Origin of the sequence: Streptomyces mayonensis, assembly GCF_018982965.1 — a bacterium.
GTDB lineage: Bacteria > Actinomycetota > Actinomycetes > Streptomycetales > Streptomycetaceae > Streptomyces > Streptomyces mayonensis.
On the sequence record NZ_JACBYP010000038.1, the window covers coordinates 1 to 57,671 of the forward strand.

Annotated in this window: 48 protein-coding genes, 1 pseudogene and 2 riboswitches; of the genes and pseudogenes, 29 read left to right on the plus strand and 20 right to left on the minus strand. The window is 72.2% G+C overall.

The genetic code is table 11. From position 1 onward, the window contains the following. A partial coding sequence (locus HZS56_RS16730; protein ID WP_216721491.1) for a maltotransferase domain-containing protein occupies positions 1–944 on the minus strand: 944 nt, incomplete at its 3' end. A 396-nt stretch (positions 945–1,340) separates the two neighbouring features. Between HZS56_RS16730 and HZS56_RS16735 the strand changes: the two genes are divergently transcribed. After that, positions 1,341–3,959, plus strand: a complete 2,619-nt coding sequence (locus tag HZS56_RS16735) for a glycosyltransferase family 1 protein (protein ID WP_216721492.1) — start codon at positions 1,341–1,343, stop codon at positions 3,957–3,959. A 51-nt stretch (positions 3,960–4,010) separates the two neighbouring features. On the opposite strand, the gene HZS56_RS16740 is transcribed toward HZS56_RS16735, so the two are convergent. The 7 genes from HZS56_RS16740 to HZS56_RS16770 form a co-directional block, all read right to left on the minus strand. After that, on the minus strand, positions 4,011–4,520 hold the full coding sequence (locus HZS56_RS16740) for a DUF1990 domain-containing protein (RefSeq protein ID WP_216721493.1): 510 nt from the start codon (positions 4,518–4,520) through the stop codon (positions 4,011–4,013). 98 nt (positions 4,521–4,618) lie between these two features. Continuing rightward, positions 4,619–6,268: a M4 family metallopeptidase gene (locus tag HZS56_RS16745; RefSeq protein WP_216721494.1), complete on the minus strand. Its 1,650-nt coding sequence runs from the start codon at positions 6,266–6,268 to the stop codon at positions 4,619–4,621. 309 nt (positions 6,269–6,577) lie between these two features. Beyond that, positions 6,578–8,632, minus strand: coding sequence for a M4 family metallopeptidase (locus tag HZS56_RS16750; protein WP_301543039.1), 2,055 nt, complete (start codon positions 8,630–8,632; stop codon positions 6,578–6,580). 240 nt (positions 8,633–8,872) lie between these two features. Continuing rightward, positions 8,873–10,768, minus strand: a complete 1,896-nt coding sequence (locus HZS56_RS16755; protein WP_216721495.1) for an ABC transporter ATP-binding protein — start codon at positions 10,766–10,768, stop codon at positions 8,873–8,875. After that, positions 10,765–12,729 carry an ABC transporter transmembrane domain-containing protein gene (locus HZS56_RS16760; RefSeq protein WP_216721496.1) on the minus strand — a complete coding sequence of 655 codons (1,965 nt, stop codon included), beginning with the start codon at positions 12,727–12,729 and terminating at the stop codon, positions 10,765–10,767. Before HZS56_RS16760 ends, HZS56_RS16755 begins: the two co-directional genes overlap by 4 nt. After that, positions 12,726–14,600 (minus strand): ABC transporter ATP-binding protein, encoded by a 1,875-nt coding sequence (locus HZS56_RS16765; protein WP_216721497.1) that lies wholly within the window; start codon positions 14,598–14,600, stop codon positions 12,726–12,728. Before HZS56_RS16765 ends, HZS56_RS16760 begins: the two co-directional genes overlap by 4 nt. After that, positions 14,597–16,489 carry an ABC transporter ATP-binding protein gene (locus tag HZS56_RS16770; RefSeq protein ID WP_216721498.1) on the minus strand — a complete coding sequence of 631 codons (1,893 nt, stop codon included), beginning with the start codon at positions 16,487–16,489 and terminating at the stop codon, positions 14,597–14,599. Before HZS56_RS16770 ends, HZS56_RS16765 begins: the two co-directional genes overlap by 4 nt. Before the next feature lie 170 nt (positions 16,490–16,659). Here HZS56_RS16770 and HZS56_RS16775 point away from each other — a divergent pair, with 170 nt between their 5' ends. The 4 genes from HZS56_RS16775 to HZS56_RS16790 all read left to right on the plus strand — a co-directional run bounded on the left by HZS56_RS16775 (position 16,660) and on the right by HZS56_RS16790 (position 20,474). Continuing rightward, positions 16,660–17,586, plus strand: coding sequence for an ABC transporter ATP-binding protein (locus HZS56_RS16775; RefSeq protein ID WP_216721499.1), 927 nt, complete (start codon positions 16,660–16,662; stop codon positions 17,584–17,586). Then, the gene (locus tag HZS56_RS16780; protein ID WP_216721500.1) at positions 17,583–18,332 is read left to right on the plus strand and encodes an ABC transporter permease; all 750 of its coding nucleotides are present in this window, start codon (positions 17,583–17,585) and stop codon (positions 18,330–18,332) included. Before HZS56_RS16775 ends, HZS56_RS16780 begins: the two co-directional genes overlap by 4 nt. A 194-nt stretch (positions 18,333–18,526) precedes the next feature. Beyond that, on the plus strand, positions 18,527–19,798 hold the full coding sequence (locus HZS56_RS16785) for a sensor histidine kinase (protein ID WP_216721501.1): 1,272 nt from the start codon (positions 18,527–18,529) through the stop codon (positions 19,796–19,798). Then, entirely contained in the window at positions 19,788–20,474 is a 687-nt protein-coding gene (locus tag HZS56_RS16790; RefSeq protein ID WP_216721502.1) for a response regulator, read from the plus strand. Before HZS56_RS16785 ends, HZS56_RS16790 begins: the two co-directional genes overlap by 11 nt. Positions 20,475–20,528: 54 nt before the next feature. On the opposite strand, the gene glgX is transcribed toward HZS56_RS16790, so the two are convergent. Then, complete coding sequence (glgX, locus tag HZS56_RS16795) at positions 20,529–22,790, minus strand: glycogen debranching protein GlgX (RefSeq protein ID WP_374201177.1); 2,262 nt, start codon at positions 22,788–22,790, stop codon at positions 20,529–20,531. Between the two features lie 374 nt (positions 22,791–23,164). Between glgX and HZS56_RS16800 the strand changes: the two genes are divergently transcribed. From HZS56_RS16800 to HZS56_RS16830, 7 genes are all read left to right on the plus strand, one after another. Continuing rightward, positions 23,165–24,415, plus strand: coding sequence for a L,D-transpeptidase (locus HZS56_RS16800; protein ID WP_216721503.1), 1,251 nt, complete (start codon positions 23,165–23,167; stop codon positions 24,413–24,415). A gap of 167 nt (positions 24,416–24,582) precedes the next feature. Beyond that, positions 24,583–25,782 (plus strand): L,D-transpeptidase, encoded by a 1,200-nt coding sequence (locus HZS56_RS16805; protein WP_216721504.1) that lies wholly within the window; start codon positions 24,583–24,585, stop codon positions 25,780–25,782. A gap of 134 nt (positions 25,783–25,916) precedes the next feature. After that, a complete protein-coding gene (locus tag HZS56_RS16810; protein ID WP_216721505.1) occupies positions 25,917–26,684 on the plus strand; it encodes an enoyl-CoA hydratase/isomerase family protein in 768 nt (255 codons plus the stop codon). Positions 26,685–27,002: 318 nt separating this feature from the next. Next, positions 27,003–27,509, plus strand: a complete 507-nt coding sequence (locus tag HZS56_RS16815; RefSeq protein ID WP_216721506.1) for an ATP-binding protein — start codon at positions 27,003–27,005, stop codon at positions 27,507–27,509. 101 nt (positions 27,510–27,610) lie between these two features. Continuing rightward, positions 27,611–28,255, plus strand: coding sequence for an ADP-ribosyltransferase (locus tag HZS56_RS16820; RefSeq protein WP_216721507.1), 645 nt, complete (start codon positions 27,611–27,613; stop codon positions 28,253–28,255). Positions 28,256–28,361: 106 nt separating this feature from the next. Continuing rightward, positions 28,362–28,574, plus strand: coding sequence for an EF-hand domain-containing protein (locus tag HZS56_RS16825; RefSeq protein ID WP_216721542.1), 213 nt, complete (start codon positions 28,362–28,364; stop codon positions 28,572–28,574). Between the two features lie 65 nt (positions 28,575–28,639). Next, positions 28,640–29,386 (plus strand): NADPH-dependent F420 reductase, encoded by a 747-nt coding sequence (locus HZS56_RS16830; RefSeq protein ID WP_308408086.1) that lies wholly within the window; start codon positions 28,640–28,642, stop codon positions 29,384–29,386. Between the two features lie 22 nt (positions 29,387–29,408). Here the strand turns inward: HZS56_RS16830 and HZS56_RS16835 are convergent, their stop codons facing one another. Continuing rightward, on the minus strand, positions 29,409–29,963 hold the full coding sequence (locus HZS56_RS16835; RefSeq protein WP_216721509.1) for a glycoside hydrolase family 25 protein: 555 nt from the start codon (positions 29,961–29,963) through the stop codon (positions 29,409–29,411). Positions 29,964–30,093: 130 nt separating this feature from the next. Continuing rightward, entirely contained in the window at positions 30,094–31,512 is a 1,419-nt protein-coding gene (locus HZS56_RS16840; RefSeq protein ID WP_216721510.1) for an MFS transporter, read from the minus strand. A gap of 458 nt (positions 31,513–31,970) precedes the next feature. Here HZS56_RS16840 and HZS56_RS16845 point away from each other — a divergent pair, with 458 nt between their 5' ends. Beyond that, entirely contained in the window at positions 31,971–32,357 is a 387-nt protein-coding gene (locus HZS56_RS16845) for a Rossmann-fold NAD(P)-binding domain-containing protein (RefSeq protein ID WP_216721511.1), read from the plus strand. Here the strand turns inward: HZS56_RS16845 and HZS56_RS16850 are convergent. After that, positions 32,314–32,862 carry a TetR/AcrR family transcriptional regulator gene (locus tag HZS56_RS16850; RefSeq protein WP_216721512.1) on the minus strand — a complete coding sequence of 183 codons (549 nt, stop codon included), beginning with the start codon at positions 32,860–32,862 and terminating at the stop codon, positions 32,314–32,316. The two genes, HZS56_RS16845 and HZS56_RS16850, sit on opposite strands and share 44 nt — an antisense overlap. Before the next feature lie 107 nt (positions 32,863–32,969). On the opposite strand from HZS56_RS16850, the gene HZS56_RS16855 reads away from it, so the two are divergent. Beyond that, complete coding sequence (locus HZS56_RS16855) at positions 32,970–33,830, plus strand: enoyl-CoA hydratase/isomerase family protein (protein ID WP_253914380.1); 861 nt, start codon at positions 32,970–32,972, stop codon at positions 33,828–33,830. A 93-nt stretch (positions 33,831–33,923) separates the two neighbouring features. Here HZS56_RS16855 and HZS56_RS16860 read toward each other — a convergent pair whose 3' ends face one another. The 4 genes from HZS56_RS16860 to gcvT form a co-directional block, all read right to left on the minus strand. Continuing rightward, positions 33,924–35,291 carry an L-serine ammonia-lyase gene (locus HZS56_RS16860; protein ID WP_216721513.1) on the minus strand — a complete coding sequence of 456 codons (1,368 nt, stop codon included), beginning with the start codon at positions 35,289–35,291 and terminating at the stop codon, positions 33,924–33,926. A 102-nt stretch (positions 35,292–35,393) separates the two neighbouring features. Further along, entirely contained in the window at positions 35,394–36,656 is a 1,263-nt protein-coding gene (gene glyA / locus HZS56_RS16865; protein WP_216721514.1) for a serine hydroxymethyltransferase, read from the minus strand. A gap of 15 nt (positions 36,657–36,671) precedes the next feature. Beyond that, positions 36,672–37,049, minus strand: a complete 378-nt coding sequence (gene gcvH / locus HZS56_RS16870; protein WP_216721515.1) for a glycine cleavage system protein GcvH — start codon at positions 37,047–37,049, stop codon at positions 36,672–36,674. A 165-nt stretch (positions 37,050–37,214) separates the two neighbouring features. Further along, complete coding sequence (gene gcvT / locus HZS56_RS16875) at positions 37,215–38,333, minus strand: glycine cleavage system aminomethyltransferase GcvT (RefSeq protein WP_216721516.1); 1,119 nt, start codon at positions 38,331–38,333, stop codon at positions 37,215–37,217. Positions 38,334–38,372: 39 nt separating this feature from the next. After that, a riboswitch (glycine riboswitch) is annotated at positions 38,373–38,488 on the minus strand. Further along, positions 38,489–38,583, minus strand: a riboswitch (glycine riboswitch). Between the two features lie 178 nt (positions 38,584–38,761). On the opposite strand from gcvT, the gene HZS56_RS16880 reads away from it, so the two are divergent. From HZS56_RS16880 to HZS56_RS16920, 9 genes and pseudogenes are all read left to right on the plus strand, one after another. Further along, complete coding sequence (locus HZS56_RS16880; protein ID WP_216721517.1) at positions 38,762–39,430, plus strand: AAA family ATPase; 669 nt, start codon at positions 38,762–38,764, stop codon at positions 39,428–39,430. 93 nt (positions 39,431–39,523) lie between these two features. Next, positions 39,524–40,297 carry an enhanced serine sensitivity protein SseB gene (locus HZS56_RS16885; protein ID WP_216721518.1) on the plus strand — a complete coding sequence of 258 codons (774 nt, stop codon included), beginning with the start codon at positions 39,524–39,526 and terminating at the stop codon, positions 40,295–40,297. A 521-nt stretch (positions 40,298–40,818) separates the two neighbouring features. Continuing rightward, complete coding sequence (locus HZS56_RS16890; protein ID WP_216721519.1) at positions 40,819–41,616, plus strand: enhanced serine sensitivity protein SseB C-terminal domain-containing protein; 798 nt, start codon at positions 40,819–40,821, stop codon at positions 41,614–41,616. A gap of 329 nt (positions 41,617–41,945) precedes the next feature. Then, entirely contained in the window at positions 41,946–42,953 is a 1,008-nt protein-coding gene (locus HZS56_RS16895; RefSeq protein ID WP_216721520.1) for an ABC transporter permease, read from the plus strand. Positions 42,954–43,025: 72 nt separating this feature from the next. Then, positions 43,026–44,822 carry an ABC transporter substrate-binding protein gene (locus HZS56_RS16900; RefSeq protein ID WP_216721521.1) on the plus strand — a complete coding sequence of 599 codons (1,797 nt, stop codon included), beginning with the start codon at positions 43,026–43,028 and terminating at the stop codon, positions 44,820–44,822. A 108-nt stretch (positions 44,823–44,930) separates the two neighbouring features. Continuing rightward, positions 44,931–45,929 (plus strand): ABC transporter permease, encoded by a 999-nt coding sequence (locus HZS56_RS16905; RefSeq protein ID WP_216721522.1) that lies wholly within the window; start codon positions 44,931–44,933, stop codon positions 45,927–45,929. Continuing rightward, positions 45,926–47,023 carry an ABC transporter ATP-binding protein gene (locus HZS56_RS16910; protein ID WP_216721523.1) on the plus strand — a complete coding sequence of 366 codons (1,098 nt, stop codon included), beginning with the start codon at positions 45,926–45,928 and terminating at the stop codon, positions 47,021–47,023. The genes HZS56_RS16905 and HZS56_RS16910 overlap by 4 nt, the downstream gene beginning before the upstream one ends. Positions 47,024–47,076: 53 nt before the next feature. Continuing rightward, the gene (locus HZS56_RS16915; RefSeq protein WP_216721544.1) at positions 47,077–48,351 is read left to right on the plus strand and encodes an ABC transporter ATP-binding protein; all 1,275 of its coding nucleotides are present in this window, start codon (positions 47,077–47,079) and stop codon (positions 48,349–48,351) included. Positions 48,352–48,426: 75 nt separating this feature from the next. Next, a pseudogene (locus HZS56_RS16920) lies at positions 48,427–49,085 on the plus strand (trimeric intracellular cation channel family protein). Between the two features lie 119 nt (positions 49,086–49,204). On the opposite strand, the gene HZS56_RS16925 reads toward HZS56_RS16920, so the two are convergent. After that, the gene (locus tag HZS56_RS16925) at positions 49,205–50,410 is read right to left on the minus strand and encodes an erythromycin esterase family protein (RefSeq protein WP_216721524.1); all 1,206 of its coding nucleotides are present in this window, start codon (positions 50,408–50,410) and stop codon (positions 49,205–49,207) included. A 70-nt stretch (positions 50,411–50,480) separates the two neighbouring features. On the opposite strand from HZS56_RS16925, the gene HZS56_RS16930 reads away from it, so the two are divergent. Beyond that, positions 50,481–51,218: a TioE family transcriptional regulator gene (locus tag HZS56_RS16930; protein WP_216721525.1), complete on the plus strand. Its 738-nt coding sequence runs from the start codon at positions 50,481–50,483 to the stop codon at positions 51,216–51,218. Positions 51,219–51,243: 25 nt separating this feature from the next. Next, a complete protein-coding gene (locus HZS56_RS16935; protein ID WP_216721526.1) occupies positions 51,244–52,104 on the plus strand; it encodes a thioesterase family protein in 861 nt (286 codons plus the stop codon). Between the two features lie 155 nt (positions 52,105–52,259). Here the strand turns inward: HZS56_RS16935 and HZS56_RS16940 are convergent, their stop codons facing one another. Next, a complete protein-coding gene (locus tag HZS56_RS16940; protein WP_216721527.1) occupies positions 52,260–52,886 on the minus strand; it encodes a TetR family transcriptional regulator in 627 nt (208 codons plus the stop codon). Between the two features lie 118 nt (positions 52,887–53,004). Here HZS56_RS16940 and HZS56_RS16945 point away from each other — a divergent pair, with 118 nt between their 5' ends. The 3 genes from HZS56_RS16945 (at position 53,005) to HZS56_RS16955 (ending at position 54,859) form a co-directional block, all read left to right on the plus strand. Further along, entirely contained in the window at positions 53,005–53,172 is a 168-nt protein-coding gene (locus HZS56_RS16945) for a hypothetical protein (protein WP_216721528.1), read from the plus strand. A gap of 98 nt (positions 53,173–53,270) precedes the next feature. Next, the gene (locus tag HZS56_RS16950; RefSeq protein WP_216721529.1) at positions 53,271–53,573 is read left to right on the plus strand and encodes a DUF4190 domain-containing protein; all 303 of its coding nucleotides are present in this window, start codon (positions 53,271–53,273) and stop codon (positions 53,571–53,573) included. A gap of 116 nt (positions 53,574–53,689) precedes the next feature. Continuing rightward, positions 53,690–54,859 (plus strand): cysteine desulfurase family protein, encoded by a 1,170-nt coding sequence (locus tag HZS56_RS16955; protein ID WP_216721530.1) that lies wholly within the window; start codon positions 53,690–53,692, stop codon positions 54,857–54,859. A gap of 25 nt (positions 54,860–54,884) precedes the next feature. Here the strand turns inward: HZS56_RS16955 and HZS56_RS16960 are convergent, their stop codons facing one another. Further along, entirely contained in the window at positions 54,885–55,694 is an 810-nt protein-coding gene (locus HZS56_RS16960; RefSeq protein ID WP_216721531.1) for an N-acetylmuramoyl-L-alanine amidase, read from the minus strand. Positions 55,695–55,755: 61 nt separating this feature from the next. Here HZS56_RS16960 and mnmA point away from each other — a divergent pair, with 61 nt between their 5' ends. Beyond that, positions 55,756–56,883: a tRNA 2-thiouridine(34) synthase MnmA gene (gene mnmA / locus HZS56_RS16965; RefSeq protein WP_216721532.1), complete on the plus strand. Its 1,128-nt coding sequence runs from the start codon at positions 55,756–55,758 to the stop codon at positions 56,881–56,883. A gap of 101 nt (positions 56,884–56,984) precedes the next feature. Here the strand turns inward: mnmA and HZS56_RS16970 are convergent, their stop codons facing one another. Beyond that, positions 56,985–57,476, minus strand: a complete 492-nt coding sequence (locus HZS56_RS16970) for a hypothetical protein (protein ID WP_216721533.1) — start codon at positions 57,474–57,476, stop codon at positions 56,985–56,987. Positions 57,477–57,671 lie beyond the last annotated feature (195 nt).

Below are 57,671 nucleotides of genomic sequence, written 5' to 3' on the forward strand. Positions count from 1 at the left end.
TCGACGAGGAGGGGCAGGGGGTCGGAGGAGGTGACCAGTTCCCGCAGGGGGTGGCGGGCCAGGACCGCGTCCACCTGCGGCGTCAACGCCCCCGCCAGCCGCGAGGCGGCCGGCCTGCCGTCGTCCCGCAGCGCGTCCACGGCGGCCAGCACCTCCCGCCGGTCCGCCCCGCCGGGCACGTCCGCGGCGGCCCGCTCGTACAGCCGGGCGCCCTCCTCGAGGACCAGGTCCGTGTCCATCCCTTCGGAGCGGGGGAAGAATTCGTACCAGGCGCCGTAGAGGGCGCGTTCGCGTTCGACGAGGAGGGGCAGGGGGTCGGAGGAGGTGACCAGTTCCCGCAGGGGGTGGCGGGCCAGGACCGCGTCCACCTGCGGCGTCAACGCCCCCGCCAGCCGCGAGGCGGCCGGCCTGCCGTCGTCCCGCAGCGCGTCCACGGCGGCCAGCACCTCCCGCCGGTCCGCCCCGCCGGGCACGTCCGCGGCGGCCCGCTCGTACAGCCGGGCGCCCTCCTCGAGGACCAGGTCCGTGTCCATCCCCGCCGGGATCTTGATCCGCGCGTGCCGCCGCCACGTGGTGACCGGATCACTCCACGCCTCCACGGTGTACGACCACCGTCCGGGCTCGCCCGCGGTGACGGTGGCTCCCCAGCGGTCGGTGCCCGGGGCCAGTTCCCGCATCGGCGTCCAGGGGCCGGGCCGTCCCCGAGGGTCTCTCAGGACGACGTTGGCGGCGACCGCGTCGTGCCCCTCGCGGAACACGGTGGCGGAGACCTCGAACGACTCGCCCGTCACCGCCTTCGCGGGCCGGCGCCCCCGCTGGACGACCGGGCGGACGTCCAGTACGGGGATGCGCCCGACGGCGGTGGCACCGCCCGCGGGAAGGGCCGGGGAACCCGGGGAGTCCGGAACTTCGGGGGAGGCCGGCGAGTGGCGTGTGACGGGCATGACCGCTCCTGTCCGCGTCAACGTGGGTGGGCGGATGACTCTGGGGAGATGGGTCCTGCGGTGCGCGTGCGATGCGTACCGCAGGAGCCTTCCCACTCTCTTCCGGTGGGCAATCCGGCACGGTGTTGACTACTCGTGAGTATGTCGACACGCACGGCAACCATGTCCGTCGCCTTCCCGCAAGCCGCTCCCGCAATCAGCGTTCTTCGCGACATGTGCAGCTTTCCGTGCGACCCGAAGTGCCACAAGACGACCGAGGGGGAAAGATCCGGCCATATCGACACGCCGCACGCGTTAGCCCGTCCGGCGAAAGGGGAGGAACCCGTTCAGGCCGAATCGGAGGTCTGGGGGCGAAGGCCCCGGCGACGGACACATCGCACCGGTAACGTCGTGCGGGTGAAGGCGATCCGTCGACTGACCGTCCGTCCCCATCTCCCCGACCCCCTGCGGCCGCTCAGTGATCTGGCCCGCAATCTGCGCTGGTCCTGGCACCCGGAGACCCGCGACCTGTTCCAGTCCGTCGACGCGGGGCGCTGGGCCGAGTCCGGCCGCGACCCCGTACGGCTGCTCGGCACCGTGCCGCCCGCGCGTCTCGCGGAGCTGGCCGAGGACCGGCGCTTCCTGCGCCGGCTGACCGCGGTGGCCGACGACCTCGACCACTACCTGACCGGCGACCGCTGGTACCAGGCCCAGCCGGGCCGACTGCCCGCCGCCGTCGCCTACTTCTCGCCCGAGTTCGGCATCACCGCCGCCCTGCCCCAGTACTCCGGGGGTCTCGGCATCCTGGCCGGCGACCACCTGAAGGCGGCCAGCGACCTGGGCGTGCCGCTCGTCGGCGTGGGCCTGCTCTACCGCCACGGCTACTTCCGCCAGTCCCTCTCGCGGGACGGCTGGCAGCAGGAGCACTACCCCGTCCTCGACCCCCACGAGCTGCCGCTGGCGCCCCTCAGGGAGACCGACGGCACCCCCGCCCACGTCGCCCTCGCGCTGCCCGGCGGCCGGGAGCTGCGGGCCCGTGTCTGGCTGGCCCAGGTCGGCCGGGTGCCGCTGCTCCTGCTCGACTCGGACGTCGAGGAGAACGACCCCGGCGAACGCGGCGTCACCGACCGGCTCTACGGCGGCGGCAGCGAACACCGGCTCCTCCAGGAGATGCTCCTCGGCATAGGAGGTGTCCGGGCGGTACGGACGTACTGCCGGCTCACCGGCCACGCCGCGCCGGAGGTGTTCCACACCAACGAGGGCCACGCCGGTTTCCTCGGTCTGGAACGCATCGCCGAACTCTGCGACGAGGGCATGGAGTTCGGCCCGGCCCTTGAGGCGGTCCGGGCCGGGACCGTCTTCACCACCCACACCCCGGTCCCGGCCGGCATCGACCGCTTCGACCGCGAGCTGGTCGCCCGCCACTTCGGCCCCGACTCCGAACTCCCGCGCATCGACGTCGAACGCGTCCTCAGGCTCGGCATGGAGACCTACCCGGGCGGCGAGCCGAACCTCTTCAACATGGCCGTCATGGGACTGCGTCTGGCCCAGCGCGCCAACGGCGTCTCCCTGCTGCACGGCGGCGTCAGCCGCCAGATGTTCGCCGGGCTGTGGCCCGGATTCGACGCCGAGGAGGTGCCCATCACCTCCGTCACCAACGGCGTGCACGCCCCGACCTGGGTGGCGCCCGAGGTGTTCCGGCTCGGTGCCCGGCAGATCGGCGTGCAGCGGGCCGAGGACGCGCTGAGCGTCGGCGGCTCGGACCGCTGGGACTCGGTCGCCGACATCCCCGACCAGGACATCTGGGAGCTGCGCCGCACCCTGCGCGAACAGCTCGTCGAGGAGGTGCGCGAGCGGCTGCGCGCCTCCTGGCGGCAGCGCGGCGCCGGGACGGCCGAGCTGGGCTGGATCGACGACGTCCTCGACCCGGACGTGCTCACCATCGGCTTCGCGCGGCGCGTCCCGTCGTACAAGCGCCTCACGCTGATGCTGCGCGACCGGGACCGGCTGACGGAGCTGCTGCTGCACGCCGAGCGGCCGGTCCAGATCGTCGTCGCCGGCAAGGCGCACCCGGCGGACGACGGCGGCAAGCGGCTGGTGCAGGAGCTGGTGCGGTTCGCGGACGACGCACGGGTGCGCCACCGCATCGTGTTCCTGCCGGACTACGGCATGGCCATGGCGCAGAAGCTCTACACGGGCTGCGACATCTGGCTGAACAACCCGCTGCGGCCCCTGGAGGCCTGCGGCACCAGCGGCATGAAGGCGGCGCTCAACGGCTGCCTCAACCTGTCGGTCCTGGACGGCTGGTGGGACGAGTGGTACCGGCCCGACTTCGGCTGGGCGATCCCCACCGCCGACGGCGCGGGCACCGACCCCGACCGGCGCGACGCCATAGAGGCCGCCGCCCTCTACGACCTCCTGGAGCAGCGGATCACCCCGCGTTTCTACGAGCGGGGTGCGGGCGGGCTGCCCGACCGGTGGATCGAGATGGTCCGCCGGACCCTCAGCCTGCTCGGCCCGAAGGTGCTGGCGGGCCGCATGGTCCGCGAGTACGTCGAGCGGCTCTACGTCCCGGCCGCCGACGCGCACCGCGCGATGGACCCGGCCGCCGCCCGTTCGCTCGCCGAGTGGAAGTCCCGGGTGCGGGGCGCCTGGCACGGCGTCAGCGTCGACCACGTGGAGACGTCCGCCGCCGGCGCCAGCGCCGAACTCGGCAGCTCGCTCGCGCTGCGGGTGCGGGTGAACCTCGGCGAGCTCGCGCCGGAGGACGTGGAGGTGCAGGCGGTCTCCGGCCGGGTGGACTCCGAGGACCGGATCACCGACGCGTCGAAGGCGCCGCTGAAACCGGTGGGCGGGCCCGACCTGGAGGGGCGCTGGCTGTACGAGGGCCCGCTCGCCCTGGACCGCACCGGCCCCTTCGGCTACACGGTCCGCGTCCTGCCCGCGCACCGGCTGCTGGCCTCCGGCGCGGAGACGGGGCTGGTGGCGGTCCCGTCGGACGACCTGGTGCAGGGGGCGGGGCTGCTGATGCGGTGAGCGCCGGGCGACGGCGGGGAGGCGGCGGAAGTCCGTGCGGGCCGGGCGGGCTCAGTCCTCCTCGTCGCCGCCGCTCAGCCGCCGCAGCACCGTGCCGCAGCGTCGGGCGTAGGCGTGCTGGAAGGCGCGGGTCGCCGGACCGCCGGCCTTGGCGTACCACTTGGCGGGACGGCTGAAGGCGTGCACGGTCAGCCAGACCGTGCCGTCACCCGTGCGGTCCACCACGAAGGCCTCCTCGCCGGACTCGGGGTGGCCGTGCAGTGTGCCGTAGGCCCAGCCGGCCCGGCGGCGCTCCTCCAGGGTCCACACCACCCGGCAGGGCGCCTTGATCATCCCGGCGAGGGTGACGGTGACGTCGACACCGGGGGCGGCACGCTTGGCGTCCGCTTCGATGCCTACGCCCAGCTCCCGGTGCATCTCCCAGGTGAGCAGGGCCTCGACCGCCCGCTGGAACACCGGTTCGCCCTCCCCGAGGCGGGTGCGTACGTTCATGGGGCGGAAGCCGGGCGGGCAGTGCCCCTGCTCGCGCGTGGCGCCGACGTCGTCGTACGTGAAGGACATGGGCACCAAGACTAGGGCGACACCCGGGAACCGCTGGTTCCGGGTGTCGCCCGCCGTGTTGCCGCCGCTGTGGCCCGCGGTCGGCTCACGTCGATCGGTCAGCCCACGTTGATCGCGGTCCAGGCCGCGCCGACCGTCTCGTACTCCGTGCTGTCCTCGCCGTACAGGTCCGAGGCAGCGCTCAGGGTCGCCTCGCGGGCGCCCGCGTAGTCGGTCGTCGACGTCATGTACGCGGTCAGCGCCTTGTACCAGATCTGCAGGGCCTTGTCGCGGCCGATGCCGTCGACGGTGGAGCCGTCGGAGGTCGGCGAGTCGTACTCCACCCCGTCGACCGTCCGGGCCCCGCTGCCCTCGGCCAGCAGGAAGAAGAAGTGGTTGGCCGGGCCCGAGGAGTAGTGCACGTCGACGTCGCCGAGGCCGGATTCCCAGTAGTCCTTGGACGCGCCGTCCTTGCTGGGCTCGTCCATGTAACGCAGCGGCGTGCCGTCGCCGTTGATGTCGATCTGCTCGCCGATGAGGTAGTCGCCCTTGTCGACGGAGCTGTTCGCGAAGTACTCCACGCCGGTGCCGAAGATGTCGGAGGTGGCCTCGTTGAGGCCGCCGGACTCGCCGCTGTACTCGAGGCCCGCGGTGTGGGAGGTGACGCCGTGGCTCATCTCGTGCCCGGCCACGTCCAGCGAGGTGAGCGGGTTGGAGTTGTCCGTGCCGTCGCCGTACGTCATGCAGAAGCAGGCGTCCGACCAGAAGGCGTTGACGTAGTCGTCGCCGTAGTGGACGCGGGAGTAGGCGGCCTCGCCGTCGTTCTTGATGCCGCTGCGCCCGAAGCTCTCCTTGTAGAAGTCCCAGGTGACCTGGGCGCCGTAGGCGGCGTCGACGGCGGCGGTCTGGTCCTCGGGGTCGCTGGAGGCCTCGCCGGTGCCCCAGGTGTCGTCGTCGTCGGTGAACAGCGTGCCGGTGCCGTCGGTCGCACGGGCCAGGTTGTACGTCTTGTGGCCGCCCCGCTCGGTGTCGTGCATCTCGTACCCGGAGCCCGACTGCGTGGTGCCGATCTCGACCTCGCCCGAGTACAGGCTCTTGCCGGCGCCGTTCTCGATGCCCTGGTACTCGTAGAGCTTGGCGCCGGTGGCGGCGTCGGTGACGACGTGCAGTTCGTTCGGGGTGCCGTCGTCCTGGAGGCCGCCGACGACGGTCTCGTAGGCGAGGACGGGCTTGCCGTCGCCCGCCCAGATCACCTTGCGGGGCGCGGAGTCGGCCGCGGCCTTCGACGAACCGGCGTCCTCGGCGGCGGACAGCGCCTGCTGCTCGGCCTTGGCCGCCTTGACCTTCGGTGTGACGGTGGCGACCTCGATGGCGGCCTTCGTCGCCTTGGTGACGCCTCTGGTGGCGCCGGCCCCGGTCTTGTGCACGACCAGGTCGCCGCCGAGCACGGGCAGGCCGTCGTAGGTGCGCTCGTAGCGAGTGTGCACGGCGCCGTCGCGGTCCTTGACCACGTCCTTGACGACCAGCTTCTCCTTGGCGCCGAGGCCTATCTCCTGCGCCGTGGCGGTCGCCGTGTCCTGCTGCTCCTGTATGAGCGCGGTGCGGGCGCTGCCCGACAGCGTGACGGGGGCGCCCGGGAGCGCGGTCGGCGCGGCGGCGTCGGCGGCGGCGTTGCCGGCGGTCAGGCCGGTGGTGAGCATCGCCCCGGCCGCGACCGCGGTGGCGAGGACCAGTGGGGTGCGCTTGCGACGCGCGAAGTGGGAGGACACACAGACTCCTTCGGTGGGGGGTCCGGCCGGTGTGTGGGGGCCCGGCCGGTCGCTGCGAAGTTGTGCGGTTGGTGACGGAAGAGTGACATCGAAGCCGCGTACATGTCAGGAGGGCGTGATGATGTTGGCCGAAAACCGATGCCGGGGCGGGTGTTGCGGGAATGTGAAGACGCGTGACCTCGGTCAAGTGCCAACAAGACGGGGGCAATCAGCTGGCAAAAAACCGGCGGACATGGAGAGGGCGCCGCCCCGGAGGAGTCGAACCTCCGGGACGGCGCCCCGACTTGGGCGGCACGCCCGTCGGCCGGCCTACGGGAAGGTCAGCCGCCAGGCGTCGAGGCGGCCGGTGTCCGCCGGGCCCTGGTCCTGGACGCGCAGCTTCCAGGTGCCGTTCGCCGCTTCGGAGGAGGCGTCGACCGTGTAGGTCTCGTGCACGTCCGCCACCGGGTCGTAGCCGCTGTTCTTCAGGCGGTACGCCGTGCCGTCCGGGGCGATCAGGTCGATGCGCAGGTCGCCGCGCCAGGTGTGCACGATGTCCACGCCCACCCGGAGGTTGCCCGGCGCGTTGCCGGTGCGGCCCGAGACCGTGAGGGACGAGGTCACCGCCGGCCCGTAGTCGGGGATGTCCACGTCCGCGGTGCTCTCGAAGGTCGTGCCGTCACCGCCGCCGCCGTCACCGGGCCGCGCGCCGACGTTGATGCCCGCCCACGCGTTCTGCACCGCCGTGTACTCGGCGCTGTCCGTGCCGTACAGCTCACCGGCCGCCGCGAGGGTGCCGGTGCGGGCGCCCGCGTAGTTGGTCGTCGACGTGAACTTGGTGGTCAGCGCGCGGAACCAGATCTTCTCCGCCTTGGCGCGGCCGATGCCGGTGACCGGGAGGCCGTCCGAGGTGGGCGAGTCGTAGGTGACACCGTTGACGGTCCTGGTGCCGCTGCCCTCGCTCAGCAGGTAGAAGAAGTGGTTGGCAGGACCGGACGAGTAGTGGACGTCCACCCCGCCGATCCCCGAGTACCAGTAGTCCTTGGACGCGCCGTCCTTGCTGGGCTCGTCCATGTAACGCAGCGGCGTGCCGTCGCCGTTGATGTCGATCTCCTCGCCGATGAGGTAGTCGCCGACGTCGGAGGGGTTGTCCGCGTAGAACTCGACCGAGGTCCCGAAGATGTCGGAGGTGGCCTCGTTGAGGCCGCCGGACTCGCCGCTGTAGTTGAGGCCCGCGGTGTGCGAGGTGACGCCGTGCGTCATCTCGTGCCCGGCCACGTCGATCGCGGTGAGGGGGTTGGAGTTGCCGCTGCCGTCGCCGTACGTCATGCAGAAGCAGCTGTCCGACCAGAAGGCGTTGACGTAGTTGTTGCCGTAGTGGACCCGGCTGTACGCGGCCGCGCCGTCCCCGCGGATGCCCGAACGGCCGTGCACCTCCTTGTAGTAGTCCCAGGTCAGCGCCGCTCCGTAGTGGGCGTCGGCGGCGGCGGTCTGCGGGTCGGAGGCGCTGCCGTCGCCCCACACGTCGTCGGCGTCGGTGAACAGCGAACCGGTGCCGGACGAACCGCCGTTCAGGTTGTACGTCTTGTGGTTGCCGCGCGCGGTGTCGGTCAGCGTGTACGACGACCCGGACCGCGCGGTGCCCAGTGTCACGGTCCCGCTGTACAGGGTGTGGCCGGTGCCGTTCTCGATGCCCTGGTACTCGTAGAGCTTGGCGCCGGTGGCGGCGTCGGTGACGACGTGCAGTTCGTTCGGGGTGCCGTCCTCCTGGAGGCCGCCCACGACCGTCTCGTACGCCAGGACCGGTGTGCCGCTCGCCGCCCAGACGACCTTGCGCGGGGCACGGTCGGCGCCGGGCTGCTCGGCACCGGCGCTCTTCGCGGCGGCCACGGCCTGCGCCTCGGCCTTGGCGGCGGAGATCCTCGGCGTCACGGTGGCGGGCCTGATGGCCTTCTCCGTGGCCTTGACGACCTCTCCGGTCCTGGTGCCGTCGCCGGTCACCACGAGGTCGCCGCCGAGCACGGGCAGGCCGTCGTAGGTGCGTTCGTACCGCGTGTGCAGGGTGCCGTCGCGGTCCTTGACCACGTCGCGGACGACCAGCTTCTCCTTGGCGCCGAGGCCCAGGTCGTCGGCGGTCCGCGCCGTGGCCGCGTCGGCCTCGCGGAGCAGTGCGGCGCGCTGGGCCGGGGTGAGTCCGACCTGCTCGGTGCCCTTCGCGGGGGACGGCCCGGGGGCCGCGGTGGCGGCGCCGGACTGGACCGCCGTGGCGATCAGCGCGGCGACACCGGCCAGCGCGACGGCCGCGGCACGCCGGTGCATGGACCGGCGGGCGGTGGTGCGGGGGGTGGTGCGGGACGTGCGTCTGTGGGGAGGGATGCTGCTCAACGGTGACTCCTTCTGCGCGGCCGCGGGTCGCGCGGCCTGGGGAGACCGGCCGGCGGGTGGCCGGCCGGGCGGAGCTGTGCGGTACGCAGAAACCACGTGCGATGAGCCGGCCGCCGCACGGCGCTCGTGAGGGAACTGTGGGGGCGCTGTGAAGGGGCCGACGGAAGAGTGGCAGGAGAAAGCGCTACTTGTCAGGAGCGCGTCAGCAAGTTGGCCGGAAATGGTTCGTTGACCGGGCGTTCACTTCCGATAAACGGAATCTTCGCCGCCCCGGTCCCCGGCCGGTCCTGCCCCGTCCCCGGCCGGAGACGCCTCGGCTCCGGCCGCCGTTCCGGTCGGCGGCTCTCCGCGCGCGGACAGCTTTCCGTGTGCGGACGGGTCTCCGTGCGCCGACGGCTCTCCGTGCCACGATCCCCACAGTGCCGCGTAGGCCCCGCCCGACGTCACCAGCTCGTCGTGCGTGCCGAGTTCGGTCAGCAGGCCGTCCTCCATCACCGCCACCCGGTCGGCGTCGTGTGCCGTGTGCAGGCGGTGGGCGATGGCGATGACCGTACGTCCCCGGAGCACGGCGGCGAGCGCCTGCTCGGTCTGCCGGGCCGTGGTCGGGTCGAGCAGGGCGGTGGCCTCGTCCAGGATCAGCGTGTGCGGATCGGCGAGCACCACGCGGGCCAGCGCGAGTTGCTGGGCCTGAGGACCGTCGGTGGAGTACGCGTCCTGAGCCGGCCCCAGCCCGGTGCCGAGGCCGTCGGGCAGTGACCGCACCCACTTCTCGGCGCCCACGGCGGCCAGTGCCGCCCACAACGCGTCGTCCGTCGCCTCCGGTTCGGCGATCAGGAGGTTGTCACGGACCGTACCCAGGAACACGTGGTGCTCCTGGGTGACCAGCACCACCTGACGGCGCAGCCGTTCCGGTCCCAGGGCGACCACGGGCACCCCGCCCACCGTCACCGAACCCTCCGTGGGCGCGTCCACACCGGCCAGCAGCCGGCTCAGCGTCGTCTTGCCCGCCCCGGAAGGGCCGACGACCGCCAGCCGTTCGCCCGGCCGCACGGTCAGGTCCACCCCGCGCAGCACCTCGCCGCCCCGCTCGTAGGCGTACCGCACCCCCGACACGTCGATGCGGTCGTCCGCCGGGACGGCCGAGTCTTCCACCGCCGCCCGCGGCGCCGCCGCCAGGCCCTCCGCCCGGGCGAAGGAGGCGGCACCGGCCTGGAGCTGCTCGATCCGCATCAGCACCTCGTCGAGCGGTCCGGACAGCTGCTGGAGGTACACCGCGCAGGACACCACCGCCCCGAGGCTCACCGACCCGTGCGCGTGCAGGAACCCGCCGGACAGCAGCACGCCCGCCACGGGGAGCACGTACGAGATGTCCACCGCGGGGAGGAACACGCTGCGCAGGAACAGGGTGCGCATGCGGGCGCGCCGCGAGACCTCCAGCGCCTCCCGGCTCGTCGCCACCCGCCGGCCCGCCAGCCCGAACGCCTCGACCGTGCGGGCCCCCGCCACCGTGGCGGACAGGCTCTCCGCGACCTCCGAGCCGGCCGCGCCCTCGGCGAGGTAGCCCGACCGCGCCCGGCGCAGGTACCAGCGCAACGCCAGCCAGGCCGGTGTCAGGCCCAGCACGCCGACCAGGCCGAGCAGCGGGTCGAGCACGAACACCGCGCCGGTGAGGAACACCGCCTGCACGGAGTTGACCAGCAGCTCGGGGCCGGCGTCGCGCAGCGTCGTACCGACCGTGGTCACGTCGGCGGTGCCGCGCGTCGTCAGGTCGCCGGTCCCGGCCCGCTCGACCACGGACGCGGGCAGGGCCAGCGCCCGGTCCACGTACCGCTCCCGTACCCGGGCGAGCGTCCGCTCCCCGAAACGGTGCCCCACGAAGCGCGCCCAGCGGGACAGCAGCAGTTGGGCCAGCGAGCACAGCAGGATGGCCAGCGCCATCCGGTCCACGGCGCCGGCCCCGCCCCCGGCGCGCACCTCGTCGATGATCCGGCCCAGCAGCCACGGCCCCGCGAGCCCCGCCCCGGCGGCCAGCGCGTTGAGCCCGAGGACGGCGGCGAAGGACCTCCGGTCGGCGCGTACGAGGCCGGCCGCCGCGCGGCGGACGTCGGCGGGCTCGGCGACGGGCAGCTGGGTCATCGGACCGCCTTGTCGGTTCGGCCGTCGCGGCGGTCCCTGCCCTCGCGGCCGTCCCTGTCGTCTGCGTCGTTGCCGTCTGCGTCGTTCCTGTCGCTTCCGTCTCCCCTGTCGTGCCCGTCGTTTCCGTTGCCGCCCCCGTCGTGTCCGTCGCCCCCGTCGTGTCCGGCGCCTCCGTCGTCCCGGGCAACCAGGGCGCGGTACTCCGGCTCGGTGTCCAGGAGTTCGCGGTGGGTGCCGGTGGCGGCGACCTTGCCGTCGACCAGGTGGTGCACGACGTCCGCGCGGTCCAGCAGGAGCGGAGAGGTGGCGGCCAGGACGGTCGTCCGGCCCTTCCTGGCCTCCCGCAGGCGGTCGGCCACGGTGGCCTCCGTGTGGGCGTCCAGGGCGGAGGTGGGTTCCGCGGCGAGGAGTACTTCGGGGGCGGCCAGGAGGGCGCGGGCCAGGCGGATGCGCTGGCGCTGGCCGCCGGAGAGGTCGCGGGCCTGGGCCGCGACGTGGGATTCGAGTCCTCCGGCGAGGCCTCGGACGATGTCTTCGGCGGCGGCCGCGTGGAGGGCGGCGGCGACTTCCGCCTGCGCGTCCGCCCCGGTCGGCCGTTGGGCGGGTACCGGATCGTCGTGTCCGGTCGCGCCCGCGCGGCGGAGCCGCACATCGGTACCGCCACCGCCCCTCGGGTGCCTCCCGTGAGCCCCGATCACCTCGCTCAGGGTGCCCGCGAAGATGTCCGCCTCCGCGTCCGCCAGCAGGATGCGGGAGCGGATCCGGGGGAGCGGGATGTCGGTCAGGGGGACGTCTCCCCAGGTCGCGTCCGACGGGGTGTAGCGGCCCAGGCGGTCCAGTACCTCGGTGGCGTCGGACGGGCGGGACGTGACGAGGACGGTCAGGCGGCCCGGGGCGATCCGTACCCCCGAGGCCGGGTCGTACAGCACCGACGGCTCCGCGGGGGCGTCCAGGGTGCCCTCGTCCGGGACCGGTTCCAGGCGCAGGAACGTGACGACGCGGCGGGCGGCCACCACGCCCCGGCTCAGCTGGTGGCCCATCTCGATGAGGAACGCCACCGGCCAGCCCAGCGCGACCACATAGCCGTACACCGACACCAGTTCGCCCACGCTGATGTGCCCCTGCACGGCCAGCCGGGCGCCCAGCCAGGTCACCAGGGCCAGGAACAGCACCGGCAGGCCCACCCCGAGGGCCTGGATCCAGCTGGTCACCGCGCCGACCCGGTAGCCCTGCTCGCGCAGCCGGGCCGAGTCCCGGCGGAAGGCGTCCGCGACCAGGTTCTTGCCGCCCAGCCCGTTCAGGACCCGCAGCCCGCCCGCGAGGTCGCCGATCCGGGCGGTCAGCACCGACTGCCGCTCGCGGTACTCGGCCTCCCTGCCCTGCAGACGGCCCATGAGCGGGCCGAGGAGCACCGCGAGCGCGGGCACCCCGAGCAGCACCACGAGGGCGAGCCGGGGCGACACCGACAGCATCAGCGCGCCGACCACCGCGTAGGCGACGACCGCCCCGAAACCCGGCCCCACGGCCGTCAGGGACGTGCTGATGGTCTGCACGTCGCCCACGCCGATGGTGACGACCTCGCCGGTCCCCACCTGGCCGCGCAGCGCCGCGCCGAGCCGCGCGGCGTGCCCCACGACCACCTTGACCGTGCGGAAGTTGGCGTCCATCCGCACCTTCGTCATCGTGCGGTGCCGCACCATGCCCAGCCATGCGTTGACCCCGCCGACGGCGACCATGGCGCCCGTCCAGCCGGCCAGCGCGCCCATGTCCCCCGGCTCCAGGCCGTGGTCGACGGCCCGGGCCATCAGATACGGCGTCGCCGCCAGCAGCACCATCCAGACACTGGCGAGCACCGCCCCCGCCAGGCACCGCGGCCACTGCCGCCACACCAGCCACGCCAGGTACCGCCAGCCACCCCGGGTCTCCGGTGTGCCCGGGTCCTCGTACGCGTCGATCCTCACGCCAGGCTGTCCCGCCAGGCCCGGTGCAGGTCGGCGAACCTGCCCGCACCGGCGACGAGTTCGTCCGGGGTGCCGTCCTCCACGATCCGGCCCCGCTCCATCACCAGCACCCGGTCGGCGATCTCCACGGTCGACAGCCGGTGCGCGATCACCACCGCCGTACGGCCCTTCAGCACCGTCGTCATCGCCCGCTGCACCGCCCGCTCCCCCGGGACGTCCAGCGAGCTGGTCGCCTCGTCCAGGATCAGCACCGCCGGGTCCGCGAGCAACGCCCGTGCGAACGCCACGAGTTGCCGCTGACCGGCGGAGATGCGCCCGCCCCGCTTGCGTACGTCGGTGTCGTAGCCGTCGGGCAGGGCGGCGACGAAGTCGTGGGCGCCGATCGCCTTCGCGGCCCGCTCGATCTCCTCCCGCGTCGCCTCTGGGCGGCCGATGGCGATGTTGTCGGCGACCGTCCCGGAGAACAGGAACGCCTCCTGCGTCACCATCACCACCCCGCGCCGCAGTTCCGGTACGGCCAGGTCGCGCAGGTCGGTGCCGTCCAGGAGGACGCGCCCGGCGGAGGGGTCGTAGAACCGGGCGAGCAGCTTGGCCAGCGTCGACTTGCCCGCGCCGGTCGAACCGACGACGGCGACGGTCTGCCCGGCCGGGAGGGTCAGGTCGAAGCGCGGCAGCACCTCGCCGCCGGTGCGGTACCCGAAGCTCACCGAGTCGAAGACGACCTCGCGGCCGGGGTGCTCCGACGCCGGCGGCGGCAGCTGCTTCGGCGCGGTCGGCTCGGGCACCGACGGCGTCTGGGCCAGCAGCCCGGCGATCTTCTCCAGGGAGGCCGCCGCCGACTGGTAGGAGTTCAGGAACATGCCGAGCCGGTCGATCGGGTCGTACAGGCGGCGCAGGTAGAGCACCGCCGCAGCCAGCACGCCGAGGGCCAGCGTGCCGTCGGCGACGCGGTAGGCGCCCCACAGCACGATCCCGGCGACGGCCGTGTTGGCGACCAGCCGCGAGCCGGTGACGTAACGGGCCATCTCCAGCAGGGCGTTGCCGTTGGTGTGCTCGTGGCGGCGGTTCAGCACCGCGAAGTCGGCGTCGTTGGCGGCCTCCCGGCGGAAGGCGCGCACCGGCCGGATGCCGTTCATCGTCTCCACGAACTTCACGATCACCGCCGCGATCGCCGTGGACCGCTGCCGGTACACCCGCCCCGCCCGGCGCCGGTACAGCCGCACCAGCGCGTACAGCGGCACGAACGACGCCACCGCGACGGCGCCCAGCCCCAGGTCCAGCCAGAGCAGCAGCGCGGCGATGTAGACGAAGGACAGGACGACCGTCACCAGCTCCTGGAGGCCCTCGTCGAGCAGTTCGCGCAGGGACTCCACGTCCGTGGTGGAACGGGAGATGAGGCGGCCCGAGGTGTAGCGCTCGTGGAAGTCGACGCTCAGCGCCTGCGCGTGCCGGAAGATCCGGCCCCGCAGGTCGAGCAGGACGTCCTGGCTGACCCGGGCCGCGGCGGCGATGAAGCCGTACTGCAGCGCGCCCGCCGCCAGCGAGCACAGCAGGTAGCCGGCGCCGACCGCGATCAGCGGACCGTGGTCGTCGTCCCGCAGGGTCGGCACGGCATGGTCGATGGCGTACGCCACCAGCAGCGGACCCGCCTGCACCGCCGCCTGCTGGAGCAGCAGGAGCAGCACGGTGAGCGCGACGCGGGGCTTCATGGGCGCGAGCAGGGAGCGCAGCAGCGCGCCGGTCGCGCCCGGCGGACTGGGCAGGACGTCCTGGTCGAAGGCGTCGTCGGCGGTGGTGCCGGTCGCCGGGTCTCCGGTGCCCGGTTCCTCCGGTTGGTCCCTCTCCGGCGCGGTGGCCGTGGGCGCGGTCATCGGCCGTCCCCTTCCTGGAAACCTGCGGCGTCCTCGTGCCCGTCGAGCCCGGACATCAGACGGGCGTACTCGGCGCTGGTGCGCAGCAGTTCGTGGTGCGTGCCCACGGCGGCGATCCGGCCACCGGAGAGCAGGGCGACGCGGTCGGCGAGCAGGACGGTGGAGGGGCGGTGGGCGACGATCAGCGCGGTGGTGTCCGCGAGGACCTGCCGCAGGGCGGCCTCCACCGCGGCCTCCGTGTGCACGTCCAGCGCGGACAGCGGGTCGTCCAGGACCAGGAACCTCGGCCTGCCGACCACCGCCCGCGCGAGCGCGAGGCGTTGGCGCTGGCCGCCGGACAGACTCAGGCCCTGCTCGCCGACCTGCGTGCCGGTGCCCTCGGGGAGCGCGTGCGCGAAGCCGGCCTGGGCGACGGCGAGTGCCCGGTCCAGCTCCTCGGTGCCGGCGCCTTCACCGGCGCCCATCAGTACGTTCTCGCCGACGCTCGCCGAGAAGAGGGTGGGCTCCTCGAAGGCGACGGCGACCATGGCGCGCAGCTCCTCGCGGGACAGGGCGGTGATGTCCTCGCCGTCCAGCGTGATCCGGCCCCCGGTCACCTCGTGCAGGCGCGGGACGAGCGCGGTGAGCGTCGTCTTCCCGCTGCCGGTGGCTCCGACCAGGGCCATGGACTCGCCGGAACGGATGTGCAGGTCGACGTCCGTCAGCAGGGGCGGGGAGCCGGGAGGCGCGTCGGGATAACGGAACCGGACGTTCTCGAACCGGAGTCCGTCAGTCCGCTCGGCTGCGGGCCCCCGCTCCGCCGGGCCGCACGAGCCGTTCCCCGGCGACTCGACCTCCGCGTCCATCACCTCGAAGTACCGGTCCGTGGCCGTCGCCGCCTCCTGGCTCATCGCCAGCAGGAAGCCGATGGACTCCACGGGCCACCGCAGCGCCAGCGCCGTGGACAGGAACGCCACCAGCGTCCCCGCCGACAGCGTTCCGTCGGCGACCCGTACCGCGCCGACCACCAGCGCCGCCCCGATCGCCAGCTCCGGCAGCGTCACGATCACCGCCCAGATGGACGCCAGCAGCCGTGCCTTGCGCAGCTCCGTGCCCCGCAGCCGGTGCGACAACGCGTGGAAGGCGCGGGCCTGGCTGCGGTGCCGGCCGAAGCCCTTGACGATCCGGATGCCGAGCACGCTCTCCTCGACCACGGTCGTCAGGTCCCCGACCTGGTCCTGCGCGCGCCGCGCCACCGCGGAGTACTTCCGCTCGAAGATCCCGCAGACGACCATCACGGGAATTGCGGGTACGAGGACGACCAGGCCCAGCGTCCAGTCCTGGACCAGCATGATGCCCACGCCGACCAGAATCGTCACTCCGTTGACCAGCAGGAACGTCAACGGGAAGGCGAGGAACATACGGAGCAGCATCAGGTCGGTCGTGCCGCGCGACAGCAACTGCCCCGACGCCCAGCGGTCGTGGAACGCCACCGGCAGCCGCTGCAGGTGCCGGTAGAGGTCCGCCCGCATGCCCGCCTCGACACCCGCGAGCGGCCGGGCCACCAGCCACCGCCGCAAGCCGAACAGCAGGGCCTCCGCGACGCCGAGCAGCAGCAGGTACAGCGCCCCGAGCCACACGCCCGCCGGATCGCCGTCGGCGACCGGGCCGTCCACCATCCACTTCAGGACGAGTGGGATCACCAGCGCCACGCAGGAGGCGAGGATCGCGATGACCGCGGCCGTCCCCAACCGAGCGCGCACCGGCCGCACATAGGGCCACAGCCGCAGCAGCGCGCGTACGGTGGAACGCTTCCCGGCAGGGGCCGGAACGTGTTCCGCAGCGGCCGGCGCGGCGTCCGGGGCGGGTTCCGGCGCGAGATCCGGGGCGGGGGCAGGTGTCGTGGGCATCAGGAGCGAGCCTACGGTTCACCACTGACACTGCCCACCGAGTTTCCGCGCGCGCGGGGGTCGTACAGCGGCCTCCCGGGGGTCGTACGGGCGCATCGGCCGATCGGCTGATGCGCCTTCGAGCGCGTCGGCCGATGCGCCGGACCCGCGACCGCCGGGACGCTGGTGCCATGCCCGTCATCGAAGTCACCGACCTGCGCAAGACCTACGGGGACCGCCCCGTCGTCGACGGTGTGTCCTTCGCCGTCGAGGAGGGCGAGATCTTCGGCGTCCTCGGCCCCAACGGCGCCGGCAAGACCACCACCGTCGAGTGCGTCGAGGGCCTGCGCGTCCCCGACGCGGGCCGGGTCCGGGTCACCGGCCTCGACCCCGTCGCCGACCACGAGCGCGTCGCCCGCGTCCTCGGCGCACAGCTCCAGCAGAGCGAACTCCAGGCCAGACTCACCGTCCGCGAGGCCCTGGAACTGTACGCGGCCTTCTACCCGAGGCCCGCCGACTGGCGCCCGCTCGCCGAGCGGCTCGGCCTCGGCGCGAAGCTGGACACCCGGTTCGGCAAGCTGTCCGGCGGTCAGAAGCAGCGCCTGTTCATCGCCCTGGCCCTCGTCGGCAACCCGCGCGTCGTCGTCCTGGACGAGCTGACCACCGGCCTCGACCCACGCGCCCGCCGCGAGACCTGGCAGCTCATCGAGGACGTCCGCGCGGGCGGCGTCACCGTCCTGCTGGTCACGCACTTCATGGAGGAGGCCCAGCGCCTGTGCGACCGGATCGCGGTGCTCGACCGGGGCCGGGTCGCCGCCCTCGACACCCCGGCCGGGCTGATCCGGCGCTCGGCGGGCGCCACCGTCATCAGCTTCACCCCGTCCGCGCCGCTGGACGACGAGGACCTGCGCGCGCTGCCCGGCCTCGTCTCCGCCGAAGGCTCCGCCGCGGACCCCGCGGGGCGCGGGGACGGCCGCGTGACCCTGACCGGCACCGACGAGACGGTCAACGCCGTCATCACGCTGCTCGCCCGCACCCGCGTCACCGCCCACCAGCTCCGGGTCACCGACACCACGCTGGACGACGCCTTCCTGGACCTCACGGAGGCCCCCGCATGACCACCGACGTCTTCCACACCGCCGTGCTGAGGACCGAACTGCGCCTGTTCCGCCGGGAACCCGGCGCCCTGTTCTGGATGCTGTTCTTCCCGACCGTGCTGCTCGCGATCCTCGGCTCCATCCCGTCCTTCCGCGAGGCCGACCCCGCCATCGGCGGGCTGCGCCCGGTCGACGCCTACGTGCCGGTGGCCGTGCTGCTCGGCCTGACCGTCGGCGGGCTCCAGGGCATGCCGCAGGTCCTCACCGGCTACCGGGAGCGCGGCATCCTGCGCCGGATGTCCGCCACGCCGGTGCGTCCGGCGGCGCTGCTGTCCGCGCAGATGGTGGTGTGCGGCGGGGCCGCCCTGCTCTCGGCGCTGCTCGCGCTCGCGGTCGGCCGGCTCGCCTTCGACGTCGCGCTGCCCGAGCAGCCCCTCGGCTACCTCCTCGCGCTGCTCCTCGCGGTGCTCGCCGCGCTCTCCCTCGGCGCCCTGCTCTCCGCCCTGTCCCGCACCACGAAGATCGCCGGTGCGGTCGGCTCGGCCGCGCTCTTCCCCGCGATGTTCTGCGCGGGCGTGTGGCTGCCGGTGCAGGCCATGCCGGACCTGCTGGCCCGCATCGTGGGCTGGACCCCCTTCGGCGCCGCCGCGCAGGCCCTCAACGAGGCCGCGGCCGGCGGCTGGCCGGGCTGGTCCCACCTGGCGGTCCTGGTGGCCTGGACGGTGGTGCTCACCTCGGCGGCCTCCCGCCGGTTCCGCTGGGAATGAGCGCGCGGATGACCGGCACGGGCGCGGTCGCCGGCACGGGTGCGGTGGTTGGCACGGGCGTGGTGGCTGTCAAGGGTGCGGTGGCTGGCGCGGGTGCGGTGGCTGGCGCGGGTCCGATGACCGGCACGGGCGCGGTTGTCGGCACCGGGTCGACGACCGGCACCGGTACCGGACCGGTGACCGGTACCGGCCCGATGACCGACACTGGCCCGGTGAGTGAAACGGGAACCGTCGAGGGCCAGTGGACGGCGTTCCACCAGTGGGGGCCGTACGGCCTGCTCGCGGTCGGCACGGTCGTCGCCGCCGCGGCCTCCGACCTGATCGGCACGACCGCGGACCAGTGGTACCTCGCGGGAGCCCTGATCGTGGCCGCCGTCGGCCTGCAACTGCTGTGGTCCCGGGCCGCCCGCACCCGGCCCGGCCCGACCCCGACGAGCGTCTGCCTCTACTTCGCGCGCTGCGCCATCGCGTTCGTCCTGGCCTGGCTCAACCCGCTCTTCGGGTTCTACGCGTACTCCGGCTACTTCGGCGTCGACCGGCTGCTGCCACCCCGGCTGCTCAAGCCGGGACTGTTCCTCACGGCGGTGACGATCGCCGGCTCGCAGTCGGGCGGGATGCCGCCGGGCGACGCGGCCGGCTGGGTACTGTTCGGCGCGATCCTCGCGGTCAACGTCGTCCTCCTCGTGGTGTTCGCCCGCCTCGCCGAGACGGAGGCCGCCCGCGGCCGCGCCCGGGTCGAGACCATCGCCGAACTGGAACGCACCAACACCGCGCTCCAGCAGGCGCTCGACGAGAACGCCGCCCTGCACACCCAACTGCTCGTCCAGGCCCGGGAGGCGGGGGTCGCCGACGAGCGCAGGCGGCTGGCCGCCGAGATCCACGACACCCTCGCCCAGGGGCTGACCGGCATCATCGCCCAGCTCCAGGTCGTGGCAGCCACCGAGGACGCGGACCTCGGGCGCGACCACCTCGACCGGGCCCTCGCCCTGGCCCGGCACAGCCTCGGCGAGGCCCGCCGCTCCGTGCACAACCTCGCGCCGGCCGCGCTGGCCGAGGACGGGCTGCCGGACGCGTTGAAGAAGACGGTGACGGAATGGGGCGAGCGCACCGGCGTCGAGACCGGGTTCACCGTCACCGGCACCGCCGAACACCTCCACGACGAGGTCGCCGCCACGCTCCTGCGTATCGCCCAGGAGGCCCTGTCCAACACGGCCCGGCACGCCGCCGCCGGCCGGGCCGGCGTCACCCTCTCCTACATGGGCGACGAGGTCACCCTCGACATCCGCGACGACGGCCGTGGCTTCGACCCGCCGGCCGCCCGCAAACGCACCGGCACGGGCGGCTTCGGCCTCGACGGCATGCGGGCGCGCGCCGAGCGCATCGCCGGGTCGCTCACCGTCGAGGCGGAACCGGGCCACGGCACGGCGGTCTCCGCTCGCGTACCGTTGGTCCGCCATGACCGATGACAGCGCGACCGACAGCGCCACTGAGAGCGCGAGCGGCGCCGACGCCGCCATCTCCCTCCTCGTCGTCGACGACCACCCCGTGGTCCGCGACGGCCTGCGCGGCATGTTCGAGTCCGCGCCCGGTTTCCGTGTCCTCGGCGAGGCGGCCGGCGGCGCCGAGGCCCTGACCCTGGCCGCCGCGCTCGACCCGGACGTGATCCTCATGGACCTGCGGATGCCGGGCGGGTCCGGCGTGGACGCCATCCGGGAGCTGACCCGGCGCGGCGCCCGCGCCCGGGTGCTCGTGCTCACCACGTACGACACCGACTCCGACACCCTGCCCGCGATCGAGGCCGGCGCGACCGGCTACCTCCTCAAGGACGCGCCCCGCGACGACCTGTTCACCGCCGTCCGCGCGGCGGCCGAGGGCCGCACGGTGCTCTCGCCGGCGGTCGCCTCCCGCCTGGTCTGCGCCGTCCGCGCCCCGAAGGCGCCCGGCGGCGAGCCCCTGTCCGCCCGCGAGCGCGAGGTGCTGGCCCTGGTCGCGCGCGGCACCTCCAACAAGGAGATCGCCCGCGAGCTGTTCATCAGCGAGGCGACCGTGAAGACCCACCTCACCCACCTGTACGCCAAGCTCGGCGTCAAGGACCGGGCGGCGGCCGTCGCGGCGGCGTACGACCGCGGCATCCTCGGCTGACCGTTTCTCCTCAGTGGAGACACGTCCCCCGTCGACGTCCCCCGTCGTCCCCGCTCACCCCGCCCGCAGCAGCAGCACCGTCCGGGCCGGGACCCGGATCGCCGCTCCCGCGGGGTGCGCGGTGTCCGGCGCCCCGTCCTGCTCCTCCCGGCCTGTGTCGACGACGACCTCGTACCGCTCGGCCCACGGCGGGCCCGGCAGCACGACGTCCACCGGCGCGTCCCCGGCGTGCAGGACGGCCAGGAAGCTGTCGTCGGTGACCGGGGCGCCGCGCTCGTCGCGGCCCGGGATGTCACGGCCCGACAGATACATGCCGAGGGTGGCCGCGGGGGCGTACCAGTCCCGTTCCGTCATCTCCGTGCCGCCCGCGGTGAACCAGGCCAGGTCGCGCAGGCCGTCCGCGGAGTGCGCCCGGCCGGAGAAGAAGGCCCGGCGCCGCAGGACCGGGTGGCGGTGGCGCAGGGCGATCAGCCGGGACGCCAGGTCGAACAGGGGGCGCCACTCCGGGTCGTGGAGCAGGCTCCAGTCCACCCAGCCGGTCTCGTTGTCCTGGCAGTAGGCGTTGTTGCTGCCGCCCTGGGTGCGCCCCATCTCGTCGCCCGCGACCAGCATCGGCACGCCCGTCGACAGCAGCAGCGTCGTCAGCAGGTTGCGCAGCTGGCGCCGGCGCAGCGCCCGTATGTCCGCGTCGTCGGTCTCGCCCTCCGCGCCGCAGTTCCACGACCGGTTGTCGTCCGTGCCGTCCCGGTTGCCCTCGCCGTTCGCCTCGTTGTGCTTGCGCTCGTAGGACACCAGGTCCCGCAGCGTGAAACCGTCGTGCGCGGTGACGAAGTTGACCGACGCGTACGGCCTGCGCCCGCCCCAGGCGTAGAGGTCGCTGGAGCCCGACAGGCGGTAGCCCATCTCGCGCACGTCCGGCAGCGCGTGCCGCCAGAAGTCCCGCACCGCGTCCCGGTAGCGGTCGTTCCACTCGGTCCACAGCGGCGGGAACGCGCCCACCTGGTAGCCGCCCGAACCCACGTCCCACGGCTCGGCGATCAGCTTCACCCGGCGCAGCACCGGATCCTGCGCGATCACCGCGAGGAACGGGGACAGCATGTCGACGTCGTGCATCGAGCGGGCCAGCGCCGCCGCCAGGTCGAAGCGGAAGCCGTCGACGCCCATCTCCGTGACCCAGTACCGCAGCGAGTCGGTGATCAGGCGCAGCACATGCGGCTGCACGACGTGCAGGGTGTTGCCGCAGCCGGTGTAGTCGGCGTAGCGACGGGCGTCGGACTGGAGGCGGTAGTAGCCGTGGTTGTCGATGCCCTTCAGGGAGAGCGTCGGGCCCAGTTCGCCCGCCTCCGCCGTGTGGTTGTAGACCACGTCGAGGATCACCTCGATGCCCGCCGCGTGCAGCGCGCGCACCATCCGCTTGAACTCGCCGACCTGCTCTCCGGTGGTGCCGGAGGCGGCGTAGGCGGCGTGCGGGGCGAAGTAGCCGACCGAGTTGTAGCCCCAGTAGTTCCTGAGGCCGCGGTCCAGGAGGTGGCTCTCGTGTGCGAACTGGTGCACCGGCAGCAGCTCCACCGCCGTCACGCCGAGGCGGGTCAGGTGCTCGACCGCCGCCGGGTGCGCCAGGCCCGCGTACGTGCCGCGCAGCTCGGGAGGGATGCCGGGGTGGAGCCGGGTGAAGCCCCGCACGTGCAGTTCGTAGATGACGGAGTCCGCCCACGGCGTCTTGGGCCTGCGGTCGTCCGACCAGTCGTCGTCGTCATGGACCACGACGCCCTTGGGTACGTACGGCGCCGAGTCCCGGTCGTCGCGCACGGTGTCCGCCACCCGCTGGTCCGGCCAGTCGCGGACGTGACCGTACACCTCGGGCGGCAGGCCGAAGTCGCCGTCGACGGCCCGCGCGTACGGGTCGAGCAGCAGCTTCGCCGGGTTCCAGCGGGCGCCGGTGAACGGGTCCCAGCGGCCGTGCACCCGGTAGCCGTAGCGCTGTCCGGGCAGCACGCCCGGCACGAAGGCGTGCCAGATGCCGTGGGTCTGCTCGGCCAGCCGCACCCGGCTCTCCCGGCCGCCCGAGCCCGGCGCGTCGAACAGGCACAGCTCCACCGACTCCGCCCCGCCCGCCCACAGCGCGAAGTTGGTCCCCGCCACCTGGTCCGGGCCGGTGCGGAACCGGGCGCCCAGCGGCACCGGGGTACCCGGCCGGGCGGCGACGGCGGGCGGCGGCCCGGCGGTGTCCTGGGGGTCGCCGGTGCCGGTGTGCCGTACGCCGGTGTGCCGTACACCGTTGGCCACGGAACCGTCGGCCACGGCGGCGTCGACCACGGAGCCGTCGACTACAAAATCGTTGACCACGGAACCGTCGGTCACGGAATCGTTGACCACGGAGCCGTCGGCCACGCCGGCGTCGGTCACGGAGCCGTCCGCCGGGGAGCCGTCGGTCCCAGCGGTGTCGGCCACCGCGCCGTCGGCCGTGGCGGCGGTGGACCCGTCCGTGGCGTCCCGTTTCCCGGCGACCGCCTCCTGCTCGGCTGCGCTGGACACCTGTCAGCCTCCCACGGCTCGCGGAACGACGTCCGGCACGAGCGCGTGCGGCGTCCCGGCCGCCGCTCCCCGTCGCGTCGCTCTCCCCACAGTTCTGCCCACCGGTTGGCTCGCACTCACGTTTCCCCAGGACCGGCCGGTCGTTACGGGTGGATGTGAGGCACGTACACGGGCGCGCACGGCGCGCGGGCGCCGCTCTGGCCGCCGTACTGACATGGGCAGGACTGCTGGCCGGGACCACCGGATGCACCTCGGACGGGGGTGGGACCGGCTCCGGCATCGCCTCGGGCATCGGCGAGATGTTCGGCAAGGCCCCGGCCGCGGAGGACGTCATCCGGATCGCCCCCGGCGACGGCGACAAGGCCGTCCCGCCGGACGAGGAGCTGACGGTGCGGGTGCCCGACGGCCGGCTGGAGTCGGTGAAGGTCCGCAGGTCGCAGGACGCACGGGAGACCGAGGTGGCGGGCCGCATCTCCGAGGACGGCCGCAGCTGGCGGCCCGACGACCGGCGGCTCGCGCTCGCCGCCAAGTACACCGTCGACGCCGTCGCGGTGGACGGCGGCGGACACCGCTCGGCCCGGCACACCACCTTCACCACCAAGGTCCCCGGGGAACGCTTCATCGCCTACGTCGCTCCCGAGAACCGCTCGGTCGTCGGCACCGGGATGATCGTTTCGCTGGAGTTCAACCGCGAGATCACCGACCGCGCCGCCGTCGAACGCGCCGTCTCGGTCACCGCGGAGCCCGCCACCGACATCCGCCCCCACTGGTTCGGCAAGGACCGCCTCGACTTCCGGCCCGAGCAGTACTGGAAGCCCGGCACCGAGGTCACCGTCGACCTGCGCCTGCGCGACGTCGAGGGCGCCGAAGGGGTCTACGGACTCCAGGACAAGACCGTCTCCTTCACCGTCGGCCGCAGCCAGGTCTCCCGCGTCGACGCCCTCCGGCGGACCATGGAGGTGCGCCGCGACGGCACCCTGCTGGCCACCGTGCCGATCACCGCGGGAGCCCCGACCACGCCCACGTACAACGGCAGAATGGTGATCACCGAGCTGCTCGACGTCACCCGGATGAACAGCCGCACGGTCGGCTTCGGCGGCGAGTACGACATCCCCGACGTCCCGCACGCCATCCGGCTGACCAGCTCCGGAACCTTTCTGCACGGCAACTACTGGGCGCCCGCGGACACGTTCGGCCGGGCCAACGTCAGCCACGGCTGCATCGGGCTGCGCGACGTCAAGGGCGGCGCCGGCGAGACCCCGGCGGGCTGGTTCTTCGACCGCAGCCTCGTCGGCGACGTCGTCGAGGTGGTCCACAGCAAGGACAGGACCGTCGCGCCCGACAACGGGCTGGGCGGCTGGAACATGAACTGGAAGAAGTGGACGGCGGGCAGCGCGGTGAAGTGACACGGACGCCCCACCCTCACCCCCTCCCTCGCCGTTCCGTCCAACTCGGTACGGAACGGTGACATTTCACCTGTGCCCTGCGCCCCTGGCCTGCGGTTACGATCTGCCGGTGCGCGTCGGCGCACCGGGGTGTGCGGGCCGGTCGCGGCCCGGCGAGGGGAGACAAGGTGAACGTGCGTCCGATATCGGGGGCGGTCCTCGGGGTGCTGTTGCTGGCCGTCACCGCGTGCGGCGGGGGCGGTTCGGGCTCGGGGGCCGCGGACGGCAAGGGGAACGGCAAGGACTCCACGGCGGCACAGAGCAAGCAGTCCGAGGCCGTCGTCACGGTCGCACCGGAGAACGGGGCCAAGGCCGTCGAGACCGACGGCGCCCTGAAGATCGGTGCCGAGAAGGGCAGACTCACCGAGGTCGTCGTCAAGGACGCCAAGGGCACGGAGGTCGACGGCGAGATATCCAAGGACGGCGCCACCTGGACGCCGTCCACCCACCTGGCCGCCTCCACCACGTACACCGTGCACGCGGTCGCCAAGGACTCCGAGGGCCGCTCGGCCGCCGAGGACTCCCGCTTCACCACCCTGACGCCGAAGAACACCTTCGTCGGCACCTTCACGCCGGAGGACGGCTCGAAGGTCGGCGTCGGAATGCCGTTCTCGATCCGCTTCAACCGGGGCATCACCAACCCCGAGGACGTCGAGAAGGCCATCCGCGTCAAGACCGAGCCGGCCGTCGAGGTCGAGAGCCACTGGTTCGGCAACGACCGGATCGACTTCCGGCCCGAGAAGTACTGGAAGCCCGGCACCGAGGTCACCGTCGACCTGAACCTCGACGGCGTCGAGGGCCGCGAGGACGTCTACGGCGAGCAGGCCAAGACCGTCTCCTTCACCGTCGGCCGCAGCCAGGTCTCCGTCGTGGACGCCAAGAAGCACACGATGAAGGTCGTGCGGGACGGCAAGACCGTCAAGACCATCCCCGTCACCACCGGCTCGCCCGGCTACGAGACCTGGAACGGCCAGATGGTCATCACCGAACGGCTTCCCGTGACCCGCATGAACGGCGAGACCGTCGGCTACGGCGGCGAGTACGACATCAAGGACGTCCCGCACGCCATGCGCCTGTCCACCTCCGGCACCTTCATCCACGGCAACTACTGGGGCGGCGACGCCTTCGGCAACCGCAACTCCAGCCACGGCTGCATAGGGCTGCGCGACGTGCGCGGCGGAGGGGACGGCAAGACGCCTGCCGCCTGGTTCTTCGAGAACTCGCTCATCGGCGACGTGGTCGTCGTGAAGAACTCCGAGGACGACACCATCGCCCCGGACAACGGCCTCAACGGCTGGAACATGTCCTGGGAGAAGTGGAAGGCCTGAGCTGTCGGTGACTCCTTCGGTGACTCCTCCGGGAGAGCCGTCCGGGAGAGCCGGACGTACGGCCCCGGTGCCGCACCTCGTTGTGAGGTACGGCACCGGGGCCGTTCCCGTTAGTGTTCGTTAACCTGCTGGGCATGACCGTAACCCTCGAAGTCGCGGACGGCGTCGGTACGCTGCGCCTGGACCGCCCGCCCATGAACGCACTGGACGTCGCCACCCAGGACCGGCTCAAGGAACTGGCCGAGGAGGCCACCCGGCGCGAGGACGTGCGCGCCGTGGTGCTCTACGGCGGGGAGAAGGTGTTCGCGGCCGGCGCGGACATCAAGGAGATGCAGGTGATGGACCACGCCGCGATGATCCTGCGGGCCCGCGCCCTCCAGGACTCCTTCACGGCGGTGGCCCGCATCCCCAAGCCGGTTGTCGCCGCGGTGACCGGCTACGCGCTGGGCGGCGGCTGCGAACTCGCCCTCTGCGCCGACTTCCGCGTCGCCGGGGAGAACGCGAAGCTCGGCCAGCCCGAGATCCTGCTCGGCCTGATCCCGGGTGCGGGCGGCACCCAGCGCCTCTCGCGGCTGGTCGGCCCCTCCCGGGCCAAGGACCTGATCTTCACCGGCCGCCAGGTCAGGGCCGACGAGGCGCTGTCCATCGGCCTGGTGGACCGCGTCGTACCGGCCGCCGAGGTCTACGAGCAGGCGCACGCCTGGGCCGCACGGCTCGCCAAGGGGCCCGCGACCGCGCTGCGGGCGGCGAAGGAGGCGGTCGACACGGGGCTCGAGACGGACATCGAGACCGGCCTCGCCGTCGAGCGGAACTGGTTCGCGGGTCTGTTCGCGACCGAGGACCGCGAACGCGGGATGCGCAGCTTCGTGGAAGAGGGCCCGGGCAAGGCCGAGTTCCTCTGAAGCCTCTCCCGAGTCCGCGCCACAACAAGTACAAGTTTCACCCGAACTCCCCGCGCGTCACTTGCAATTGACTCGATGTCTCATCAGGGTCCCTCGATGGGGCGGTTTATGGCAGCCTTAACGCACCATTAAGCCTGTCTTGTCGAGGGAGTCCGTCGCTTGTCTCCGGCAGAGCCGTCCCCCCAGGTCAACGGGGCTTTTCCCGGTGCCAACCTGCCTCTGGCATATGCCGATCGACCGTCGGCCGGTCCGGCCTTCGCAGACGCGTATTCCCCGGGAACGGCCCCGGGGCCCGTGGGGGGCGGCCATGATGGGGGCATGGCGGGGCTGGAGGGTACGGGACAGCCGCGGGGAGCCGGACGTGCGACCGCGGCGGCGCGCTGGTCGCCGGCGGTCGAGGACGAACGCGCACTCAAGGCGCTGGAACTGTTCGGCAACCCGACGGAGCACGAGGTTCCGTTACCGTCCCTCCCCGAGTCCGCCGCCACCGCCCGCCGGCTGGCCCAGGTCGTCGCCCTGCGCCAGTGGAAACTCGGCCCCAGGATCACGGAGGACACCGTCCTCCTCGTCTCCGAGCTGGTCGGCAACGCCGTACGGCACACCGGCGCGCGGGTCTTCGGCCTCCACATGCGCCGCCGCCCCGGCTGGATCCGGATCGAGGTCCGCGACCCGTCGAGGGGGCTGCCCTGCCTCATGCCCGTGCAGGAGACGGACATCAGCGGACGCGGGCTCTTCCTCGTCGACAAGCTGTCCGACCGCTGGGGAGTCGACCTGCTGCCGCGCGGCAAGACCACCTGGTTCGAGATGCGGGTCGTGGACCGGTGAGCGCGGGACCATCTCCCGTGTGAGGCAACCTGGTTCGCCCAACACGCCACCTACGGGTGAGAATCCGGAACGCGCTGCTCCGCAGCCGGGATCGTGGGCGCATGATCTCCACACGTCTGCGCCGCCGGGCGGCCGCCGCCGTCCTGTCGCTCTCCGCCGTCCTCACCACCTCGGCCGCCACCGCCCCCGGCTCGGCCGCCGCCACGGCCCCCGCCGCGGCCCCGGCGGCGGCCCCGGCGGCGGTCCCCGCCCAGGCCGCGCCCGCCTGTCCGCAGTTCGACGACAAGGCCAAGGCCGCCGCCGACCGCGGTGTCGACCTCGACCGCATCACCCCCGAGCCCGTCTGGCGCACCACCTGCGGCACCCTCTACCGCAGCGACAGCCGGGGCCCGCAGATCGTCTTCGAGGAGGGCTTCCACGCCAAGGACGTCTACAACGGCCAGTACGACGTCGAGAAGTACGTGCTGGTCAACCAGCCCTCGCCGTACGTCTCGACGAGCTACGACCACGACCTCTACAAGACCTGGTACAAGTCCGGCTACAACTACTACGTCGACGCCCCCGGCGGCATCGACGTCAACAAGACCATCGGCGACACCCACAAGTGGGCCGACCAGGTCGAGGTCGCCTTCCCCGGCGGCATCCAGCGGCAGTACATCATCGGCGTCTGCCCGGTCGACCGCCAGACCAAGACCGAGATCATGAGCGACTGCGAGAGCAACCCGCACTACAAGCCCTGGCACTGACCGCCGAGGGGCAGTTCAGGCGGGTGGTCGCCGCACCGCGTGCATGGGCGGGAAGTTAATCTGACCTGCGTCAGAAGGACCCATGCACGACACGAGGGGCGGACCGGTGGCGGACATCGAGGAAGCACGCAAGCAGTTCGAGCGGATCGACACGGACGACGACGGATTCATCACCGCGGCCGAGTTCAAGACCGCGCTCGCCCAGGGCGGCGACTGGAACGTCACCGAGTCCGTGGCCGAGGCGATCATCGCCCGCCGCGACCTCGACGGCGACAAGCAGCTGTCGTTCGACGAGTTCTGGGCCCACCTGAACAAGTGACGACGCCACCAGGGGCGCCCGACCGGTTCACCCGGACGGGCGCCCCTTCGGTGGAATAGCACGATGTGCCCCGAGGTTGGAGCTGGGCACCGGCGCGAGCCGACGGCTCCGCACGACACGACCTCCGGAAGGCCAGGCGAGTCACCATCATGAAGATCGGCATCATCGGCGCGGGCAACATCGGCGGCAACCTCACCCGGCGCCTGACCGCCCTCGGACACGACGTCTCCGTGGCCAACTCACGGGGACCGCACACGCTCACGGCACTCGCCGAGGAGACCGGCGCCACCCCGGTACCGGTGGAGGAGGCGGCGCGCGGCGCCGAGATCGTGGTCGTCACCATCCCGCTGAAGCGCGTCCCGGACCTGCCCTCCGGCGTCCTCGACGGCGCGGCCGACGGATTCGCGGTCCTCGACACCGGCAACTACTACCCGCGGCAGCGGGACGGCAGGATCGCGGGTATCGAGGACGAGGGCGCGACCGAGAGCCGCTGGACCGAGGGCCACCTCGGCCACCCGGTAGTCAAGGCCTTCAACGGCACCTACGCCCAGGACATCCTGGACCGCCACCGCCCGGCCGGAGCGCCCGACCGCATCGCGCTCCCGGTGGCCGGCGACGACGCCGCGGCCAAGGCGAGGATCCGCGCCCTGATCGACGAGCTGGGTTTTGACACAGTCGACTCGGGTGGTATCGACGACTCCTGGCGCCAGCAGCCCGGCACGCCCGTATACGGCCTGCGCGCCGGCGTCGACGGCGTCACCGAGGCCCTGGCGAAGGCCTCCCCGGAGCGGCCGGCGGACTTCCGGGGCTGATACCGCTCGCCCGGAGACCTGCTCAGGGCTGCGCCCACTCCTTGAGCGCGGCCTTGCCGGAGAAGTCCGCCACGTTCGTGTCGACCGGGTCGTCGGTGTACTGGTGGAAGCGCCAGTCGGCCTGGATGCGGGGCTTGCCGGCCGACACGTAGTCGGCGATCCAGAGGCCGTCGCCGGCGTACGAGGTGTCGTCGACGTTGAGCCAGAAGTTCCTGTTGCAGTAGAGCAGGACCCTGTGGTCCGGCCGCAGGGACTTCACCTTCTTGATGAAGCTGTCCTTCTCGGCGTTGCTCGCGTGGGTGCCCTCGCCGTTCGACTCCCAGTCGACGGCGAGGATGTCACCCTTCTTCTCCGGTGCCTTGGAGACGAAGTACTCGGCCTGGGCGGTCAGGTTGCCCGGCCACAGGAAGTGGTAGAAGCCGACGACGAGGCCGGCGTCACGGGCCCGCTTCGTCTGGGCCGCGAGCTTGGGGTTGATGTACGAACGGCCCTCCGTCGCCTTGATGAAGGCGAACGAAAGACCGTCCGTGTCGTAGCTGGAGGACTGGTACGCGCTCACGTCGATGCCGCGCAGCATGCGAACTCCCTCGGATGCCTGGTGGGTTTGAAGTGCCCAAGGGGCGGAGGTTGTTGTTATGCCCGGGATCGGCTCGCGTACGCCGGGCGCGCGGACGCTCGGCTTCCGGTGGTGGTGAACGCCGGTCGGATCAGGGGCCGGAGGTGGTGACCGGGGCCGCCGGGGTGTGGGTGCCGGCCGCCGGGGTCTCGCCCTCGTCCAGGGAGACGTCCTTGGTCTCCTTGCCGAGGAGCAGCGCGGTCAGCGTCAGCACCGCCATCGCGGAGAGGTAGACGCCGACCAGCCACGGCGAGCCGTCCGCGGCCTCCCACAGGGCCACCGCGATGAACGGGGCGACGGCCGCGCCGAGGATCGAGCTGACGTTGTACGAGATGCCGGACCCGGTGTAGCGCACGCTCGTCGGGAACAGCTCCGGCAGCAGTGCGCCCATCGGTCCGAACGTCATGCCCATCAGCGTGAAGCCGAGCACCAGCCAGAGCACCACACCGAGGGTGCCCAGACCGATCAGCGGCACCCAGACCAGGCCGAAGACCACGATGGCGGCCGTGATCCAGATCAGGGTGGTGCGGCGGCCGTACTTGTCGGCGAGCGGTCCCGAGACCAGGGTGAACGCGGCGAAGAACAGCACGCCGAAGATCATCATCAGGACGAAGGTCGTGTAGCTGTAGCCGAGCCCCGGCACGTCGGCGTCCTCGGCGGCACGGCCGTAGCTCAGCGAGAACGTGGTCATCAGGTAGAAGAGCACGTACGTCGCCAGCATGATGAAGGTCCCGAGGACCAGCTGCCTCCAGTGGCCCTGGACGACCGTGGCCAGCGGCAGCTTGCGCACCTTGCCGGTCTCCCGGGTCTTGGCGAACACCGCCGACTCCACGAGCCGCGAGCGCACCCACAGGCCGATCGCGACCATCACGGCGGAGAACAGGAACGGGATGCGCCAGCCCCAGTCGGTGAACGCCTCGGACGGCTGCGTGGGATCGGCGCCCGCCGCGGACGGCAGCAGCGCCCCGATGATCAGGAACAGGCCGTTGCCGATGATGAAGCCGAGCGGGGCGCCCAGCTGCGGGAAGGTGCCGTACAGGGCCCGCTTGCCGCTGGGGGCGTTCTCGGTGGCGACCAGGGCGGCGCCGCTCCACTCGCCGCCGAGCGCGAAGCCCTGGGCCAGCCGCATCAGCACCAGCAGCGCGGTGGCGGCCCAGCCTGCCTGCGCGTAGGTGGGCAGCACGCCGATGAGAAAGGTGGCGATGCCCATCGTGAGCAGCGAGACCACCAGCGTCTTCTTGCGGCCGAGCCGGTCACCGAGGTGCCCGAAGAAGACGGCGCCGATCGGACGCGCGACCATCGCCGCGCCGAAGACCGCGAACGACGACAGCAGGGCCGTGGTCGGGTCGCTGTTCGGGAAGAAGAGCTCCGGGAAGACCAGTACGGCGGCGGTCGCGTAGATGTAGAAGTCGTAGAACTCGATCGTCGTGCCGATGAGGCTGGCGATGAGGACCCGCGACCGGGGATTGACGGGGGTCTGGACTGCTGGGCCGGAGGCCGGTGCGGACATGGCTCGGTCTTTCACGTGCGAAACATGGGTACCGCAACGATCTCAGGCGTCTTGTTTTCCGGAAAGCGCGTGTCACGATGTGAGACGCTCTGACTGCCGGCACACCGGCCCCCCAGCAGCCAGACGTCCGTCGCGGCGAGCCCTCAGCGCCCGTACCGGGCACGGCACCGGGCAACGGGTGAGCACGGTGGCCGAGCGTGACCTTCGAATGTCGAGTGCCGCGCCACTCAGCCGTGTGAACAACCTTGCGGGGCCACGCGTCCAGGCGTGGAGGGGTTCCGTGGCGGAGCGCACGGGAGGCGCGACGGCCGACGGTATGGAAGCTGGTCGCGTCGCCGGCGGTGACCAGGAGGACTGTGACGATCCTGGCGCCGACGTCAGGACCCGGGAAAGGGCGGGCCTCCAGCAATCCGTCTTCCGTTCCAGTGGTCGTCGCAACACCCCAGTTCAGGGATGCGATGGACTTCAAGGTTCGGGAGCTGCGGACAGTAGCTCAGAGGCCAAGGCCCGCCACCACCAGCGCCGGGCGCACCGCGTACCCGACCAGCAAGCTGGCCGCGATCTACCTGATTCACGAGTACGCGCGCCGGCTGCCGACCGGCATCGACGCAGCGGGCTGCAACCCGGGACTGGTCCCCGGCACCGGCCTCACCCGCAACGCCGGCCCGGTCGCCCGGTTCGCGATGCGGCGTGTCATGCCGGCGACGACCCTCACGCCGTTCGCCACCAGCCACCCCGCTCCCCGAAGTGGCCGCCGCCTGACCACCGGTCAGTACGGCCCTGGCGAGTCCCGGGGCGGCGTCACTCGGGCCAGATCCGGGCCGCGTGGCGGGCCGCGTCCATGAGCCGTGCCCGGTCGGCGCCGTCGCGAGCCAGAGCGGCCATGCCCGCCAGTACGGTGTCGACGAACGCGGCTACGCCGTCGGCCTCTGTGGCCGACGCGAGTTCTCCCTCGGCGGCGGCCCGGTGCAGACGTGCCCGGATCATGTCGCGTGTCCTGCCCCGCCGTTCGGCGAGCCGTGGCTCGCCCATGACGAGGCAGCCGGGGGGCTGTCCGGGTGCGGAGAAGTGCTCGGCCGAGGACTGCAGCAGGCGCTCGATCGCCTCCCGTGCCGTGGGTGCCGACAGGTCGCGCTCCAGGTCCTCGTCCAGACGTTCGGTGTAGAGCGCGCACGCCTTCTCGAACAGCGCGTCCTTGTCGCCGAAGGCCGCGTACAGGCTCGGTGCGGCGATCCCCGCCTCCTTGCACACCTGCGCGACGCTCACCCCGTCGTATCCGCGCTCCCAGAAGGCGCGCATCGCCATCATGAGCACCGCGTCCTTGTCGAACGTTCTCGGTCTGCCTGCCATGAGCCATATTTTAGCGCACGCTAAAGAACGTGCTAGCCTCCTTCTGTAACGTCCACTAAACAACGTCGGGCGGCCGTGCCGACGCACCTGCCCGGAGGAGTGCAGCGATGAGCTACAGCGGTTACAAGTCCCTGGTGGTCCGTGTGGAGGACCGGATCGCCTGGGTGACCATCGACAATCCGCCGGTGAACACCGTCGACGCCACGCTGGCCGGTGACCTCAAGGCGTTCGCGGGCGAGGTGGCGTCCGACGGGGACGTCGCCGTGATCGTCCTCCAGTCGGCCGTCCCCGAGTTCTTCTCCGCGCACGCGGACTTCGAGTGGTCCTTCGACCCGAGCACCCTCATGGCCCTGGCCGACCCCGACGCCGACCCGGCGCTCAACCCGCTTCAGCAGCTCAACGAGCGGCTGCGCACGTTGCCGCAGGTGACGATCGCGAAGCTGCGCGGCTATGCCCGCGCGGGCGGCGCCGAGCTGGCGATGGCCGCGGACATGCGGTTCGCCGCCGCGGACCGGACCTGGCTGTCCCAGCCGGAGTCGTTGATGGGCATCTTCCCCGGCGGGGGCGGCACCCAGTACCTCAACCGGCTGGTCGGCCGGGCCCGTGCCCTGGAGATCGTGCTGGGGGCGGAGTTGTTCGACACCTCCCTGGCCGAGCGATACGGGTGGATCAACCGCGCTGTCCCGGACGAACACCTCGACGCGTTCGTCGACGCCCTCGCCCGCCGCATCGCCGGCCTGCCCCAGGGCGTGGCAGCCGCCGCGAAGGAGGCGCTGGACGCGGCCGAGGCGAGCGGCCCTGTGCCGAACCTGGCCGACGAGGCGGCCGCCCACGCGAAGGTCTACCCCTCTCCGGACGACGTCGTCCACCGACTCCGCGTGCTGATGGACCACGGTGGCCAGACGCGCGACGGCGAACTGCGGCTGGAGCGCCTGCTCGAATCCATCCCCTGGGCGCACCGTTCCTGAACGTCCGGGGTCAGGCACCGTCCAGAGTCTTCGCGTGGACCGGTACGGGTGGGGCGGACGGGCCCCGGCCGCGGGCAGACATGAAGTCTCTGGTCAGCACTCGATGATGTTCACCGCGAGCCCGCCGCGGGCCGTCTCCTTGTACTTGACCGACATGTCGGCGCCGGTGTCCTTCATGGTCTTGATGACCTTGTCGAGGGAGACCTTGTGCGAGCCGTCGCCGCGCATCGCCATCCGGGCCGCGGTGACCGCCTTGACCGCCGCCATGCCGTTGCGCTCGATGCACGGGATCTGGACCAGTCCGCCGACCGGGTCGCAGGTCAGGCCGAGGTTGTGCTCCATGCCGATCTCGGCGGCGTTCTCCACCTGCTCCGGGGAGCCGCCCAGCACCTCTGCGAGGGCCCCGGCCGCCATCGAGCAGGCCGAGCCGACCTCGCCCTGGCAGCCGACCTCCGCGCCGGAGATCGAGGCGTTCTCCTTGAAGAGCATGCCGATGGCGCCGGCGGCGAGGAGGAAGCGGACGACGCCGTCCTCGTCGGCGCCGGGCACGAAGTTGACGTAGTAGTGCAGGACCGCGGGGATGATGCCCGCCGCGCCGTTCGTCGGGGCGGTGACCACCCGGCCGCCTGCCGCGTTCTCCTCGTTCACGGCCATCGCGTAGAGGGTGATCCACTCCATGGCCAGGGCCTGCGGGTCGCCCTCGGAGCGCAGCTTGCGGGCCGTGTTCGCGGCGCGGCGGCGGACCTTCAGGCCGCCCGGGAGGATGCCCTCGCGGGTCATGCCGCGCTCGACGCACGCCCGCATGACGCGCCAGATCTCCAGCAGGCCCTCGCGGATCTCGTCCTCGTCGCGCCAGGCCCGCTCGTTCTCCAGCATCAGGGCGGAGACGGACAGGCCCGTCTCGCGGGTCAGGCGCAGCAGCTCGTCGCCGGTGCGGAAGGGGTACTTGAGCACCGTGTCGTCGAGCACGATGCGGTCGGCGCCCACCGCGTCCTCGTCGACGACGAAGCCGCCGCCGACCGAGTAGTACGTCTTGGTCAGCACCTCGGTGCCCTGCGCGTCGTACGCCCACAGGGTCATGCCGTTGGCGTGGTAGGGGAGGGTCTTGCGGCGGTGCAGGACCAGGTCGTCGTCGTGGGAGAAGGCGATCTCGTGCTCGCCGAGGAGGCTGAGGCGGCCGGACGACCTGATCGTCTCGACGCGGTCGTCGGCGCTCTCCACGTCGACCGTGCGCGGGGAGTCGCCCTCCAGCCCGAGCAGCACCGCCTTGGGGGTGCCGTGGCCGTGGCCGGTGGCGCCGAGTGAGCCGTACAGCTCGGCGCGGACCGAGGCGACGGAGCCGAGCAGTTCCTCGCTCCGCAGGCGGCGGGCGAACATGCGCGCCGCGCGCATCGGGCCGACCGTGTGCGAGCTCGACGGGCCGATGCCGATCGAGAACAGGTCGAAGACCGAGATGGCCACGGGGGTCTCCTCAGAACGGGGGTGGTGCAGAGGGAGGGGTGCTCCGGGCGGGGCGCGGGCCTGCTTGTGGCGGGCGCGGCGCCCCACCCGAAGGCGTGGTGTCTACTTGTTGAGACCCGGGTACAGCGGGTGCTTGTCGGCCAGGGTCTTCACCCGGGCCCTGAGGGCTTCCGCGTCGTAGGACGGCTTCAGCGCCTCGGCGATCACGTCCGCGACCTCGGCGAAGTCCTCGGCGGTGAAGCCGCGGGTCGCCAGGGCCGGCGTACCGATGCGCAGACCCGAGGTCACCATCGGCGGACGCGGGTCGTTCGGGACGGCGTTGCGGTTGACCGTGATGCCGACCTCGTGGAGGCGGTCCTCGGCCTGCTGCCCGTCCAGCTCACAGGCGCGCAGGTCGACCAGGACCAGGTGGACGTCGGTGCCGCCGGACAGGACGGAGACGCCCGCCGCCTTCGCGTCGTCCCGCACCAGGCGCTCGGCCAGGATGCGGGCTCCGTCCAGCGTACGGGTCTGGCGCTCCTTGAAGTCCTCGCCGGCGGCGACCTTGAAGGCGACGGCCTTGGCGGCCACCACGTGCTCCAGCGGGCCGCCCTGCTGACCGGGGAAGACGGCCGAGTTGATCTTCTTGGCCAGGTCGGCCGTGGAGAGGATCACACCGCCGCGCGGGCCGCCCAGGGTCTTGTGCGTGGTGGTGGTCACCACGTGCGCGTGCGGCACCGGGTTGGGGTGCAGGCCCGCCGCGACCAGGCCGGCGAAGTGCGCCATGTCGACCATCAGGTACGCGCCGACCTCGTCCGCGACCTTGCGGAAGGCGGCGAAGTCCAGCTGCCGCGGGTAGGCGGACCAGCCGGCCACGATCAGCTTCGGCCTGGTCTCCTTGGCGAGGCGCTCCACCTCGGCCATGTCGACCCGGCCGTCGTCGCCGACGTGGTAGGGCACGACGTCGTAGAGCTTGCCGGAGAAGTTGATCTTCATGCCGTGGGTCAGGTGCCCGCCGTGGGCGAGGTTCAGGCCCATGATCGTGTCGCCGGGCTTGAGCAGCGCGAACATCGCGGCCGCGTTGGCCTGGGCGCCCGAGTGCGGCTGCACGTTGGCGTGCTCGGCGCCGAAGAGCGCCTTGACCCGGTCGATCGCGAGCTGCTCGATCACGTCGACGTGCTCGCAGCCGCCGTAGTAGCGGCGGCCGGGGTAGCCCTCGGCGTACTTGTTGGTGAGGACCGAGCCCTGCGCCTCCATGACCGCGACGGGCGCGAAGTTCTCGGAGGCGATCATCTCCAGGGTGGACTGCTGGCGGTCCAGCTCGGCGTCGACGGCGGCCGCGACCTCGGGGTCGAGTTCGTGCAGGGGGGTGTTCAGAAGCGACATGGGGTGCGGGTCTCCTCAGCCGGCGGTGAAGGCGGTGTACTCGTCGGCGGAGAGCAGGTCGGCCGGCTCGTCCGAGACCTTCACCTTGAACAGCCAGCCGCCCTCGAAGGGCGCGCTGTTCACCAGAGAGGGGTCGTTGACGACGTCCTCGTTGATCTCGGCGACCTCGCCGGAGACGGGGGAGTAGAGGTCGGAGACGGACTTGGTCGACTCCAGTTCGCCGCAGGTCTCGCCCGCGGTCACCGAGTCGCCGACCTCGGGGAGCTGGACGAAGACGACGTCACCGAGCGCGTTGGCCGCGTGCTCCGTGATGCCGACCGTCGAGGCGCCGTCCTCGGCGCCCGACAGCCACTCGTGCTCCTTGCTGTAACGCAGCTGCTGGGGGTTGCTCATGGCCTGAATTCTCCTGTACACGGGGGAGTGGCGGGTGAAAGGGGTGGCGCCCGCGAGGGGCGCGGTGCCGCCCGGTGTCCGGTTCCGGCTTCTTCCGGTCTCTTCCGGTCTCTTGCGTTGTCTTCCGGATCTGCTGCCGGACGGCTTCGGGAGCTGCTCCGGGGGCTACTTCTGGCGCTTGTAGAACGGCAGCGCCACGACCTCGTACGGCTCGTGGCTGCCCCGGATGTCCACGCCGACGCCCGCCGTCCCCGGCGCCGCGTGCGCGGGGTCGACGTACGCCATGGCGATCGGCCTGCCCAGCGTCGGCGACGGCGCGCCGGAGGTGACCTCGCCGACCACCTCGCCGCCGGCGACCACCGCGTACCCGGCCCGCGGGACGCGACGGCCCTCGGCGACCAGGCCGACCAGGACGCGGGGCGGGGTCGAGGCGGCGCGGTCGGCGGCCTCGGCCAGCGCGGCGCGGCCCACGAAGTCGCCCTCCTTCTCGAACTTCACCACTCGGCCGAGTCCGGCGTCGAACGGCGTCAGCGCGGTGGACAGCTCGTGCCCGTACAGCGGCATGCCGGCCTCCAGGCGCAGCGTGTCGCGGCAGGACAGGCCGCACGGGACGAGGCCGGCGCCCTCGCCCGCCCGGGTCAGCGCCTCCCACAGCTCCACGGCGTGCTCGGGCCTCACGAACAGTTCGAAGCCGTCCTCGCCGGTGTACCCGGTGCGCGCGATCAGCGCCGGGACGCCCGCGACCGTGCCGGGCAGTCCGGCGTAGTACTTCAGGCCGTCCAGATCGGCGTCGGTGAGGCTGCCCAGGATGCCGGGGGACTCGGGGCCCTGCACGGCCAGCAGCGCGTAGGCGTCGCGGTCGTCGCGCACCTCGGCCTCGAAGCCGGCCGCCCGCGCGGTGAGCGCGTCGAGCACGACCTGGGCGTTGGAGGCGTTGGCGACCACCAGGTACTCCGTGTCGCCCAGGCGGTACACGATCAGGTCGTCCAGGATGCCGCCGTCCTCGCGGCAGATCATGGTGTAGCGGGCCCGGCCCGGCTTGACGCTGCCGATGTTGCCGACCAGCGCGAAGTTCAGCAGTTCGGCGGCGCGCGGTCCGGTGACGGTGATCTCGCCCATGTGGGAGAGGTCGAAGAGACCGGCCCGGGTGCGCACCGCGACGTGCTCGTCGCGCTCGGAGCCGTAGCGCAGGGGCATGTCCCAGCCGGCGAAGTCGGTCATCGTCGCGCCCAGCGCGCGATGCGTGGCGTCCAGCGTGGTACGGCGGAGTTCGGTACTGCTCATCGGTCGGTCGTCTCCCAGGACAGGACGTGGCGAGGTCGGTCCTCCCCATCTGTCATCGGAACCTGAGAGGTTCGCCGCGGCCACCGGAGTACGGCGGTCGGGGCTTGCACCTTGGGTGGGACCGCCGTCGGGGGCGGTCCGCTTTTCAGATGTGCCTCGCCCGCGCGGTAACGGTGCCTGAGAGATTCAAGGGAGGGACTTGCTCCTTCGGCGCCCCGGCGACGGCCGGGAACTCTCCCGCGCGGATTCAAACGGCCGGTATGCAGTTGGCGCCGCCATCATTGCACGCCCGGTCGGTCCACGGCAGACCGTGATCTGTAACCGGCTTGTGGCAGTAAGCGCACGAAAACGCGAGACCGGCGTATTACCTTCTCTTTACACTCGATGGGGAGGGGACTCGTGCACCGCCCCAGGGGAGGACGATCACGGTGAACAGGACCACGGCCTACGCCACGACCTCGGGCGTCGCGCTGCCCAAGCAGCCCGCGGCCCCGGCCCCGGCGGCCTGCGCCGAACTGCCCGCACCCGTCGTCCGCGACCTCCGGCACCGCGGCGGCCGCAGCCCGCACGCCCTGCTCTTCGGACCCCGGGACCTGGTGGTGATCACCGGACTGCCCGGCAGCGGCAAGTCCACGCTGATGCGGCGCACCGTGCGCGGTCCGCGCGTCGACTCCCAGGACACCCGCGACCGCTGGGACCGCAGCATGCCGCGCTTACTGCCGTACGCGCTCTACCGCCCCTTCGTCCGCCTCGCCCACTACGCCGGGCTGCGCCGCGCGCTGCGCTCCGGCGAGGGCGTCGTCGTGCACGACTGCGGCACCCAGGCCTGGGTGCGCGCCTGGCTGGCCCGCGAGGCCCGCCGCCGGCACGGCACCCTGCACCTGCTGCTCCTCGACGTCGCCCCCGGCGACGCCCTCGCCGGCCAGCGCGAGCGCGGCCGGGGCGTCTCGCGGTACGCGTTCCTGCGGCACCGCACGGCCAACACCCGCCTGCTGCGCGCGGTGACCGACGGGTCCCTGCCGGCCGGCTGCACCTCGGCGGTGCTCCTGGACCGGGCGGCGGCCGACGCCCTCGGGCGGATCGCCTTCACCGGCTGACGAACCCCGGCCGGCGGACCCTCCGGACGGGCGGCCCCGACGGGTTAGCCTTTCAGCCGCAACAGCGGTACCAGGCAGGCGGTAGGTAGGCAGATGGACTTCCCGGCACAGGCGCACCCCCACCCCCACCCGCACGGCGGATGGCCCGGCAACGAGCTGGAGGAGGTGCTGTCCGCGTCCTTCGGCATATCCGGCGCCGGCGGCCGGATCGTGGAGGTGCTCGGCCGCAGCTACGTGTGGGTCCCGCTGCCCAACGGCGGCGGCCCGGGCAGCGGCCCGCTGGACCTGCCCACCCTGGAGATCGACGGCCAGGCCTACGTACCGGTGTTCAGCTCGGAGGAGCAGCTCCGGCAGGTCGCCGGCACGCACATGGCCTACACCGTCGCCCCGGCCGTGGAGTTCGCCCGCGGACTGCCCGCGCAGGTCGGCATCGCCGTGAACCCGGAGGGCGTCGTCGGCGTCCCCCTGCCGCCGCCGGCCGTGGCCGAGCTGTGCCGCTCGGGACGCACCGCGCTGGACGGACCCGCGTCCGGCGGCCGGGTCCGCCTCTTCGAACCGGACTGGCAGGAGGACCCGATGGACTTCCTGGCCGCGGCCTCGGCCCAGTTCGCCGCCACCGGCGTCGTGCGCACCGCCCGGCGCTGCCTGGCCGCGATCGAGACCGCCGACCCGGTCATGTTCGTCGGCGTGGAACTGACCCACTGGGAGGGCGACGCCCGTGCCCTGCCCATGGAGGCCCTCGGCCGGGCCCTGGCCGCGTCCCCCGTGCCCTGGCAGGTCAACCTGGTCCTCCTGGAGGCGGCCAACGACCCGGTCTGCGACTGGATGAGGGACCGGCTCCGCCCGTTCTACCAGCAGGGCCTGTGACGGAACGGGCCGTTCCGCCGAACGCCCCGCAGGGCAGCGGCCGCAGGGGCCCGAGGCCGTGACATGTGCGGCTCCGCCGCGTGTCCGCGACCAGCGCCGGCGGAGCTGTGGACGCCGCGGACGAGGGGTGCCCGTACGTCCCGTGCTCCCGGGGCCTGTCGGTCCGGCGGTGCGTGTGCGCGGCCGGCGGCGGGTGCCGCAGATGATTGGGACCCCGTGCTCCCCCCCCGTTGCCTACGTGTCGCTGTGCTCCGGGGGCCTGTCGGCCCGGCGGTGCGTGTGTGTGCGGCCGGCGGCAGCGGGAGCCGCAGCCGATGAGCCCCGTGCCCCCACCGTGCCCACGTGCCCTCGTGCTCCGGGGCCCCGCCGGTCCGGCGGGGCGTGTGTGCGCGGCCGGTGGCGGCGTAGCCACGGACGACGGACGCCCGTGCCCCAGTGCCCCCGTGCTCCGAGACCCTGCCGGCCCGGCGGAGCCTTAAGCTGGTTCCGAAACCGGGGAACTTCTCGAAGGGGCGATACGCGTGAGCGCCAGCGGCACCACGACCGGGCAGGTCGAGCACATGCTGCGCCAGGTGACCCCCGGGCGCTACGACGCCTACGAGGCCCTGCTGCGCGCGCTCGCCACCCCCACGTCCGGCCAGGTCTGGATGCTGCTGTGGCAGGGCCAGGCCGGCTCCCCGGACGCCCAGTACGGGAACATGGAGGTCGACGGGTACGGCTACGCGCCCTGCGTCACCTCCGCCCAGGAGCTGTCGGCCAGCGGCTGGAACCGGTCGTACGAGGTGGTCGACGGCCTGGAGGCGGCCCGCGCCCTCTACCCCGACCACTACGGCCTCTGGCTCAACCCGCACGCCCCCGGCGGCGGCGTCGGCGTTCCCTGGCTGGACCTGCGCCGCATCGCCTCCGGCCTGGACCGCCAGCCCGCCGGGCCCCTGAGCCTGTCCGAACCGGCCATCGAGATCCCGCAGTTCTACGCGCTGCTCGCGCAGAACGCCCACCGCACCCCGGCGGTCCGGGCGCTGCGCCGGGCCTGGGTGCAGCCCGCGCTGGGGGCGCCGTACCTGGCCATCGGCCTCGACGTGTACGACACGTCCCCGCCGGCCGTCGACGCGGTGCGCGCGATGATGCAGCAGTCCGTCGGTGCCGTGCCGGACGGGCTGCCGGTGTCGACGGTCGCGATGACCGACGCCCACGACCCGGTCGCCATGTGGCTGCGGGCCCGCGCCCGCCCCTTCTACGACCGCGAGGCCCACGCGCCCGCCGCCGCCCCGGCACCGGCGGGCGGGTACGGCTACCCTCCCGCCGGGGGACGCTACTGATCCACGCGCACCGTGCCGCCGCCGCCCGGAGCCCCGGGTGACCGGCAGAGATCTTCGCGCGTAGATGGAGGCGCAACGCCCCGTGTCGCCCCGCATGTCCCAACTCGTCCGCGTCCGGCCCCCGTTACCCAGTGTCCGGATAACGGAACACCTCAAACAGCATCACGGTTGCGCATCCATTCCCCGTCAAGTCTGGCTACAGATCGCCAAAGCGTTGAAGACTCCCGCAGCAAGGGGTGGATTCTCGCTCCTGTGTACGACGGACTGATCACGCCGCTACCGCGGCAAGTGCGGGCCGGCTACCGCCGGTTGAGAGGGGTCCCTGCCAGATGACGGCACCATTGCACGAGCCGACCGCGGAAGCGGCCCCGAGTGCGGCCGAGGAAGCGGCGGTTGCCGGCGCCGAGGCGAAGGCGGTCCAGGGGCGTTCCCTGGGCCGGATCGCCTGGGAGCGCCTGAAGAGGGACAAGCTCGCCCTGACGGGCGGCATCGTGGTGCTCGTCCTCATCGTGGTCGCGATCCTCGCGCCGCTGATCACCAACATCGTCGGGCAGGACCCGGACGCGTACCACGAGGACCTGATCGACCCGCTGTTCGGCACGCCCACGGGCTCGCTCGGCGGCATCAGCGGCGACCACTGGTTCGGCGTCGAGCCGGTCAACGGCCGCGACATCTTCGCCCGCATCGTCCACGGCGCCCGGATCTCGCTGCTCGTCGGCTTCCTGTCCGCGATCGTCGCCGTGATCATCGGGACCGTCCTCGGAGTCCTCGCCGGTTTCTTCGGCGGCTGGGTCGACGCCCTGATCAGCCGGGTCATGGACGGTCTGCTGGCCTTCCCGCAGCTGCTCTTCATCATCGCGCTGGTCTCGGTCATGCCGAACCAGATGCTGGGGCTCAGCGGCACGGGCGTGCGCCTGTTCGTGATGATCCTGGTCATCGGCTTCTTCGGCTGGCCCTACATCGGCCGCGTGGTGCGCGGCCAGACGCTCTCGATGCGTGAGCGGGAGTACGTGGAGGCCGCCCGCTCCCTGGGAGCCGGCCGGTTCTACATCCTGTTCAAGGAACTGCTGCCCAACCTGGTGGCGCCGATCATCGTGTACACGACGATGATGATCCCCACCAACATCCTCACCGAGGCGGCACTCAGCTTCCTGGGCGTGGGCGTCAAGCCGCCCACGTCGTCCTGGGGGCAGATGCTGTCGAGCGCGATCGACTACTACCAGTCGGATCCCATGTACATGGTGATCCCGGGTGTGGCGATCTTCATCACCGTTCTTGCCTTCAACCTCTTCGGTGACGGCGTACGCGACGCGCTGGACCCGAAGGGCTCCCGCTGACCTGCCGTACCGCGGCAAGCGACCCGTGGCACCTGCACGGGGTCTCTCATCTAATCCGGAGGATCCGAGATCGTGACTACCCAACGCACCTCAGGGCGGCGCAAGCAGGCCATGGCCGCTGCCGCAGTGGTCGCCGCGCTGCTGACCACGGCGGCGTGCGGCGGCGGTGACAGCGACAGCGGGGGATCGAAGAACGGCGCGGCCGGCTTCGACGCTGCGAACAACAAGGTCGCCCAGGCCGACCTGGCGAAGAAGGGCGGCGAGCTGAAGTTCGCGAGCACGCAGGACGCCGACTCGTGGGACACCACGCGCGGCTACTACGGCTTCATGTGGAACTTCTCCCGCTACTACTCCCGCCAGCTCGTCACGAACACCCCGGCGCCGGGCGAGAAGGGCGCGGGCGTCTCGCCCGACCTCGCCACCGACGTCGCCAAGGTCTCGGACGACGGCAAGACGTACACGTACACCCTGCGTGACGGTGTCACGTGGGAGGACGGCAAGCCGATCACCTCCAAGGACGTCAAGTACGGCATCGAGCGCGTCTGGGCGCAGGACGTGCTGTCCGGCGGTCCGACGTACCTCAAGGAGGTGCTCGACCCCGACGGCAAGTACCAGGGCCCGTACAAGGACAAGTCCGCGGACAAGCTGGGCCTGAAGGCGATCGAGACGCCGGACGACAAGACCATCGTCTTCAAGCTGCCCGAGGCCAACTCGGACTTCGAGGAGATGCTCGCGCTGACCTCGGCGTCCCCGGTCCGCCAGGACAAGGACACCAAGTCCAAGTACGGCCTGCACCCGTTCTCCTCGGGCCCGTACAAGTTCGAGTCCTACAACCCGGGCAAGGACCTCACGCTGGTCCGCAACACCGAGTGGAAGCAGGACTCGGACCCGGTCCGCAAGGCGTACCCGGACAAGATCACGATCAAGTTCTTCACCAACGCCAACGAGCTGGACCAGCGTCTGATCGCCGGCGACTACGACATCGACCTGGCCCAGACCGGTCTGTCGCCCCAGGGCCGCACCTCCGCCCTGAAGGAGCACAAGGGCAACGTGGACAACCCGGTCTCGGGTTACATCCGCTACGCCGTCTTCCCGCAGAGCGTGAAGCCGTTCGACAACATCCACTGCCGCAAGGCCGTGCTCTACGGGGCCGACCACGTCTCGCTGCAGACCGCCCGCGGCGGCCCGCAGGCCGGCGGCGACATCGGCACCAACATGCTGCCGCCGGCGGTGCCGGGCTCCGAGGGCCAGAAGTATGACCCGTACGAGATGGCCGGTGCCAACAAGAAGGGCAACGTCGAGAAGGCCAAGGAAGAGCTGAAGGCCTGCGGTCACCCCAACGGCTTCAAGACCACCATCGCGGTCCGCAACAACAAGCCGGTCGAGGTGGCCACCGCCGAGTCGATGCAGGCCTCGCTGAAGAAGGTCGGCATCGAGGTCGGCATCGACCAGTACGACGGCTCGCAGACCGCCGGCATCATCGGTAGCCCCACCAACGTGAAGAAGAAGGGCTACGGCATCATCATCATGGGCTGGGGCCCGGACTTCCCGTCCGTCCAGGGCTACGGCCTGCCGCTGTGGAACAGCAACTACATCCTCGAGAGCGGCAACAACAACTACGCGCTCATCGAGGACAAGGAGATCGACGGCCTGTTCGAGAAGTACACCACCACGCTGGAGGACTCCGGCAAGGCCGACATCGCCAAGCAGATCAACCACAAGGTGATGGAGGGCGCGTACTACCTGCCCTTCGTCTTCGAGAAGTTCATCAACTGGCGCTCCAGCCGCGTGGCGAACGTCTACACCTCCGACGGCTACAGCGGAATGTACGACTTCGTCAACATCGGCCTGAAGTCCTCCTCGAAGTAACCGGTACACCCGCCGTACGGCACGAAAGGCAGGTGAAGGCCGGCGCGGCGTGACCGCGGGCCGCCGGACACAATCCGGCGGCCCGCGATCCGCGGCGGGCCGTAAGCTGTGCTCGCTTACCTCATCAGGCGGCTGTTCGCCGCCGTAGTGATGCTCGTGGTCATCATCCTGGTGGTCTTCGGCATCTTCTTCCTCGTCCCCAAGTGGGCGGGCGTCGACATCGCCACGAGCTTCGTGGGCAAGCAGGCCGACCCGGCTTCCGTCGAGGCGGTGCGCCAGAAGCTGGGCCTGGGCGATCCGGTCTTCGTCCAGGCCTGGGAGTTCTTCAAGGGCATCTTCGCGGGCCGGACCTACTCGGGCGGCGGCGACGTCACCCAGTGCTCCGCCCCCTGCTTCGGCTACTCCTTCCGCAGCGAGCAGGCCGTGTGGCCGGTGCTGACCGAGCGCTTCCCGGTGACCCTGGCCCTCGCGCTCGGTGCGGCCGTCCTGTGGCTGATCTTCGGCCTGGCGGCGGGTGTGCTCTCCGCGCTCAAGCGGGGCACCCTGTGGGACCGCGGTGCGATGGTCGTCGCGCTCGCGGGCGTCTCCCTCCCGATCTACTTCACCGGTCTGCTCAGCCTCGCGATCTTCTCCCACAGCCTGGGGTGGATCAACGCGGAGTTCGTCCCGCTGGACGAGAGCTTCTCCGGCTGGTTCGGCGGCATGATCCTGCCCTGGATCACCCTGGCCTTCCTGTACGCGGCGATGTACGCCCGGATCACCCGGGCCACCATGATGGAGATCCTCGGCGAGGACTACATCCGCACCGCCCGCGCCAAGGGCCTCAGGGAGCAGGTCGTCATCCGCAAGCACGCCATGCGGTCGACCCTGACCCCGCTGCTGACCATGCTCGGCATGGACCTCGGCGCCCTGATGGGCGGCGCGATCCTGACCGAGACCACGTTCAGCCTCCCCGGCCTCGGCCAGAAGGTGCTGGACGCGATCCAGAACCAGGACCTGCCCTTTATCCTGGGTGTCGTCCTGATCACTTCTCTCGCGGTGCTGATCGCCAACCTCGTGGTGGACGTCCTGTACGCCGTGATCGACCCCCGAGTGAGGCTCGCATGAGTGAACTCAGCAAGAGCGGAGCAGCCGTGGGCGAGCCCACCGGCAGCGCGTCCGGCTCGAACGCCTTCCTCGAAGTGCGCGACCTCAAGGTGCACTTCCCCACCGACGACGGCCTGGTCAAGTCCGTCGACGGGCTCAGCTTCCAGCTGGAGCGCGGCAAGACCCTCGGCATCGTGGGCGAGTCCGGCTCCGGCAAGTCGGTGACCTCGCTCGGCATCATGGGCCTGCACACCGCCGGCCAGTACGGCAGGCGCAAGGCGCAGATATCCGGCGAGATCTGGCTGGACGGCACCGAGCTGCTCTCCGCCGACGCCGACCAGGTGCGCAAGCTGCGCGGCCGCCAGATGGCGATGATCTTCCAGGACCCGCTGTCCGCGCTGCACCCGTACTACACGATCGGCCAGCAGATCGTGGAGGCGTACCGCATCCACCACGACGTGGACAAGAAGACCGCCAAGCGCCGCGCGGTGGAGATGCTGGACCGCGTCGGCATCCCGCAGCCCGACAAGCGCGTGGACAGCTACCCGCACGAGTTCTCCGGCGGTATGCGCCAGCGCGCGATGATCGCGATGTCGCTGGTCAACAACCCCGAGCTGCTCATCGCGGACGAGCCGACCACCGCCCTGGACGTGACCGTCCAGGCGCAGATCCTGGACCTGATCCGGGACCTGCAGAAGGAGTTCGGCTCCGCGGTCATCATCATCACCCACGACCTGGGAGTCGTCGCCGAGCTGGCCGACGACCTCCTGGTGATGTACGGCGGCCGGTGCGTGGAGCGCGGCCCGGCGGAGAAGGTGTTCTACGAGCCCCGGCACCCCTACACCTGGGGCCTGCTCGGCTCGATGCCGCGGCTCGACCGCGACCAGCAGGAGCGCCTCACCCCGGTCAAGGGCTCCCCGCCCTCCCTCATCAACCTCCCGTCCGGCTGCGCCTTCAACCCGCGCTGCCCGTACGCCGACGTGCCCAAGGACGACGTCACCCGCACGGTCCGCCCCGAGCTGACCGAGATCGGCAGCAAGCACTGGGCCGCCTGCCACATGTCGCAGGAGCAGCGGGAGCGTATCTGGACCGAAGAGATTGCGCCGAAGCTGTGAGCGACGAAGCCAAGGACAAGACCACGGGCAAGACCAAGGGCAAGGCCGAGGACGTGGCGTCGGCCATCCCCGCGCAGAGCGACGGCACCCAGGAGAAGTCCGGCGGGACCGCGACCCTCACCAAGGACGCCGCCGCCGGCGAGACCCTGCTGAAGGTGACCGGGCTGCAGAAGCACTTCCCGATCAAGAAGGGCCTGCTGCAGCGCCAGGTCGGCGCGGTGCGCGCCGTCGACGGCATCGACTTCGAGGTCCGCTCCGGCGAAACCCTCGGCGTCGTGGGCGAGTCGGGCTGCGGCAAGTCGACCATGGGCCGGCTGATCACGCGGCTCCTCGAACCGACCGCCGGCACGGTGGAGTTCCAGGGCAAGGACATCACCCACCTCGGGGTGGGCGGCATGCGCCCGATGCGCCGCGACGTCCAGATGATCTTCCAGGACCCGTACTCCTCGCTGAACCCGCGCCACACCATCGGCACGATCGTCAGTGCCCCGTTCAAGCTCCAGGGCGTCGAGCCCGAGGGCGGGGTCAAGAAGGAGGTGCAGCGGCTGCTGTCGGTGGTCGGTCTCAACCCCGAGCACTACAACCGCTACCCGCACGAGTTCTCCGGCGGCCAGCGCCAGCGCATCGGCATCGCCCGCGCGCTCGCGCTCAGCCCGAAGCTGGTCGTGGCCGACGAGCCGGTCTCCGCGCTCGACGTGTCGATCCAGGCCCAGGTCGTCAACCTGCTCGACGACCTCCAGCAGGAGCTGGGCCTGACGTACGTGATCATCGCGCACGACCTGTCCGTCGTCCGGCACGTCTCGGACCGGATCGCGGTGATGTACCTCGGCAAGATCATGGAGCTGGCCGACCGCGACCTGCTCTACAAGTCGCCGATGCACCCGTACACCAAGGCGCTGATGTCGGCGGTGCCGATCCCGGACCCGGCGCGGCGCGGCGCGAAGAGCGAGCGCATCCTGCTCAAGGGCGATGTGCCCTCGCCGATCGCCCCGCCGAGCGGCTGCCGCTTCCACACCCGGTGCTGGAAGGCCACCCAGGTCTGCACCACCACCGAGCCGCCGCTGAAGGAGCTGCGGCCGGGCCAGCAGGTGGCGTGCCACCACCCGGAGAACTTCGAGGACCAGGCGCCGCAGGACGTCGTGCTGCTGTCGGCCGCGAAGGAGGCCGCGGAGCTGGTGTCGGACGACGCGCTGGCCCAGTCGGCGGCCACCTCGGCGGCGGTGGCCGCGGAGGTGTCGGAGACCGGCTCCGACGGTGGGGAGTCCGCGGCCGAGGGCTCCGAGGCTGAGGAGTCCCGTGCTGAGGAGTCTCGCTCTGAGGAGAAGTAGTCCGACCTGCGCATGAGAGCGAGCCCTCACCTTTGTTTATAAGGTGGGGGCTCGTTGTCGGGTAAGAATGGAAGGGTGTACGAGCAACTCTTCAGCCCCACCGTCCAGCACACGCTCGACCTGATAGGCCCTTCGTCTTCGCCATCTCGGGTGCGCTGCTGGCCGTGCGCAAGAACTTCGACGTCTTCGGCATCGCCGTCCTCGCCGAGGTCACCGCCCTCGGCGGCGGGCTCTTCCGCGACCTGGTCATCGGTGCCGTACCGCCCGCGGCCTTCACGGACCTCGGGTACTTCGTCACCCCGCTCTTCGCCACGCTGCTGGTCTTCTTCCTCCACCCCCACGTGGAGCGCCTGCAGACCGGCGTGAACGTCTTCGACGCGGCCGGGCTCGGCCTGTTCTGCGTCGCCGGGACCACCAAGGCGTACGACTACGGGCTCGGCCTGACCGCCTCCGCCTGCCTGGGCCTGGCGACGGCCGTCGGCGGCGGCGTCCTGCGCGACGTGCTCGCCAACGAGGTCCCCTCGCTGCTGCGCTGGGACCGCGACCTGTACGCCGTCCCCGCGATCGTCGGCTCGGCGATGGTTGCCCTGTGCATCCGCTACGAGGCCCTCACGCCGTTCACCAGCGGGCTCGCGGTCGTCACCGCCTTCACCCTGCGCCTGCTCGCCCTCCGCTTCCACTGGCGTGCCCCGCGCGCCTGGAACCGGCGGTCGACGGTGGTGGAGGGGGAGTGAGCCGTCGGGCCGGGTGACCGGTCGGGGCGAGTGTGCCCTCGGGACGGGTGTGCCCTCAAGACGTGTCCTCGGGGCGAGTGCGGCCTCGGGGTGAGTGCGTCCTCAGGACGAGCGTGCCCTCAGGCCGGGTCCGGCATGTCCTTGACGAAGACGACGCCGTCGACGTCGGCCAGGTGGCCCGGGTCCAGCGGGGCGTAGCCGAACCAGGGGGACACGCGGGGCGCGGGCGGCGGGTCGCCGAGGGCGGCTGCCAGCCGTCCGGGTTCGACGAGGCAGCTCTCCTCGGGGAGGGTGTACAGGAGGCCTTCGAGGGTGTCCGGCGGCGGGGTGTCCACCCCCTGGTGCCGGATCGTGCCGAGGGCCGTGGCCAGGAAGGCGTACTCCTCGCCGAGCCGCGCACTCACCAGCGCACCGGCGCTCCACCACCGCACGTCCCCCTGCCACATCCGCATCGTGCTCAGACGGCGCTGGAGGTGGGCGTTGTGGGCGTGGACGAGAACCGGACCCCGGGCGGCGAGCGCGAGGAGGTTGCCGGCCATCATCCGGTCCCGCAGACCGAGCAGCCGGTCCATGCGGGCCTCTGAGGTGTCGGCCATCCAGGAGTGGTAGAGCAGGAGACCGGCCGCGGTGCGCCCGTACAGGCACGCCCGCTCCCACTCGTCCCGCGGACCCGCCGCGAGCAGGGCCGGAGCCTGCTCGTCGAGCAGCGAGACCAGGTCGTCGGCGAGCAGCCGCAGCCGCCCGGCCTCGGCCGTCCGTCCCGCGGACCTGGCGGGGTTCAGCATCGCGTCGAGTTCCGTCCAGCGGCCGTCGTCGCCCAGCAGGCGGTCGAGGTCCTGGGCGGTGCAGGGCAGCAGGCGGGGGCCGATCCGGGCCGCGAGGTAGTCGTGGAGTGCGGTGAGGGCCTGCAGGGGGCTCTCGGCGCCGGTGATCTCCAGCGGACCGTCGAACCCGGCGAAACGGACCTGCTCGGCCGGGGGCCGGCCGTCGTTGTGGGCGCGCATCCAGCGCACGAGTTCCCGGTTGGCGGCCGAGGCGCCGAAGCCGTGACTGAACCCGCGCTCCATGGCCTCGTCGAGTGTGCCGGTGCCCGAGGTGACGTAGTCGTCCACGACCAGCCCCCGCAGACAGTCGCTCTCGATCGCGACGGTCCGGTAGCCGGCCTGCTCGACCAGCTGCCGGAAGACGGCGTTGCGTACCGCCAGCAGGGTGTCCTCGCCGTGGGTGGGCTCGCCCAGGGCGAGCAGCCGGGGCGGGGAGCGGAACAGCCCCAGGACGGAAGGGGCGTCGACGGGATGGACGGTGTCCTCGATGCGGGTAACCATGCCTTCAACGCTATCGTTGAACCAACGGTGGAAACTTTTACGCAATCATGCCTACGACAGGCTGCGAGCCATGGCAGAGGACCTTCAAAACAGGGACAGACTCCGGCCGGTCGACCTGGCGCGCCGGCACGGTCTGTCCACCCAGGCCGTGCGGAACTACGAGGAGTCCGGCATCCTTCCGCCGGCCCGTCGCACCGAGCACGGGTACCGGACCTACACGACGCTGCACGCGCGGGCCCTGGACGCCTTCCTCGCCCTGCTGCCCGGTCACGGGCACCGGACGGCCGCGGCCGTGATGCGGGCGGTGAACGAGGGCGCGCGGGGCGAAGCCTTCCGGCTCATCGACGAGAGCCACGTCCAACTGCGCGACGACCGGCGGACGCTGGAGGACGTGGAGGCCGCCCTGCGCGACCTGTCGCTGCCCGCGGGCCCCTCGGGGGCGGTGCCGCGTGGCGGGTTCATCGGGCCGCTGGCGCGGGAGCTGGGCATCAGGCCCGCGACCCTGCGCAAGTGGGAGCGGGCCGGGCTGGTGCGCCCGCCCCGCGACCCGGCGACCGGCTACCGCCGCTACGGCGAGGCCGACGTCCGGGACGCACGCCTCGCCCACCAGCTCAGACGCGGCGGCCACTCCCTGGAGCGGATCGCCTCGGTGCTCGAACAGGTCCGGTCGGCGGGCGGGCCGGAGCCGCTGGAGGCCACCCTGCGCGAGTGGCACGACCGGGTGTCCGCCCGCGGCCTGGCGATGCTCACCGGCGCGGCGGAGCTGGCGGCGTACCTGCGCGAGGACCCAGGGAAAGCTACCGCTTAGTAGTTGCCTGTTGTACTGTGCAGCCATGGCAGAAGCAGTATCCGCGCCCGCCGTACGGGCCGCCGTGGGCGACAGCGAGTTCGACCGCGACACCGCCGTCACCCGGCGCGGTCCCGGGGTGTACGACATCGATCTCTCCGCCGGCTGGACGATCCTCGGCGCCGTCAACGGCGGCTACCTGCTGGCCGTGCTGGGCCGAGCGCTCGGCGACGCCCTGCCGCACGCCGACCCGTTCACCGTCTCGGCCCACTACCTGACCGCCTCGCGGCCCGGCCCCGCGGTCGTGCGCACCGAGACCGTCCGCACCGGCCGCACCCTCTCCACCGGCCAGGCCTCCCTCCTCCAGTACGACGACGAGGGCAACGAGGTCGAGCGCATCCGCGTCCTCGCCTCCTACGGCGACCTCGACGCGCTGCCCGACGACGTCCGCACCTCGGCCGAGCCGCCCGCGATCCCGCCGGCGGAGCAGTGCTTCGGCCCCGAGGGCGGCCCGGACCCGCTCCACGGCGGCTCCGCCATCACCGACCGGCTGAAGCTCCGGCTCGACCCCGCCACCCTGGGCTGGGCGCTGGGGCAGCCGTCGGGCCGGGGCGAGATGCGGGCCTGGTTCGGGCTCGCCGACGGCCGCGACGCCGATCCGCTCTCGCTGCTCCTCGCGGTGGACGCGCTGCCGCCGACCGCGTTCGAGCTCGGGCTCAAGGGGTGGGTGCCCACGGTCGAGCTGACCGTGCACGTGCGGTGCCGTCCCGCGCCCGGGCCGCTGCGGGTCTCCCTCACCACCCGCAACCTCGCCGGCGGCTTCCTGGAGGAGGACGCCGAGGTCTGGGACAGCGCCGACCGACTGGTCGCCCAGTCCCGCCAGCTGGCCCGCGTCCGGCTCGGTTGACCGGTCCTTCCGCGGGTTCCTCCAGCGGTCCCTCCGCCGGTCCTTCCGCCGGTTCCTCCGTCGGTCCTTCCGCCGGTTCCTCCAGCGGTCCTTCCGCCGGTTCCTCCAGCGGTCCCTCCACGACCCTTCCGCCCATTCCTCCACCGGCCCCTCCGTCAGTCCAGCCAGTGCCGGCGGCCGACGCCGATCAGGCGCAGTTGCCTCGCCGCCGTCGCGGCCGCCCGGCGGCGCTCCTCCCGGGGGGCGTCCAGCGTCTCCAGGAACAGGGACGCCGTGATCAGCATCTGGTCGACGTAGAGACCCGCCAGCATCCGCAGATCGGCGTCGCTCCAGCCCGCGGCCGACGCGTCCGTGGCCAGCTCGGCCCTCACCTCCTCGGCGAACCGCGCCAGTTGCTCCCGTATGGCCTCCCGGACCGGCTGGACGCCGCCGTGCCGCTCCCGCGCGACGAAACGGACGTGGGCGGGGTGCGCGGCCACATGGCCGGCGATCAACTCGACCGCGCGGGCGATGCGTTCGTCGTCGTCCTCGACCGGTGACATCGTCGTCCGGATCATCGGGTGCAGGCTGCCCAGCGCCTCCTCGACCAGGGCCACACCGAGGTCCGCCGTGGAGCGGAAGTGCCGGTAGAAGGCGGTCGGCGCCACGCCGACGGCACGGGTGACCTCGCGCAGACCCAGGCTGCTCAGGCTCTGGTCCTCCAGCAGGCCGAGCGCCGCGTCCATGAGCGCCTGCCGGGTCTTCTGCTTCTGCGCCTGCCGAACGCCTGGGGTGTGACTCATGCCATGCAGTTAACAACTGTTCTCTGGAATTGGAAAGCCGTGTCACGCGTTAGACTGAGGAGTCAGTGAACAAATGTAACCGCAATCGTTCACCGCCGAAGGCTGGGGGATCCGCACCATGCTGTTTCTCGTCGTCGCACTCCTGCTCCTCGGGGCAGTGCTGGGCACCGTCGCCCACGCGCCGCTCACCTTCTCCGTCGCCGCCGGCCTGGTCATCGCCGTCTGGCTCGGAGTCTTCGCCGTCCGCGAGCGGTACGGCCGCCGGCGGAGCACGTCCACGCACTGACGCCGGCCCGTCGCACCGTCCGGCCCGTCGCACCGCCCGGGACCGCCGCCGGCACGGCCCGCTGCCGGCACGGCCCGTCGCACCGTTGGGAGAACCTCATGCAGCTCACCGCACCGGCCACCCGCACCGACCGCACGAACGCGCAGCAGACCGACGCGCGGAAGACCGGTATCCGGGACACCGACGGGATGGCCGTCGCCTCCTTCGTCCTCGGTCTGCTCGGCCTGCTCGTGCTCAACGTCTTCCTGGGCCCGGTCGCCATCGTCCTGGCCGCCGTCGCCCTGTGGCGCGGCACCGCACGCCGCGGACGCGCCCTCCTCGGCCTCGGTCTCGGCGTCGCCGACCTGCTGGTCCTCGTGGCGTTCATGTCCGCGGACAGCACGATGTCCTGGAGCCTGTGAGCGAGCCTGGGAGCGAGCCCCCGTGAGTCGCGGCGAGCACGGTCCGCCGGGGCGGGCGCGGGAGACCGACCTTGATCTCGGGCCGCCCGCGGACGCCCCGTAGAATCGGCCCCACCATGGCTTACCTCGACCACGCAGCGACCACCCCGATGCTTCCCGAGGCGGTCGAGGCACTCGCCGCGCACCTGGGCGTCACCGGCAACGCCTCCTCCCTCCACGCGTCCGGCCGCCGGGCGCGGCGCACCGTCGAGGAGGCCCGCGAGACCCTCGCCGAAGCGCTCGGCGCCCGCCCCAGCGAGGTGGTCCTCACCTCCGGCGGCACAGAGGCGGACAACCTCGCCGTCAAGGGCCTGTACTGGGCCCGCCGGGACGCCGACCCGGTCCGGACCCGGGTCCTGGCCAGCCCCGTGGAGCACCACGCCGTCCTCGACGCCGTCCACTGGCTCGGCGAGCACGAGGGGGCCCGGATCGAGTACCTGCCGGTCGACTCCCACGGCCGCGTCCACCCCGAGGCGCTGCGCGAGGCGGTCGCCCGCAACCCCGAGGACGTGGCCCTCGCCACGGTCATGTGGGCCAACAACGAGATCGGCACCGTCATGCCGGTCCGGGAACTCGCCGACGTGGCCGCCGAGTTCAGCGTCCCGCTGCACGCCGACGCGGTGCAGGCCTTCGGCCAGCTCCCGGTCGACTTCGCGGCCTCCGGGCTCGCCGCCATGACGGTGTCCGGCCACAAGATCGGCGGTCCCTACGGCATCGGCGCGCTCCTCCTCGGCCGCGAGTACACGCCCGTGCCCGTCCTGCACGGCGGCGGCCAGGAACGCCATGTCCGCTCCGGCACCCTCGACGTCCCCGCCGTCGCCTCCTTCGCGGTGGCCGGCCGCCTCGCCGCCGAGCAGCGCGCGTGGTTCGCCCGCGAGATCGGTGCCCTGCGCGACGACCTGGTGGACGCCGTGCGCGCGGCCGTGCCGGACGCGATCCTCGGCGGCGACCCGTCACCCGGGGGCCGCCTCCCGGCCAACGCGCACTTCACCTTCCCGGGCTGCGAGGGCGACTCCCTCCTCCTGCTGCTCGACGCCCAGGGCATCGAGTGCTCCACCGGCTCCGCCTGCACCGCCGGCGTCGCCCAGCCCAGCCACGTCCTGCTGGCCGCCGGGACCGATCCCGACCTGGCCCGCGGCACCCTGCGCTTCTCACTGGGCCACACCTCGACGCGGGCCGACGTGGAGGCGCTGGCCAAGGCGATCGGACCCGCGGTGGAACGGGCCAGGGCGGCGGGGCTGTCGTAGGCGCCGGATCGCCGGGCCGCTGTGCTCAGGCGCCGGCCGGCGGCTTCGAGGCCCCGTCCGGCGACGGCTCGGAGGACGAGGACCCGCTCGGCGACGGCTTGGCCCGCCCGCTCGTCACCGCGCGCCGCACCAGCTTCATGTACCGGTCCCAGTCCCAGTGCGGCCCCGGGTCGGTGTGGTCGGTGCCGGGCACTTCCACGTGGCCGATGATGTGCTTGCGGTCCACGGATATGTCGTACCGCAGGCAGATCTGCGCGGTCAGCTTGGCGGAGGCCGCGTACATCGCGTCCGTGAAGTCCTGCGGACGGTCCACGAACCCCGCGTGCTCGATGCCGACGCTGCGCTCGTTGTAGTCGCGGTTGCCCGCGTGGTACGCCACGTCCAGCTCGCGGATCATCTGCGTCACGCGCCCGTCCTGCCCGACGATGTAGTGCGAGGACGCCTTGTGCCCCGGGTCCTGGAAGGCCCGTACGGCACTGTCGAAGCTGCCCTGCGTGACATGCACGATCACCATGTCGATGCCGAAGTCGTCCGGCCGGTCCGCCCGCCGCCAGTTCGCCTCGGAGGCCGCCACCCAGTTCGCGCCCGCGTAGTCGACGCCGCCCTCACGGGGCCGCTCGATTCCCGGTATGCGCCACCACAGCCGCGTCAGCTCGTCGCGGGCCAGCACGGCACTGCCCACGGCCGCCGCCGTACCCCCGACGATCAGCGCACGCCTGCCGATGCGCCGGTCGCCGTCCTTGGAACGGCCGGAACGCCCCGAGGGCCCGTCGCCCGTGGAGCCGCCGACGGACCCGCCGGCGGACCCGTTCGTCGATTCCTCGTCAGCCCTCATACGATCTTCAACGCATATCCGCGCGCTCCGGTTCCCATCCTCCCCGTACCCTGGAGGGGCTATGACTGACACCCCGCAGCGCACCCGTCCCCTCCGCGTCCTCGCCGCCATGTCGGGCGGGGTCGACTCCGCCGTCGCCGCCGCCCGCGCGGCCGAGGCGGGGCACGACGTGACCGGCGTCCATCTCGCGCTCTCCGCCAACCCGCAGTCCTTCCGCACCGGCGCCCGGGGCTGTTGCACCGTCGAGGACTCGCGGGACGCCCGCCGCGCGGCCGACGTCATCGGCATCCCGTTCTACGTGTGGGACCTCGCCGACCGCTTCCGGGAGGACGTGGTCGAGGACTTCGTCGCCGAGTACGAGGCGGGCCGCACCCCGAACCCGTGCCTGCGCTGCAACGAGAAGATCAAGTTCGCCGCGCTGCTCGACAAGGCGCTGGCCCTCGGCTTCGACGCCGTCTGCACCGGCCACTACGCGAAGGTGGTCCTGCGCGAGGACGGCGTCCGCGAGCTGCACCGCGCCTCCGACATGGCCAAGGACCAGAGCTACGTCCTCGGCGTGCTCGACGACCGGCAGCTCGCGCACGCGATGTTCCCGCTCGGCGACACCCTCACCACCAAGGACGAGATCCGCGCGGAGGCCGAGCGCAGGGGCCTCGCGGTCGCCAGGAAGCCCGACTCGCACGACATCTGCTTCATCGCCGACGGCGACACCCGGGGCTTCCTCGCGGACCGCCTCGGCAAGGCGGAGGGTGACATCGTCGACGAGGCGGGCAACCGGCTCGGCACCCACGAGGGCGCGTACGGCTACACCGTCGGCCAGCGCAAGGGCCTCCGGATCGGCACCCCCGCCCCCGACGGCAAGCCGCGCTACGTCCTGGACATCTCCCCGGTCGACAACACGGTGACGGTCGGCCCCGCCGACGCCCTCGACGTCGACGCCCTCCGCGCCGTCAAGCCCCGCTGGTGCGGCGCCGCCCCCACCGGGCCCGGCACCTACACGGCCCAGCTCCGCGCCCACGGCGGCGAGACCGAGGTCCGCGCCGAACTGGTCGACGGCACCCTGGAGGTCTCCTTCACCGCCCCGGTGCGCGGGGTGGCCCCCGGCCAGGCGATCGTCCTGTACGACGGCAGCCGCGTGGTCGGCTCGGCGACGATCGCGTCGACGGTGCGCGCGACGTCGGCGGCCTGAGGCCCGGGGCAAGGGCCCCGGGAGGCCGGCACCGCCGCCGGAGGGAGTCCCGCCGGCGGCGGCGCGGCCGCTGCGGTTGCGGTGCCCGGGGACGCGCCGGATCAGTGGAAGGTGAGGGACACGGCGCCGGCGTCGAGGGCGACCGAGGACGGGCAGAGGAAGCTGCCGGACGTCTTCGAGGCCGTGAACGCCTGGTTCTGATAGGCGCCGGTGGAGCCGTCGCCGGTCCAGCCGGCGTCGGAGGCCTGGTAGGAGCAGGAGACGATGCTCTGGTTCACCGTGATGTCGATGAGATCGGATGTGGCGGTTGCGCCCGATTCGTCGAAGGTGAGCGTCGGATCGTTGTTGAGAGTGGCGCTCGCGCCGCCGCCGCAGCTGACGCCGCTGTTGACGGAGGCGCGGTCGATGGTCAGCGTGGAGGGCGGGTCGGCGCTGGTGGCGGCGTCGGCCCAGGCGCAGGTGACGCCCAGGACGGTGAGGGAGCCGTCGACCTGTTGGGCGGCGGGACCCGCCGCACCCGCGGCGGTGGCGGCACCGGCCACGGCGGCGACGACCAGAGCGGTGACACACGAGAGTTTCGGTGCGAGCCTCATGTCTCTCCTTCTCGCCGCGTGTGTGGGGGTGGGAGTCGGGGGCCCGCCCACGCCACGCGGCGGGACGCGACGGCGGGCCTGTCAGGGAAGGTCTCACAGAAACCACCGCAGTGTCAGGGTCACGTCAAGTCAACATGGCCGAATGCCGACCGCCACGGGCCTTCGGGACCCCCTTCAGGGGCCACCGCACCCCCT

Bases quoted from the DNA above. Each gene is read 5' to 3' on its own strand.
- gcvH (WP_216721515.1), bottom strand. From the start codon at position 37,049: ATGAGCAACCCCCAGCAGCTGCGTTACAGCAAGGAGCACGAGTGGCTG.
- HZS56_RS16815 (WP_216721506.1), top strand. From the start codon at position 27,003: ATGGCGGGGCTGGAGGGTACGGGACAGCCGCGGGGAGCCGGACGTGCG.
- HZS56_RS16945 (WP_216721528.1), top strand. From the start codon at position 53,005: ATGCTGTTTCTCGTCGTCGCACTCCTGCTCCTCGGGGCAGTGCTGGGC.
- HZS56_RS16840 (WP_216721510.1), bottom strand. From the start codon at position 31,512: ATGTCCGCACCGGCCTCCGGCCCAGCAGTCCAGACCCCCGTCAATCCC.
- HZS56_RS16780 (WP_216721500.1), top strand. From the start codon at position 17,583: ATGACCACCGACGTCTTCCACACCGCCGTGCTGAGGACCGAACTGCGC.
- HZS56_RS16820 (WP_216721507.1), top strand. From the start codon at position 27,611: ATGATCTCCACACGTCTGCGCCGCCGGGCGGCCGCCGCCGTCCTGTCG.
- HZS56_RS16955 (WP_216721530.1), top strand. From the start codon at position 53,690: ATGGCTTACCTCGACCACGCAGCGACCACCCCGATGCTTCCCGAGGCG.
- HZS56_RS16925 (WP_216721524.1), bottom strand. From the start codon at position 50,410: ATGGTTACCCGCATCGAGGACACCGTCCATCCCGTCGACGCCCCTTCC.
- HZS56_RS16790 (WP_216721502.1), top strand. From the start codon at position 19,788: ATGACCGATGACAGCGCGACCGACAGCGCCACTGAGAGCGCGAGCGGC.
- HZS56_RS16930 (WP_216721525.1), top strand. From the start codon at position 50,481: ATGGCAGAGGACCTTCAAAACAGGGACAGACTCCGGCCGGTCGACCTG.
- HZS56_RS16835 (WP_216721509.1), bottom strand. From the start codon at position 29,963: ATGCTGCGCGGCATCGACGTGAGCGCGTACCAGTCCTCCAGCTACGAC.
- HZS56_RS16895 (WP_216721520.1), top strand. From the start codon at position 41,946: ATGACGGCACCATTGCACGAGCCGACCGCGGAAGCGGCCCCGAGTGCG.
- HZS56_RS16950 (WP_216721529.1), top strand. From the start codon at position 53,271: ATGCAGCTCACCGCACCGGCCACCCGCACCGACCGCACGAACGCGCAG.
- HZS56_RS16755 (WP_216721495.1), bottom strand. From the start codon at position 10,768: ATGACCCAGCTGCCCGTCGCCGAGCCCGCCGACGTCCGCCGCGCGGCG.
- HZS56_RS16740 (WP_216721493.1), bottom strand. From the start codon at position 4,520: ATGTCCTTCACGTACGACGACGTCGGCGCCACGCGCGAGCAGGGGCAC.
- HZS56_RS16910 (WP_216721523.1), top strand. From the start codon at position 45,926: ATGAGTGAACTCAGCAAGAGCGGAGCAGCCGTGGGCGAGCCCACCGGC.
- HZS56_RS16785 (WP_216721501.1), top strand. From the start codon at position 18,527: ATGACCGACACTGGCCCGGTGAGTGAAACGGGAACCGTCGAGGGCCAG.
- HZS56_RS16970 (WP_216721533.1), bottom strand. From the start codon at position 57,476: ATGAGGCTCGCACCGAAACTCTCGTGTGTCACCGCTCTGGTCGTCGCC.
- HZS56_RS16855 (WP_253914380.1), top strand. From the start codon at position 32,970: ATGAGCTACAGCGGTTACAAGTCCCTGGTGGTCCGTGTGGAGGACCGG.
- mnmA (WP_216721532.1), top strand. From the start codon at position 55,756: ATGACTGACACCCCGCAGCGCACCCGTCCCCTCCGCGTCCTCGCCGCC.
- HZS56_RS16885 (WP_216721518.1), top strand. From the start codon at position 39,524: ATGGACTTCCCGGCACAGGCGCACCCCCACCCCCACCCGCACGGCGGA.
- gcvT (WP_216721516.1), bottom strand. From the start codon at position 38,333: ATGAGCAGTACCGAACTCCGCCGTACCACGCTGGACGCCACGCATCGC.
- HZS56_RS16765 (WP_216721497.1), bottom strand. From the start codon at position 14,600: ATGACCGCGCCCACGGCCACCGCGCCGGAGAGGGACCAACCGGAGGAA.
- HZS56_RS16775 (WP_216721499.1), top strand. From the start codon at position 16,660: ATGCCCGTCATCGAAGTCACCGACCTGCGCAAGACCTACGGGGACCGC.
- HZS56_RS16770 (WP_216721498.1), bottom strand. From the start codon at position 16,489: ATGCCCACGACACCTGCCCCCGCCCCGGATCTCGCGCCGGAACCCGCC.
- glyA (WP_216721514.1), bottom strand. From the start codon at position 36,656: ATGTCGCTTCTGAACACCCCCCTGCACGAACTCGACCCCGAGGTCGCG.
- HZS56_RS16845 (WP_216721511.1), top strand. From the start codon at position 31,971: ATGGACTTCAAGGTTCGGGAGCTGCGGACAGTAGCTCAGAGGCCAAGG.
- HZS56_RS16850 (WP_216721512.1), bottom strand. From the start codon at position 32,862: ATGGCAGGCAGACCGAGAACGTTCGACAAGGACGCGGTGCTCATGATG.
- HZS56_RS16940 (WP_216721527.1), bottom strand. From the start codon at position 52,886: ATGAGTCACACCCCAGGCGTTCGGCAGGCGCAGAAGCAGAAGACCCGG.
- HZS56_RS16960 (WP_216721531.1), bottom strand. From the start codon at position 55,694: ATGAGGGCTGACGAGGAATCGACGAACGGGTCCGCCGGCGGGTCCGTC.
- HZS56_RS16935 (WP_216721526.1), top strand. From the start codon at position 51,244: ATGGCAGAAGCAGTATCCGCGCCCGCCGTACGGGCCGCCGTGGGCGAC.
- HZS56_RS16810 (WP_216721505.1), top strand. From the start codon at position 25,917: ATGACCGTAACCCTCGAAGTCGCGGACGGCGTCGGTACGCTGCGCCTG.